The sequence below is a fragment of the Variovorax soli genome, from assembly GCF_031454625.1.
Taxonomy (GTDB): Bacteria; Pseudomonadota; Gammaproteobacteria; order Burkholderiales; family Burkholderiaceae_C; genus Variovorax; species Variovorax soli_A.
In genome coordinates this window covers 111,057-165,404 of the sequence record NZ_JAVDRF010000010.1, presented here as the reverse complement: position 1 = coordinate 165,404, position 54,348 = coordinate 111,057, and the positions used below count along the sequence as shown (strand labels likewise).

The 54,348-nt window shown below is 67.8% G+C and carries 56 protein-coding genes and 4 tRNA genes (1 of these 60 cut by a window edge); 30 read left to right on the top strand and 30 right to left on the bottom strand.

All coding sequences use genetic code 11. The features are described 5' to 3' along the window. The 3 genes in view from J2739_RS20985 to J2739_RS20975 are tightly spaced (at most 8 nt apart) and all read left to right on the top strand, a layout consistent with a single transcriptional unit that may run on beyond the window. A protein-coding gene (locus tag J2739_RS20985; RefSeq protein ID WP_309905187.1) for a COX15/CtaA family protein crosses the window boundary here: on the top strand, positions 1 to 692 show its 3' portion. Its footprint begins 496 nt before the window's first position; only the last 692 of its 1,188 coding nucleotides appear in the window; its start codon lies beyond the left edge, outside the window; its stop codon occupies positions 690 to 692. Beyond that, positions 689 to 1,594: a heme o synthase gene (cyoE, locus tag J2739_RS20980; protein ID WP_309905185.1), complete on the top strand. Its 906-nt coding sequence runs from the start codon at positions 689 to 691 to the stop codon at positions 1,592 to 1,594. The genes J2739_RS20985 and cyoE overlap by 4 nt, the downstream gene beginning before the upstream one ends. Positions 1,595 to 1,602: 8 nt before the next feature. After that, complete coding sequence (locus J2739_RS20975) at positions 1,603 to 2,211, top strand: SCO family protein (protein ID WP_309905183.1); 609 nt, start codon at positions 1,603 to 1,605, stop codon at positions 2,209 to 2,211. A gap of 68 nt (positions 2,212 to 2,279) precedes the next feature. Here the strand turns inward: J2739_RS20975 and rpoH are convergent, their stop codons facing one another. The 3 genes from rpoH to ftsY all read right to left on the bottom strand — a co-directional run bounded on the left by rpoH (position 2,280) and on the right by ftsY (position 5,094). Beyond that, positions 2,280 to 3,215: an RNA polymerase sigma factor RpoH gene (gene rpoH / locus J2739_RS20970; RefSeq protein ID WP_309905181.1), complete on the bottom strand. Its 936-nt coding sequence runs from the start codon at positions 3,213 to 3,215 to the stop codon at positions 2,280 to 2,282. Positions 3,216 to 3,374: 159 nt separating this feature from the next. Then, a complete protein-coding gene (locus J2739_RS20965; protein WP_309905179.1) occupies positions 3,375 to 3,836 on the bottom strand; it encodes an Mpo1 family 2-hydroxy fatty acid dioxygenase in 462 nt (153 codons plus the stop codon). Positions 3,837 to 3,897: 61 nt separating this feature from the next. After that, a complete protein-coding gene (gene ftsY / locus J2739_RS20960) occupies positions 3,898 to 5,094 on the bottom strand; it encodes a signal recognition particle-docking protein FtsY (RefSeq protein ID WP_309905177.1) in 1,197 nt (398 codons plus the stop codon). Between the two features lie 29 nt (positions 5,095 to 5,123). Between ftsY and J2739_RS20955 the strand changes: the two genes are divergently transcribed. From J2739_RS20955 to pcp, 8 genes are all read left to right on the top strand, one after another. Continuing rightward, positions 5,124 to 6,575 (top strand): M16 family metallopeptidase, encoded by a 1,452-nt coding sequence (locus J2739_RS20955; protein WP_309905175.1) that lies wholly within the window; start codon positions 5,124 to 5,126, stop codon positions 6,573 to 6,575. Between the two features lie 19 nt (positions 6,576 to 6,594). Beyond that, complete coding sequence (locus tag J2739_RS20950; protein WP_309905173.1) at positions 6,595 to 7,935, top strand: M16 family metallopeptidase; 1,341 nt, start codon at positions 6,595 to 6,597, stop codon at positions 7,933 to 7,935. Between the two features lie 115 nt (positions 7,936 to 8,050). Then, complete coding sequence (locus tag J2739_RS20945) at positions 8,051 to 8,704, top strand: RsmD family RNA methyltransferase (protein ID WP_309905171.1); 654 nt, start codon at positions 8,051 to 8,053, stop codon at positions 8,702 to 8,704. 36 nt (positions 8,705 to 8,740) lie between these two features. Then, the gene (coaD, locus tag J2739_RS20940; RefSeq protein ID WP_309905169.1) at positions 8,741 to 9,244 is read left to right on the top strand and encodes a pantetheine-phosphate adenylyltransferase; all 504 of its coding nucleotides are present in this window, start codon (positions 8,741 to 8,743) and stop codon (positions 9,242 to 9,244) included. Then, positions 9,241 to 9,897, top strand: coding sequence for a 5-oxoprolinase subunit PxpB (gene pxpB, locus J2739_RS20935; protein WP_309905167.1), 657 nt, complete (start codon positions 9,241 to 9,243; stop codon positions 9,895 to 9,897). The genes coaD and pxpB overlap by 4 nt, the downstream gene beginning before the upstream one ends. After that, on the top strand, positions 9,894 to 10,955 hold the full coding sequence (locus tag J2739_RS20930; protein WP_309905165.1) for a 5-oxoprolinase subunit C family protein: 1,062 nt from the start codon (positions 9,894 to 9,896) through the stop codon (positions 10,953 to 10,955). The genes pxpB and J2739_RS20930 overlap by 4 nt, the downstream gene beginning before the upstream one ends. Further along, complete coding sequence (pxpA, locus tag J2739_RS20925) at positions 10,945 to 11,685, top strand: 5-oxoprolinase subunit PxpA (RefSeq protein WP_309905163.1); 741 nt, start codon at positions 10,945 to 10,947, stop codon at positions 11,683 to 11,685. Before J2739_RS20930 ends, pxpA begins: the two co-directional genes overlap by 11 nt. Positions 11,686 to 11,694: 9 nt before the next feature. Further along, positions 11,695 to 12,345, top strand: a complete 651-nt coding sequence (gene pcp, locus J2739_RS20920) for a pyroglutamyl-peptidase I (protein WP_405053923.1) — start codon at positions 11,695 to 11,697, stop codon at positions 12,343 to 12,345. Between the two features lie 16 nt (positions 12,346 to 12,361). On the opposite strand, the gene J2739_RS20915 is transcribed toward pcp, so the two are convergent. After that, a complete protein-coding gene (locus tag J2739_RS20915) occupies positions 12,362 to 13,072 on the bottom strand; it encodes an alpha/beta fold hydrolase (RefSeq protein WP_309905159.1) in 711 nt (236 codons plus the stop codon). A 67-nt stretch (positions 13,073 to 13,139) separates the two neighbouring features. Between J2739_RS20915 and J2739_RS20910 the strand changes: the two genes are divergently transcribed. Continuing rightward, positions 13,140 to 13,805: a histidine phosphatase family protein gene (locus J2739_RS20910; protein ID WP_309905156.1), complete on the top strand. Its 666-nt coding sequence runs from the start codon at positions 13,140 to 13,142 to the stop codon at positions 13,803 to 13,805. Between the two features lie 10 nt (positions 13,806 to 13,815). Here the strand turns inward: J2739_RS20910 and J2739_RS20905 are convergent, their stop codons facing one another. Continuing rightward, positions 13,816 to 16,821, bottom strand: coding sequence for a transglycosylase domain-containing protein (locus J2739_RS20905; RefSeq protein ID WP_309905155.1), 3,006 nt, complete (start codon positions 16,819 to 16,821; stop codon positions 13,816 to 13,818). Between the two features lie 152 nt (positions 16,822 to 16,973). On the opposite strand from J2739_RS20905, the gene J2739_RS20900 reads away from it, so the two are divergent. Then, complete coding sequence (locus J2739_RS20900; protein WP_309905153.1) at positions 16,974 to 17,336, top strand: SPW repeat protein; 363 nt, start codon at positions 16,974 to 16,976, stop codon at positions 17,334 to 17,336. A gap of 89 nt (positions 17,337 to 17,425) precedes the next feature. On the opposite strand, the gene J2739_RS20895 is transcribed toward J2739_RS20900, so the two are convergent. The 7 genes from J2739_RS20895 to J2739_RS20865 form a co-directional block, all read right to left on the bottom strand. Further along, a complete protein-coding gene (locus J2739_RS20895; protein WP_309905151.1) occupies positions 17,426 to 18,769 on the bottom strand; it encodes a tetratricopeptide repeat protein in 1,344 nt (447 codons plus the stop codon). Positions 18,770 to 18,862: 93 nt separating this feature from the next. Further along, positions 18,863 to 20,269 carry an amidase gene (locus J2739_RS20890; protein ID WP_309905150.1) on the bottom strand — a complete coding sequence of 469 codons (1,407 nt, stop codon included), beginning with the start codon at positions 20,267 to 20,269 and terminating at the stop codon, positions 18,863 to 18,865. Continuing rightward, positions 20,266 to 21,759 (bottom strand): ABC transporter substrate-binding protein, encoded by a 1,494-nt coding sequence (locus J2739_RS20885; RefSeq protein WP_309905148.1) that lies wholly within the window; start codon positions 21,757 to 21,759, stop codon positions 20,266 to 20,268. Before J2739_RS20885 ends, J2739_RS20890 begins: the two co-directional genes overlap by 4 nt. A gap of 84 nt (positions 21,760 to 21,843) precedes the next feature. Next, positions 21,844 to 22,647: an ATP-binding cassette domain-containing protein gene (locus J2739_RS20880; protein ID WP_309905146.1), complete on the bottom strand. Its 804-nt coding sequence runs from the start codon at positions 22,645 to 22,647 to the stop codon at positions 21,844 to 21,846. Positions 22,648 to 22,706: 59 nt separating this feature from the next. Beyond that, a complete protein-coding gene (locus J2739_RS20875; protein ID WP_309905144.1) occupies positions 22,707 to 23,693 on the bottom strand; it encodes an ABC transporter ATP-binding protein in 987 nt (328 codons plus the stop codon). A 13-nt stretch (positions 23,694 to 23,706) separates the two neighbouring features. Next, the gene (locus J2739_RS20870) at positions 23,707 to 24,588 is read right to left on the bottom strand and encodes an ABC transporter permease (RefSeq protein ID WP_309905142.1); all 882 of its coding nucleotides are present in this window, start codon (positions 24,586 to 24,588) and stop codon (positions 23,707 to 23,709) included. Beyond that, entirely contained in the window at positions 24,585 to 25,535 is a 951-nt protein-coding gene (locus J2739_RS20865; protein ID WP_309905140.1) for an ABC transporter permease, read from the bottom strand. The genes J2739_RS20870 and J2739_RS20865 overlap by 4 nt, the downstream gene beginning before the upstream one ends. Positions 25,536 to 25,681: 146 nt before the next feature. Between J2739_RS20865 and J2739_RS20860 the strand changes: the two genes are divergently transcribed. Then, entirely contained in the window at positions 25,682 to 25,978 is a 297-nt protein-coding gene (locus tag J2739_RS20860; RefSeq protein WP_309905138.1) for a YfhL family 4Fe-4S dicluster ferredoxin, read from the top strand. On the opposite strand, the gene J2739_RS20855 is transcribed toward J2739_RS20860, so the two are convergent. The 8 genes from J2739_RS20855 to J2739_RS20820 form a co-directional block, all read right to left on the bottom strand. Continuing rightward, positions 25,975 to 26,418: a hypothetical protein gene (locus J2739_RS20855; protein WP_309905135.1), complete on the bottom strand. Its 444-nt coding sequence runs from the start codon at positions 26,416 to 26,418 to the stop codon at positions 25,975 to 25,977. The two genes, J2739_RS20860 and J2739_RS20855, sit on opposite strands and share 4 nt — an antisense overlap. 35 nt (positions 26,419 to 26,453) lie before the next feature. Then, positions 26,454 to 27,086, bottom strand: a complete 633-nt coding sequence (gene pth / locus J2739_RS20850; protein ID WP_309905133.1) for an aminoacyl-tRNA hydrolase — start codon at positions 27,084 to 27,086, stop codon at positions 26,454 to 26,456. Between the two features lie 85 nt (positions 27,087 to 27,171). Beyond that, entirely contained in the window at positions 27,172 to 27,825 is a 654-nt protein-coding gene (locus tag J2739_RS20845; RefSeq protein ID WP_309905131.1) for a 50S ribosomal protein L25/general stress protein Ctc, read from the bottom strand. Between the two features lie 97 nt (positions 27,826 to 27,922). Then, on the bottom strand, positions 27,923 to 28,897 hold the full coding sequence (locus tag J2739_RS20840; protein WP_309905129.1) for a ribose-phosphate pyrophosphokinase: 975 nt from the start codon (positions 28,895 to 28,897) through the stop codon (positions 27,923 to 27,925). Positions 28,898 to 28,962: 65 nt separating this feature from the next. After that, a tRNA-Gln gene (locus tag J2739_RS20835) sits at positions 28,963 to 29,039 on the bottom strand. Between the two features lie 69 nt (positions 29,040 to 29,108). Then, entirely contained in the window at positions 29,109 to 29,972 is an 864-nt protein-coding gene (gene ispE, locus J2739_RS20830) for a 4-(cytidine 5'-diphospho)-2-C-methyl-D-erythritol kinase (protein ID WP_309905127.1), read from the bottom strand. Continuing rightward, complete coding sequence (locus J2739_RS20825) at positions 29,969 to 30,460, bottom strand: lipoprotein insertase outer membrane protein LolB (protein ID WP_309905124.1); 492 nt, start codon at positions 30,458 to 30,460, stop codon at positions 29,969 to 29,971. The genes ispE and J2739_RS20825 overlap by 4 nt, the downstream gene beginning before the upstream one ends. Then, positions 30,457 to 32,280, bottom strand: a complete 1,824-nt coding sequence (locus J2739_RS20820; RefSeq protein WP_309905122.1) for a tetratricopeptide repeat protein — start codon at positions 32,278 to 32,280, stop codon at positions 30,457 to 30,459. The genes J2739_RS20825 and J2739_RS20820 overlap by 4 nt, the downstream gene beginning before the upstream one ends. 81 nt (positions 32,281 to 32,361) lie before the next feature. Between J2739_RS20820 and mutM the strand changes: the two genes are divergently transcribed. The 3 genes from mutM to mutY all read left to right on the top strand — a co-directional run bounded on the left by mutM (position 32,362) and on the right by mutY (position 36,269). Beyond that, entirely contained in the window at positions 32,362 to 33,177 is an 816-nt protein-coding gene (gene mutM / locus J2739_RS20815; RefSeq protein ID WP_309905120.1) for a bifunctional DNA-formamidopyrimidine glycosylase/DNA-(apurinic or apyrimidinic site) lyase, read from the top strand. A 70-nt stretch (positions 33,178 to 33,247) separates the two neighbouring features. Next, positions 33,248 to 35,209, top strand: a complete 1,962-nt coding sequence (locus J2739_RS20810) for a dynamin family protein (protein ID WP_309905118.1) — start codon at positions 33,248 to 33,250, stop codon at positions 35,207 to 35,209. Beyond that, positions 35,199 to 36,269, top strand: a complete 1,071-nt coding sequence (gene mutY / locus J2739_RS20805; RefSeq protein ID WP_309905116.1) for an A/G-specific adenine glycosylase — start codon at positions 35,199 to 35,201, stop codon at positions 36,267 to 36,269. Before J2739_RS20810 ends, mutY begins: the two co-directional genes overlap by 11 nt. Here mutY and rapZ read toward each other — a convergent pair. From rapZ to J2739_RS20790, 3 genes are all read right to left on the bottom strand, one after another. Further along, positions 36,266 to 37,144: an RNase adapter RapZ gene (gene rapZ, locus J2739_RS20800; protein ID WP_309905114.1), complete on the bottom strand. Its 879-nt coding sequence runs from the start codon at positions 37,142 to 37,144 to the stop codon at positions 36,266 to 36,268. The genes mutY and rapZ overlap by 4 nt on opposite strands. Further along, complete coding sequence (recN, locus tag J2739_RS20795; protein ID WP_309905112.1) at positions 37,141 to 38,823, bottom strand: DNA repair protein RecN; 1,683 nt, start codon at positions 38,821 to 38,823, stop codon at positions 37,141 to 37,143. The genes rapZ and recN overlap by 4 nt, the downstream gene beginning before the upstream one ends. Positions 38,824 to 38,908: 85 nt before the next feature. Continuing rightward, positions 38,909 to 39,805 (bottom strand): NAD kinase, encoded by an 897-nt coding sequence (locus tag J2739_RS20790; protein WP_309905110.1) that lies wholly within the window; start codon positions 39,803 to 39,805, stop codon positions 38,909 to 38,911. 28 nt (positions 39,806 to 39,833) lie between these two features. On the opposite strand from J2739_RS20790, the gene hrcA reads away from it, so the two are divergent. Then, on the top strand, positions 39,834 to 40,838 hold the full coding sequence (hrcA, locus tag J2739_RS20785) for a heat-inducible transcriptional repressor HrcA (RefSeq protein ID WP_309905108.1): 1,005 nt from the start codon (positions 39,834 to 39,836) through the stop codon (positions 40,836 to 40,838). Positions 40,839 to 40,872: 34 nt separating this feature from the next. Continuing rightward, a tRNA-Ile gene (locus tag J2739_RS20780) sits at positions 40,873 to 40,949 on the top strand. Between the two features lie 57 nt (positions 40,950 to 41,006). Here J2739_RS20780 and J2739_RS20775 read toward each other — a convergent pair. Continuing rightward, on the bottom strand, positions 41,007 to 41,198 hold the full coding sequence (locus J2739_RS20775) for a hypothetical protein (protein ID WP_309905106.1): 192 nt from the start codon (positions 41,196 to 41,198) through the stop codon (positions 41,007 to 41,009). A 531-nt stretch (positions 41,199 to 41,729) separates the two neighbouring features. Here J2739_RS20775 and J2739_RS20770 point away from each other — a divergent pair. After that, positions 41,730 to 41,806 (top strand) — tRNA-Arg (locus tag J2739_RS20770). A 56-nt stretch (positions 41,807 to 41,862) separates the two neighbouring features. After that, a complete protein-coding gene (gene greB, locus J2739_RS20765; protein WP_309905104.1) occupies positions 41,863 to 42,423 on the top strand; it encodes a transcription elongation factor GreB in 561 nt (186 codons plus the stop codon). Between the two features lie 3 nt (positions 42,424 to 42,426). Here the strand turns inward: greB and J2739_RS20760 are convergent, their stop codons facing one another. The 4 genes from J2739_RS20760 to J2739_RS20745 form a co-directional block, all read right to left on the bottom strand. Beyond that, positions 42,427 to 44,682, bottom strand: a complete 2,256-nt coding sequence (locus J2739_RS20760) for a RelA/SpoT family protein (RefSeq protein ID WP_309905102.1) — start codon at positions 44,680 to 44,682, stop codon at positions 42,427 to 42,429. 93 nt (positions 44,683 to 44,775) lie between these two features. After that, a complete protein-coding gene (gene rpoZ / locus J2739_RS20755; protein ID WP_106555888.1) occupies positions 44,776 to 44,979 on the bottom strand; it encodes a DNA-directed RNA polymerase subunit omega in 204 nt (67 codons plus the stop codon). Between the two features lie 37 nt (positions 44,980 to 45,016). Beyond that, complete coding sequence (gene gmk, locus J2739_RS20750) at positions 45,017 to 45,637, bottom strand: guanylate kinase (protein ID WP_309905099.1); 621 nt, start codon at positions 45,635 to 45,637, stop codon at positions 45,017 to 45,019. A 22-nt stretch (positions 45,638 to 45,659) separates the two neighbouring features. After that, positions 45,660 to 46,577 carry a YicC/YloC family endoribonuclease gene (locus tag J2739_RS20745; protein ID WP_309905097.1) on the bottom strand — a complete coding sequence of 306 codons (918 nt, stop codon included), beginning with the start codon at positions 46,575 to 46,577 and terminating at the stop codon, positions 45,660 to 45,662. A 93-nt stretch (positions 46,578 to 46,670) separates the two neighbouring features. Between J2739_RS20745 and J2739_RS20740 the strand changes: the two genes are divergently transcribed. The 8 genes from J2739_RS20740 (at position 46,671) to J2739_RS20705 (ending at position 52,459) form a co-directional block, all read left to right on the top strand. Then, the gene (locus J2739_RS20740) at positions 46,671 to 47,678 is read left to right on the top strand and encodes a serine/threonine protein kinase (protein ID WP_106555885.1); all 1,008 of its coding nucleotides are present in this window, start codon (positions 46,671 to 46,673) and stop codon (positions 47,676 to 47,678) included. Beyond that, positions 47,675 to 48,589, top strand: a complete 915-nt coding sequence (locus tag J2739_RS20735) for a PP2C family protein-serine/threonine phosphatase (RefSeq protein WP_309905095.1) — start codon at positions 47,675 to 47,677, stop codon at positions 48,587 to 48,589. Before J2739_RS20740 ends, J2739_RS20735 begins: the two co-directional genes overlap by 4 nt. Positions 48,590 to 48,613: 24 nt before the next feature. After that, a complete protein-coding gene (gene rph, locus J2739_RS20730) occupies positions 48,614 to 49,342 on the top strand; it encodes a ribonuclease PH (RefSeq protein ID WP_309905093.1) in 729 nt (242 codons plus the stop codon). Positions 49,343 to 49,373: 31 nt separating this feature from the next. After that, a complete protein-coding gene (gene rdgB, locus J2739_RS20725) occupies positions 49,374 to 49,973 on the top strand; it encodes an RdgB/HAM1 family non-canonical purine NTP pyrophosphatase (RefSeq protein ID WP_309905091.1) in 600 nt (199 codons plus the stop codon). A gap of 80 nt (positions 49,974 to 50,053) precedes the next feature. Then, the gene (gene hemW / locus J2739_RS20720; protein ID WP_309905311.1) at positions 50,054 to 51,235 is read left to right on the top strand and encodes a radical SAM family heme chaperone HemW; all 1,182 of its coding nucleotides are present in this window, start codon (positions 50,054 to 50,056) and stop codon (positions 51,233 to 51,235) included. Positions 51,236 to 51,251: 16 nt separating this feature from the next. Then, positions 51,252 to 51,953, top strand: a complete 702-nt coding sequence (locus tag J2739_RS20715) for a TetR/AcrR family transcriptional regulator (RefSeq protein ID WP_309905089.1) — start codon at positions 51,252 to 51,254, stop codon at positions 51,951 to 51,953. Positions 51,954 to 51,993: 40 nt separating this feature from the next. After that, positions 51,994 to 52,078, top strand: a tRNA-Ser gene (locus J2739_RS20710). A gap of 168 nt (positions 52,079 to 52,246) precedes the next feature. Continuing rightward, a complete protein-coding gene (locus tag J2739_RS20705; RefSeq protein ID WP_309905087.1) occupies positions 52,247 to 52,459 on the top strand; it encodes a hypothetical protein in 213 nt (70 codons plus the stop codon). Between the two features lie 79 nt (positions 52,460 to 52,538). Here the strand turns inward: J2739_RS20705 and J2739_RS20700 are convergent, their stop codons facing one another. Beyond that, on the bottom strand, positions 52,539 to 53,249 hold the full coding sequence (locus J2739_RS20700; protein ID WP_309905085.1) for an aspartate/glutamate racemase family protein: 711 nt from the start codon (positions 53,247 to 53,249) through the stop codon (positions 52,539 to 52,541). A gap of 88 nt (positions 53,250 to 53,337) precedes the next feature. Beyond that, positions 53,338 to 53,607, bottom strand: coding sequence for a DUF1488 family protein (locus tag J2739_RS20695; protein WP_309905083.1), 270 nt, complete (start codon positions 53,605 to 53,607; stop codon positions 53,338 to 53,340). Between the two features lie 196 nt (positions 53,608 to 53,803). Between J2739_RS20695 and J2739_RS20690 the strand changes: the two genes are divergently transcribed. Beyond that, positions 53,804 to 54,325 carry a hypothetical protein gene (locus J2739_RS20690; RefSeq protein WP_309905081.1) on the top strand — a complete coding sequence of 174 codons (522 nt, stop codon included), beginning with the start codon at positions 53,804 to 53,806 and terminating at the stop codon, positions 54,323 to 54,325. The last annotated feature ends 23 nt before the right edge of the window (positions 54,326 to 54,348 follow it).

Sequence of the window (54,348 nt, the reverse complement as noted above, 5' to 3'; positions counted from 1 at the left end):
AAGGCGCCTTCGGTGCCCTGACCGTCACCTGGAAGCTGTACCCCGCCATCGTCACCTTGCACCTTCTGGGCGCTGTCGTGCTGCTGGCGCTGCTTTGCATCCAGGCCGTACGCTATCGGCAGGCGGCCGCCGAGCGGCAGCCCACGGCCATTCCTTCGGCGCTGCGCACGCTGCTGATCGCGGCGAGCGTCCTGCTGCTGTTGCAGATCGCACTCGGGGGCTGGGTCAGCACCAACTACGCGGTGCTCGCCTGCACCCAGTTTCCGACCTGCCAGGGCAGCTGGTGGCCGCACATGAACTTCGCTCAGGGCTTCCACATCTGGCGCTCATTGGGAGAAGGCGCCGACGGAGCGCCCATCGACTTCGCGGCGCTCACCGCCATCCACTACGTTCACCGGCTCATGGCCTACCTGGTGTTCGTCGCCATGGGCCTGCTCGTCTGGCGGCTGCGCCGGGTCGCGCCGCTGCGGCCGCAGGTCCGATGGCTGGCGGCACTGGCGCTGCTCCAGCTGGCAACCGGCCTCGGCAATGTGCTCCTGGGCTGGCCGCTCGTGGCGGCCGTCCTGCATACCGGGGGTGCCGCGGCGCTGGCGGTGGTCCTGACCTGGACGCTGTGCGAAAGCCGGAAGGCACATAGCGCCGTGGCCGCAGGCACCCCGGCGCGCCGGGGTCGCGGGATGGAGACTGCATGACCACGCCGGTTTCCGTCCAAAGCCACAGCACCGCCAATGTGCTGCGCCAGTTCTATGCGCTGACCAAGCCGCGCGTGGTCCAGCTGATCGTGTTCTGCGCCCTCATCGGCATGGTGTTGGCCGTGCCTGGCCTGCCCAGCCTGGACGCACTGCAGCACATCGTGGTGGCCTGCATCGGCATCTGGCTGGTGGCCGGCGCCGCGGCGGCCTTCAACTGCCTCGTCGAGAAAGGCATCGACGCCAAGATGAAGCGCACGGCCTGGCGGCCCACCGCACGTGGTGAGCTCAGCGACCGCCAGGCCTTGCTGTTCTCGGCGGCACTGTGCACGGGCGGCTCGGCGCTCCTGTGGTTCGCGGTGAATCCGCTGACCATGTGGTTGACCTTTGCCACCTTCGTCGGCTACGCGGTGGTCTACACCGTCATCCTCAAGCCGCTGACACCGCAGAACATCGTGATCGGCGGAGCCTCCGGCGCCATGCCGCCGGTGCTGGGTTGGGCCGCGATGAGGGGCGACGTGGGCCCCGAGGCGCTGATCCTCTTCCTGATCATCTTCCTGTGGACGCCGCCGCATTTTTGGGCGCTCGCGCTCTACCGCGTGGAGGACTACCGCAAGGCGGGCCTGCCGATGCTGCCGGTGACCCATGGCAACGAGTTCACCCGGCTGCAGGTGCTGCTCTATACCTTCATCCTCTTCGCCGCCTGCCTCATGCCTTTCATCTACGGCATGAGCGGCTGGCTCTACCTGGCGGTCGCCGTGGCCGTGAGCATCGGCTTCACCGGCTATGCGTTCGCGCTGTGGCGCCGCTATTCGGACACGCTGGCACGCAAGACTTTCCGCTTCTCCCTGATCCACCTGAGCGTGCTCTTTGCCGCGCTGCTGATCGACCATTACCTGCGATGAATGAAACCATGAACAAGCGGCACGCACTACGAATGCTGGCCTGGACGGGGCTGGCTGCGGTTGCCGGCACGGCCCTCGCGGCCTGCTCGGACAGAAAGCCCAGCTTCAATGCCGTGGACATCACCGGCGCCGACTATGCCAAGGGCTTCACCCTGGCCGATGCCGACGGCAGGCAGCGCACGCTGGCCGACTTCAAGGGCAAGGTGGTCGTGATGTTCTTCGGCTATGCGCAGTGCCCCGATGTCTGCCCGACCACCATGACCGAGATGGCGCAGGTCAAGCAGCAGCTCGGCAGCGACGGCGACAAGCTGCAGGTGCTCTTCGTCACCGTCGATCCGGAGCGCGACACGCCCAGCGTGATGAAGGCCTACATGGGTGCTTTCGATCCGTCCTTCGTCGCGCTGATCCCGACGCCGGAGCAACTGCCCGAGCTGGCCAAGGACTACAAGGTCTACTACAAGAAGGTCGAGGGCAAGACGCCGACCAGCTATTCGATGGACCACTCGGCCGCCAGCTTCGTTTACGACACCGAGGGACGCCTGCGGCTCTACGCCCGCTATGGCGCCGGCGTGCCGGCGATGGTCTCGGACATCAAGGCGCTGCTGAAATCTGCGTGAAGCACAAGCGCTGAACTCCAAAAGAAAAAGCCCGGACCATACCGGGCTTCGATGAGATGCGACCCCGCTCAGGCGAATTCCGCCAGCGCCTTCTTCATCTTCTTCATGGCCGCCGCCTCGATCTGGCGGATGCGCTCGGCGCTCACGCCGTAGACCGCGGCCAGGTCATGCAGCGTCATGCCGCCGGAGCCGTCGTCGTTGACCTTGAGCCAGCGCTCTTCCACGATCCGTCGGCTCCGGTCGTCCAGCGTCGCCAGCGCGGTGGTGATGCCGTCGGTCGACAGGCGGTCTCGCTGGCGCGACTCGATCTGCGCGGTGGGCTCCTGCGAGGCATCGGCCAGGTAGGCGATGGGGCCGAAGCCATCGTCGCCGTCGTCGGAGGGGCTGGGATCGAGCAGAATGTCGCCGCCCGACATGCGCGTTTCCATCTCGAGCACTTCCTCGGGCTTGACGTTGAGCCGGGTCGCCACCTGCGAGACCTCGTCCGAACTCAGCGTGTCGCGGTGCGTGTCGCCGTCGACGGAATCGGCCTTGAAGCCCTGCTTCATCGAGCGCAGGTTGAAGAACAGCTTGCGCTGGGCCTTGGTCGTCGCGACCTTGACCATGCGCCAGTTCTTCAGGATGTATTCGTGGATCTCGGCCTTGATCCAGTGCATGGCATAGCTGACCAGACGCACGCCCTGGTCGGGGTCGAAGCGCTTGACGGCCTTCATGAGACCCACATTGCCTTCCTGGATCAGGTCGCCGTGCGGCAGCCCGTAGCCCAGGTACTGGCGGGAAATCGAGATCACCAGGCGCAGGTGCGAGAGCACCAGTGCACCCGCGGCTTCGAGGTCGTTGTTGTCGCGCAGCCGCCGCGCATAGCGCTGCTCTTCCTCCTGGGTCAGCAGGGGGAGGCGGTTGGCTGCGGAAATATAGGCGTCCAGGTTACCCAGCGAAGGCACCATCGACCATGGGTTGGCCAGGGCGAGCTGGTTGGCGGGGGTTCCGGACTGATCTTTCATTGAGGAAACTCCTTCGTACGGGGCATATTAGCACTCGATTAGAGGGAGTGCTAAGCTAAGGGTTCCTCCCAGGTTTCAATGGATCGGATAGGCGCAACCTATCCCGGCACCCCCCCTTTCCACAGAATGGTGCCATCTCCAGGCTCCGGAAATCAGCTGTTACCAGCGGACGCCCAGGCGCATGAAGAGTCTGGACAGCACGAACAGCGGTCCGACCCACAGGTACTGGATATCTTCGAAGAAGGAGGGCTTCTTGCCCTCGATCTGGTGTCCGATGAACTGGAAGATCCAGGCCACGACGAAGATAGTGGCGGAAATCGGGAGGACAAGGTCCCCCATTGCCTGCACGGCGGCCAGTGCTGCGACGATGCAGGCCGCCATCGCGATCACGAAGCTGGCGGAGCGCAGCATCAGGTAGTAGACCCCGCTGGCAGCCACGAAAACGTAGGCCGCCCACGGATGCAGGGCGTACAGCAGGCCGACGATGCTCAGCATGATCGCCGGGATGGCGATCATGTGGATGGCCTCGTTGGTCGGGTTCTGGTGGCTCTCGCCGTAATGGGCGAGCAGTCGGTCGACCTTGCGTTCGGTGGCGGGCAGGGGCGTGGCGGCGCTGTGCATGGCGGTCTCCTGGCAGGCTCTGCGGCCCGTGAAGATGATGCCAGAAGCACCGGCGGCGGCGCTATCCCATCAGGGCCTGGGCAAACTCCCGCGCCTTGAAGGTTTCCAGATCTTCCAGCTTCTCGCCGACGCCGATGAAATACACGGGAATCGGCCGCTCGCGTGCGATCGCGCACAGCACGCCACCCTTGGCCGTGCCGTCCAGCTTGGTGATGACGAGGCCCGTCAGCCCCAGCGCTTCGTCGAAGGCCTTGACCTGTGCGAGGGCGTTCTGGCCGGTGTTGCCGTCGATCACCAGCAGCACCTCGTGCGGCGCCGTGGCATCGGCGCGGGCGACCACGCGCTTGATCTTCTTGAGCTCGTCCATCAGGTGCAGCTGCGTCGGCAGGCGGCCGGCGGTGTCGACCAGCACCACGTCCTTGCCGCGCGCCTTGCCGGCGTTGACGGCGTCGAAGCTCACCGCGGCTGGATCGCCGCCTTCCTGGCTCACGATCTCGACCGTGTTGCGGTCGGCCCAGACCAGCAGCTGCTCTCGCGCCGCAGCGCGGAAGGTGTCGGCCGCCGCCAGCAGCACCGAGGCGCTCTCGTTGGACAAGTGCTTGGTCAGCTTGCCGATGGACGTGGTCTTGCCGGCCCCATTGACGCCCGCGACCATGATCACCGTGGGCGTGTGCTCGCCGATCACCAGCTCTTTTTCGAGTGGGCGCAGCAGGTCCGCGATCGCGTCCGCCAGCAGCAGCTTGACTTGCGACGCCTCGGTCGCCATGTTGCTGCGCACGCGCCGGCGCAGGTCTTCCAGGAGGAATTCCGTGGCCTTCACGCCCGTGTCGGCCATCAGCAGTGCCTCTTCGAGTTCCTCGTAGAGCGTGTCGTCGATCTGGGCGTTGACGAAGGCGGCAGTGATGCTGTTGCCGGTCTTGCGCAGGCCCATCTTGAGTTTGCCGAGCCATCCGCTGCGCTCGGAAGGCGGGGGGGCTTCCGATGGCGTTGGCGCCGGCCCCGGTGCCAGCGTCTCGACGGCGTCGACGGGGCCCGGGACAGAGACGGGTACAACCGGAGCGATTGCAGGCGTGGCGGGAGGTGGCGCAGGCACGGCCGGCGGCGGCTCGGCCGGCTTGGCGCCGAACCAGCTGGACGGCGAGAACACCGACCTGGCGGGCGCCGGCGGTTCCGCGGACATCTCGGCCGGCGCAGGCGCCGGTGCGGCGGCCGGCGCGGCGCTGTCGGCTGGCGGCTTTTTCTTGAAGAAACTGAACATCGGGGCGTTTTTACAATCCGACCCATTCTATGAAACACCCCTCGCCACGCCGCGCTGCGTCTGGTGCGGTGCTGGCCTCGGTGCTCATGGCGCCCTGGGCCGGGGCTGCCCTGGCGCAAATACCTCCGCCGGACACCCCCGCCCATGCCATCCAGCTTGCCCAGCCCCGCCAGTTCACCCTTGCCAACGGCATGACCCTGATCGTGAAGCCCGACCGGCGCGCGCCGACGGCGGTGCAGATGGTCTGGGTGCGGGTGGGATCCTTCGACGAGGTTGACGGCACTTCAGGCGTGGCGCATGTGCTCGAGCACATGATGTTCAAGGGCACCAAGACGCTGAAGCCCGGCGAGTTCTCGCGCCGCGTCGCAGCTCTGGGCGGGCACGAGAACGCCTTCACCACGCGCGACTACACCGGCTATTACCAGCAGATCCCGGCGGACAAGCTCGAGCAGGTGATGGCGCTGGAGTCCGACCGCTTTGCCAGCAACCAATGGGCGGACGAGGAATTCAAGCGCGAGATCGAGGTCGTCAAGGAGGAACGCCGCCTGCGCACCGACGACCAGCCGCGCGCCCTGCTCGGCGAGCAGCAGAACGCCGCCATCTTCACGGCCTCGCCCTACCACCGCCCGATCGTCGGTTGGATGAGCGACCTCGACGCGATGACGCCGGCCGACGCCCGCGCCTTTTTTCAGCGCTGGTACGTGCCCGCCAACGCGGCGGTCGTGGTGGCGGGCGACGTTGATGTGGAGCGCGTCCGCGCCTTGGCGGAGAAGTACTACGGCCGCATTCCCGGCCGCGCCGTGCCCGAACGCAAGCCGCGGATCGAGCCCGCGCAGCGCGGCATCCGGCGCGTCGAATTCAAGGCGCCGGCCGAGCAGGCTTACGTCTCGCTGGCTTTCCGCGTGCCGCAGATCCCGTCCACCGACCAGTTCGACGGCCCGAGCGATGCCTACGCGCTCACGGTGCTTTCCGCCGTCCTGGATGGCTATCCCGGCGCGCGGCTCGACCGAGCGCTCACTCAGGGGCCGGGCCGCGTGGCCGACGCCGCCGGCGCGTACGCGGGCTTCGTCGGCCGTGGTCCGCAGCTTTTCGTGCTCGATGGCGTGCCCGCCGCCGGCAAGACGCCGGAGACGGTCGAGGCCGCGCTGCGCGAGCAGGTGGCGAAGATCGCCCGCGAGGGCATCGGCGCGGCTGAGCTGGCGCGGGTCAAGACCCAGTGGACGGCCAGCGAGACCTACAAGCTCGACTCGGTCATGGCGCAGGCGCGCGAGCTCGGCAGCCACTGGATCCAGGGCCTGCCGCTCGACGCCAGCGCGCGCATCATCGCGCGCCTGCAGAAAGTGACGGCCGAAGAAGTGCAGGCGGTAGCCGCGAAGTACTTCGGCGACGACCAGTTGACGGCAGCCACCTTGCGGCCGCTACCGCCCGACCCCCAACGCCGCGGACGCGGCTTCGCGGCGCCCGCGGGCGACCTGCGCTGAAGACCCCGAACGGCCCGACATGCTGAGCTTCAAGAACACCCGAACCCTGCTGTGCCTCGCGCTGGCGCTGGCCGCCGCTGCGGCCCAGGCGGCCGTGCCGATCGAGCACTGGACCCTGCCCAGCGGCGCCAGGATCTACCTGGCCGCCACCGACGCCTTGCCCATCGTCGACGTGCAGATCGATTTCGATGCCGGCAGCCGGCGCGACCCGCCCGCGCAGGCCGGCCTCGCCGGCGTGACGGCAGGCATGGTCGAGAAAGGAATCCGCGCGAATGGGAGCGACCCGGCGATGGACCAGAACGCGCTCGGCGAAGCCTGGGCCGATCTGGGCGCCGACTTCGACGCCAGTGCCGGCGCCGACCGCATGAGCTTCTCGCTGCGCACGCTGTCCGAGCCCTCGCTGCTGCAGAAGGCCGTGCAGCTCGCGGCGCGCGAGATCGGCGAGCCGGCCTTCCCCGAGGACGTGTGGGGGCGCGAGCGCGAGCGTCTCAATGCCTCGATCCGCGAAGCCAACACCAAGCCCGCGACCCTGGCGGCGCGCACCTTCTCGAAGGACGTGTTCGGCGACCATCCCTACGGGAACGACACGACCGAGGCCACCCTGGCGCGCATCGACACCGCGGCCATGCGCCAGCGCTACGAGCAGCTGATCCTGCCCTGCCGCGCCAAGCTCAGCATCGTCGGTGCAGTGACGCGCGCGCAGGCGGAGACCATCGCGACCACGCTGCTGTCGCGCCTTCCGACGCCTGCCGGCGGCTGCGCCGCGCTGCCGCCGGTGCCCGAGGTCGCCCCGCTTGCCGCCGCCAAGGATGAGCGCCTGCCTTTCGATTCGGCCCAGGCCCACGTCTGGATCGGCCAGCCCGGCTATGCGCGCCGCGACCCGGATCATTTCGCGCTGACGCTCGGCAACTACATCCTCGGCGGCGGCGGCTTCGTCTCGCGCCTGACCGAGCAGGTGCGCGAGAAGCGTGGCCTGGCCTACAGCGTCTACAGCAGCTTCTCGCCGGGGCTGCACGCGGGCTCCTTCCGCGTCGGCTTCCAGACCCGTCCCGACCAGGCGGCCGAGGCGGTGAAGGTCGCGCGCGAGGTGATCGCCAGGTTCGTTGCCGAGGGACCCACCGAGGCCGAGCTCAAGGCCGCCAAGGACAACCTGATCGGCGGCTTCCCGCTCTTGCTCGACAGCAACCGCAAGCTGCTCGGCAACGTGGCCAACATTGCATGGAACGACCTTCCGCTCGACTACCTCGAGACCTGGACCGCGCGCATGAATGCGGTCACGGTGGCGGACGTCAAGGCTGCCTTCGCGCGCAAGCTGCACCCCGATCGCATGGTGACGGTGGTGGTCGGCGGCAAGCCCTGAACAAGGCCCGAGACCGCGGACCGCCGCTTGGCTACCATCCTCGCCTCACAGCGCAACACGAGGAGCGACAGGATGGCGATGCATGGGGTGGACGACGCGATCCGCGGCGGTGGCGATGACTAAGCGGGCACCGGTGCGCGGCGGCGCTGCCAAGGCGGGACCCAGGCCGGCCGACGCACGCCGCAGCGAGGTCCGCATCATCGGCGGCCAGTGGAAGCGCACGCGCCTGGCCGTAGCCGACAAGCCGGGACTGCGCCCCACGCCCGACCGGGTGCGCGAGACCCTGTTCAACTGGCTCGCCAGTCTTGCGGGAGCCAGCGGCGGCGAGCTGCCGGGCTGGCACTGCATCGATGCCTTCGCAGGCACCGGGGCGCTCGGCTTCGAAGCGGCCTCGCGCGGCGCAGCCTCCGTGCTGCTGTGCGAGCAGGACGCGGCGCTGGTCGCGCAACTGCAGGCGTTGAAGACCAAGCTGGAGGCGGGGGCGGTGCGCATCGAGCGCGGCAATGGCGTCACCGCGCTCGAGCGCGCGCCGGCGGGCAGCGTGCATGCCGTGTTCCTCGATCCGCCTTTCGAGAACACGGCCCTCTACGCGCCCGCCCTTCGTGCTGCGGCGCGCGCGCTGCGGCCCGACGGCGTGGTCTACCTGGAAGCCGCGCGCCGCTGGGCCGACGACGAACTGGCCGCGCTCGGCCTCGACGTGTTCCGGCACCTCAAGGCTGGCGCCGTTCACGCACATCTCTTGGTACTTGCGACTGACAGCACTGCATAATCCGGCCGAAGCAGGCCGCATCAGGAGGAAGCAAGCATGTCCAGCAACGTGATCGCGGTGTACCCCGGCACCTTCGACCCCATCACCCTCGGCCACGAAGACGTGGTGCGACGGGCGACGCAGCTGTTCTCGAAGGTCATCGTGGCGGTCGCGGCGGGCCACCACAAGAAGGCGCTGTTCACGCTGGAAGAACGCATGGACATGGCGCGCAAGGCGGTCGCACCCTTCAGCGATCAGGTCACGGTGGAGAGCTTTTCCGGCCTGTTGCGCGACTTCGTCGTGGCGCGCGGCGGCAAGGCCATGGTGCGCGGCCTGCGCGCCGTGACCGACTTCGACTACGAATTCCAGCTCGCCGGCATGAACCGCTCGCTGATGCCCGACGTGGAGACCGTGTTCCTCACCCCCAGCGACAAGTACCAGTTCATTTCCAGCACCTTCGTGCGCGAGATCGCGATGCTCGGCGGCGAAGTCCACAAGTTCGTTTCGCGCAACGTGCAGGACAGCCTGCTCGCCAAGGTACGCAGCCTGGGCCGCGAATGACTTCGGCGCCGCGCCTGCACGCGCTGGGCGACGCGGCATTGTTGTGCGAGCTGCCTGCGCCCGCGACGCTGGCGCAGCAGCAGCAGATCTGGGCATTGGCCAACGAGGCCCTGCAGTGGCGCGGCGTGCACGAGGTGCTGCCGGGCATGAACAACCTGAGCTTGCTCTTCGATCCCGAAGAGGTCGATGCGGCCGAGCTCGAGATGCAGGTGCTGTCGGCCTGGCCGCAGCTCGCGGGCATGGCGATCGAAGGGCGCGACATCCGCATTCCGGTTGCCTATGGCGGCGAGGCCGGCCCCGACCTGGCCGACGTCGCCGCGCACACCGGGTTCGCCCCTGCCGAGGTGGTGCGGCGCCACAGCGAGGCCGACTACGTGGTCTACCTGCTGGGCTTCCTGCCGGGCTTCGGCTTCCTGGGCGGATTGCCGCCGGAACTGGCGACCCCGCGGCGGGCCGAACCCCGCGTGGCGGTGCCGGCCCGCTCGGTCGGCATCGGCGGTACGCAGACCGGCATCTATCCCCTGGTCTCGCCCGGCGGCTGGCAGCTGATCGGCCGCACCTCGCTGGAGCTCTTCGATCCGCGCGCGGCCGAGCCCACCCTGCTGCGTCCAGGCGACCGCGTGCGCTTCGTCGTCGAAAGCGCGCAGTGGTGAGTCCCGCTCCGCCACCGAGGTCGGCGGGCGCCCTCACGGTCTTGCGGCCCGGCCTGCTGGCCTCGGTGCAGGACCTCGGCCGATACGGCCACCGGCAGCAGGGCATTTGCCCGGGCGGCGCGCTCGATGCGCTCGCGCTCACGCTGGCCAATCGGCTGGTGGGCAATTGCGACGGCGCGGCCGGCCTCGAGCTCACCCTGGGCGGCTGCGAGATCCGCTTCGAAGCGCCCACCCGAATCGCGCTGGCCGGCGATGACTTCGGCGCACGGCTCGACGGGGCTCCGGTGTGGCCTTGCTGGAGCGTTCCGGTGCAGGCGGGCCAGGTGCTCCGGCTCGGGCCCGCCAACGAATGGAGCGCGAAGGCGGGGCTGCGCAGCTGGCTTGCCGTTGCCGGCGGCATCGACGTGCCGCCGGTCATCGGCTCGCGCAGCACCGATCTCAAGGCTGGTTTCGGCGGTCACCTCGGGCGCGCGCTGAAGAAGGGCGACCGGCTGCCCGTGGGCACGCCCCGGCTCGATGCAGCGCACCTGGCGTGGCGTGCCTTCGGCTTGCGCGCGCCCGCCTGGGAGCAGGACGGGGAAGGCGCCGTCGTCCTGCGCGTCATGCGCGGCCCCGAGTTCGAGCAGTTCACGCTTGCCGCGCGCGAGCAGCTGTGGAGGTCCGCGTGGCGCATCACGCCGCAGAGCAATCGCATGGGCAACCGCCTCGAGGGCCCCGAGCTCAAGCGCAAGCGCAATGTCGACATGCTCTCATCGGCCGTGATCCCCGGCACGATCCAGGTGCCGCCCTCGGGGCAGCCGATCATCCTGATGGGCGATGCCCAGACCACCGGCGGCTATCCGCGCATCGGCATGGTGATCCGCGCCGATCTTTGGAAGCTCGCGCGGGCGCCGCTCAACGGCCGCCTGCGCCTCGCGGAGGTCGACGCCGCGGCCGCCCTGCGGGCCTGGTCCGAACAGTGGCACTACCTTGCGCAGGCCGGGCAATCCCTGGCGGCCATGGGGTGGCCGATGCCGGCGCACAATCCGGCCGAAGGAGAAAGCCACCATGCAGATTGACCTCAACGCCGACCTCGGCGAGGGCTGCGACAACGACGAGGCGCTGCTCAAGCTCGTGAGCTCCGCCAACATCGCCTGCGGCTGGCATGCGGGCGATGCCAACACCATGCGCCAGTGCGTGCGCTGGGCGCTGGACAACGGCGTGGCGATCGGCGCGCACCCCAGCTTCCCGGACCGCGAGAACTTCGGCCGCAGCGAGATGCACCTGCCGCCCGAGGAGATCGTCGCGGGCGTGCTCTACCAGGTCGGCGCGCTGGCGGCCATCGTCAAGGCCGAGGGCGGCAGGCTCGCGCATGTCAAGGCGCACGGCGCGCTGTACAACCAGGCAGTGAAGGAGCCGGCGCTGGCCGAGGGCCTGTGCGAGGCCGTGCGCCGCTTCGACCCCGGCCTGCGCTTCTTCGGCCTCGCCGGCAGCGGCATGATCGGCGCGGCCCAACGCGCCGGGCTGATGCCGGTCGAGGAAGTGTTCGCCGACCGCGGCTACATGCCCGACGGCAGCCTGGTGCCGCGCAGCCGGCCCGGCGCCTTGATCGAGGACGAAGCGCAGTCGCTGGCGCAGACCCTGTCGCTGGTGCGCGATCACCGCGTGACCGCAATCGATGGCAGCGTGGTGAAGGTCAACGCGCAGACGGTCTGCCTGCACGGCGACGGCGCGCATGCGCTGGCCTTTGCGCGCCGCATCCGCGAGCGCCTCGAGAGCGAAGGCATCACGATCGCGCCGATGGCCTGAGAAGTGCTCGTGAACGTCCTGCTGACGGGCTTCGAGCCCTTCGACAAGGAAGCGCTCAATCCCTCGTGGGAAGCGGTGCGCGCGCTGGAAGGCTGGCGCTGCGATGGCGCGTTGGTGCATGCGCGTCGTATCCCTTGCGTCTTCGGCGTTGCGCTGCGCGAGCTCGATGCAGCCATCGACGCGTTGCAGCCGCGGCTGGTGATCGGCATCGGCCAAGCCGGCGGGCGCAGCGAGATCACGCCCGAGCGCGTGGCGATCAACGTCGACGACGGCCGCATCTGCGACAACGCGGGCTGCCAGCCCATCGATGTGCCCGTGGTGGCTGGGGCGCCAGCGGCCTATTTCTCCACGTTGCCGATCAAGGCGATGGTGCGCGACCTGCGCGCGGGCGGCATCCCGGCCGCGGTGTCGAACAGTGCCGGCACCTTCGTGTGCAACCACTTCTTCTTCGGCCTCATGCACCGCATCGCGACGCGGCCGGTGGCGGCAGGACAGCGCGGCGGCTTCATCCACATTCCCTACCTGCCTGAACAGGCGGCGCGCTTTCCCGGGGCGCCGAGCATGGCATTGGATACGGTGATCGCCGCACTGCGCATCGCAGTCGCCACGGCGCTCGCGGTGCGCGAGGACGTGCGCGAGACCGGCGGCCAGCTGAGCTAGGCGCTGCCACCAGGCCCTAGCCTGCCTCCAGCTGCCGCTGCAGCCATGGCATCAGCGCCGCGTTGACCTGCGCGGGTTTCTCCATGGTCAGCATGTGGCCGCAGGCCTCGATCCACACGAGCTCGGATTGCGGCACCAACCGGGCGATCTCCTCGGAGCATTCGGGCGGCGTCAGGCGATCGCCGTCGCCGCAGATCACGAGCACCGGGCAACGCAGCGAAGCGAGCGACGGGCGCTGGTCGGGACGCATCATCAGCGCGCGGTTCTGCGTGATGAGCTGCTGCGCGCCGGCATCGAGGATCAGTTCCACATAGCGGCGCACCAGCGCGGCATCGCCAGCCTGCTCGGGGTGGAAGGCAAAGCCCGCGTTGAACTGGATCACGTCGCGCGCCTCGCCTTGCTCGAAGAGCTCGATCGCGGAGGCGCGCAGCTCGTACATCTCGGGCGTCTCGGGCCGTGGGTTGGTGCCCAGCAGCGCGAGGCCGGCGATGCGCTCGGGCGCCTGGCGCGCGGCCTCCATCGCGACCATGCCGCCCATCGACGCACCACAGAGGATCAGCGAGCCTTCGTGCTCGCTCAGCACGGCCGCGGCCATGGCCTCGATGCGCTCGTGGCGCATGTGGGCGTCGCTCACGCGGACGTCGATGCCGGCAGGCAGGGCGGACAGCTGGGCTTCCCAAAGGCGCTCGTCACAGGCCAGGCCGGGTAAAAAGACAAGACGGGGCATGCGCCGATTCTCCGTGATCGGCGTGCCGCGGCCGTGACATTCATTGCGAGGACAATAGCCCCACTCCATGCCCACTGAACTCATCCTGATCCGCCACGGCGAGACCGACTGGAATCGCGAGCTGCGATTCCAGGGTCACATCGACGTTCCCCTCAACGACACCGGCCACGAGCAGGCACGACGGTTGGGCCTGCGGCTCGCGCGCGAATCGGTGCACCATCTCGTGAGCAGCGACCTGCTGCGCGCGCAGCAGACGGCGACGCCGAGCGCACGCCAGCTCGGGCTCGAGATCGTCGGCTCGGTCGCACTGCGCGAGCAGAACTTCGGCATCGTCGAAGGCATGCGCGCCGACGAGATCCAGCGCCTGCATCCGCGCGCCTGGGAAGAATGGCTCAAGTTCAGCGAGGACCATCGCATGCCCGAGGGCGAGTCGCCGCGCGAGTTTCATGCACGCGTCATGGGCGCGCTGGCCGGCATCGCAGCCGCGCATCCGCAGCAGACCGTGATGGTGGTGACGCACGGCGGCGTGCTCGACATGGTCTGGCGCACCGCGAACGGCCTGGGCCTCAACGGCCCGCGCCAGAGCGCGATTCCCAATGCGGGCTTCAACCGCATCCGCATTGCCGACGCCACGAGGCCTACCGGGATGGAGATCCTCGATTGGGCCGACACCGCGCATCTCGACGGCATGCCGGCGCAGCCCAGCTACGACCAGCGACGGCACCTGCGCTAGCAGGCGCTCGTCAAGAGCCGCTGTCGGTGGCGCAGCCCTCGCGCTGGAGCACCGGCAGCAACTGCGGCGCCATCGTCCGCAGGAGCTGCACCGGCAGCGCGCTGGTAAAGCGGTAGCGCGCTGCGTACGGCTCGCGCACATAGGCCACCAGCGTGCCGAAGTAGCGGTCGCCGAGCGTGAAGACGAAGGTGGCCGTGCGTTCGACCTTGCGCTCGGCGATCACGCGTCCGCCACGACCGATGACCTGGAAGCGGTGGTCACCGGTGCCGGTCTTGCCGGCGATCTCGATCGGCCTCCCGCTCGCATCCGGCACGGCATCCTTGAGGCGGCGTGCGGTACCGTTGTTCACCACGTCGGCGAGCGCGCGCCGCGCGGCCTGCGCCACTTCGGGCGGCAGCAGCTGCTGGGGGGCTGCGCCGCGCTCCTCGAGCCGTGTCTCGTAGGGCGTGTCGCGCGCGAAGTGCAGCGCGTTCACCCGCTGCTGCGGCAGCCGCCGGCCGTCATTGGCCAGGATGCCCATCAGCTCGGCCAGCGCCGCCGGCCGGTCGCCAGAGGCGCCGATCGCGCTTGCGTAGGAGGGCGTGAGCGAAGCGAAGGGATAACCCAGGCGTTGCCACGAGCGGTGAATCTGGGCGAAGGCTTCGCGCTCGAGCAGCTCGCGGATGCGCCGGTCCTGCGCGTTCTTGTGGCGAGTCTTGAAGAGCCAGGCGTAGGCGTCCTGCCGCTCCTGCACGCTCGCGTCCAGCGCCTCGGTCAGCGTCGCGCCGGGATGGCGACGCAGGTAGGCGACCAGCCAAAGCTCCAGCGGATGCACCCGCGCCACGTAGCCGCGATCGGCCAGCGACAGGCCGGCGTAGGTGGTGCGCATTTTGCGCAGCGCGCGCGCCGAGCCGGCCCCATGTCCCATGCGGCGCGTGAGCAGTTCGTCGAGCTGCGCCTCGCCGGCTTCGGGCTCCAGGCTGAAAAGAACGCTCGCGAGACGCGGCGCCGAGGGGTGCACGCCCTTCAGCAGCAGCGCTTCGGCTTCGACGGGCGACTTGCCCTGGTATTTCCGGTAGAAGCGCGTCAGATAGGCCGCGCCCTCTCGATCGGCGAAGAACGCCAGCATCTCCCGCCGGCCCGGGTCTGAAGGATCCTCCAGCATGTTGCGCCCGACGGCCTCGTCGCCGTACATCCGGTGGCGCACGATGTCACGCATCACGCGGATGAACACCAGGTTGACCGAGTGCCTGAAGCCTTCCTGTACCGTCATCGGCCCGCCATGCGTGCGATCGAAATTGCTGAAGCTGTGCAGGCCTCCGCCGGTGAAGAAGGCTTCTCCCTCGCCCGCCGAGTAGCGCCGCTGCATCGCCGCCTCCAGCATCGGGGCGAGGCTGCGGTCCCGGGTGCGCAGCAGGTACTCGCGCGCCCAGGCACCGAGCGGGTCGCGCCGGCTCGGTGCCCATGCGGCGATGGCGGATGCATCGCGGCCGGCCCAGCGCTCGTGCAGCTCGGCGACCAGCTCGAGGTAGCTCACCAGCGTGCGCAGCTTCGCGGTGGAGCCGAGGTCGAGTCGCGCCCCCTGGTTCACATCGAAGGGCTGGTCGATGTTGTCGGCCTGGATGCGCGGCAGGTTGGCGTGCGCGCCGCGCTCGTACAGCGTGAAGCTGTAGACCAGGTGGCGCGGATCGTCGCCGGGGTCGAGCAGATGATGGCCGTAAAGCCCTGCAGCCTTCGCGCCGGACGGCGTGCGCAGCGCGGCCAGCGCCTGCGCCGCGATGGCCTGCGCCTCGCTGTCCATGGTGCCGTCCACCTCGAGGTCGAGCCGCTCGAGGTCGTAGGCACGGGGCACGCCGAGCAGGGCGGCCACTTCGCCGCGCACGGCATTCAGGCCCTTGCGCTCGACGAAGTCCGGCCGCGGCGTCGCTTGCCGGCCGGCCTTCCGCTGCAGGGAGGCTTGCAGCGCCGCGTCGCGCAGGGACGTCGAGATGACGCCCGCCTCGGCCATCAGCCGCAGGTAGCTGTCGGTGAGCCGGGCGAGGCTCGCTCCGTTGTCCAGCAGGTGCTGCGAGGGCCGGCGTTGCGCGATCATCAGCGACAGCGCCTGCTTGAAGGCCTCGGCCTGGCGCCGCTGCGCCTCGTCGGACGGTGCAGCGCCCTCCGCGTTGTCGGACAGCAGGTGGTTCACTTCGCGAATGTCGCGCCCGTACCAGGCCCACAGGCCGTCGCCCAGGCCATGTACCTCGCCGAAGCCCGGCCGCGCGGCCAGGGGCACGGTGTCCAGGTAATCGACCACCACCTGGCGCCGCCGCGCCTGCGTGTCCTCGCCGTCCTGGTAGGCCCGCAGCGAGGCCGATGCCATCTGGCGCAGCTTGTCGCCGATCGATGAAGTGCGGCCCTGCGCCGAGTGGCGGTACTTTTCGATCTGGGTGGCCAGCGTGCTGCCGCCGGAGGCCGATTGCCGCGCGCCGAGCGTCCGGTGCAGTTGTTCCAGCGTGGCCTTTGCGAAGCGCTCCGGATCGACCGCGGGATTGCGCTGGGCCGGCTGCGTGTCGAGCAGGTGGCGGTCCTCGACGAAGAGCAGCGCATCCACCAGCAGCGGCGGCACTTCCTCGAAGCGCTCGTAGACGCGCTCGGGCACGCGCGATTGCGACAGGGTGCGGGCGCGGCAGTCGCGGACCGTCAGACCGGCCTGGTTCTTCTCGCGGTAGGGGCCGTAGAGACCGTGCTCGTGCAGCTGAATCAGCCGCGGCGACATGCGGGCCTGCTGCGTCACCTCGTAGCCACGGGCCTGCAGGCGCTCGATGAGCTCGGGGAGCCGGCGGTAGCCCAGCCGTTCGTCGTAGGGGCCGCTGTGCGGGAAGCGGATGGCATCGCTGGGGCCAGGCTCCAAGCTGAAGCGCGCATCTCGCCCCAGGTCGCGCCAGAAGGCCGACTGCAGCCTCGAAGTCCGGAGCTCGTCGGCCGTGAAGGTGACGAGCGCGGCCACCGCGGCGACCGCCGCGCCGAGCCAGAAAACCGTCCTGAGCCTTGCCACGACTGCCTCGCTGTGAGCCCGTACCGCGGGTTCTTCAGGCTGGATGATGCGCCTTTCGCGGCCTTTTTGGGATCCGGTGGAATCCGGAACCCGCGAGTGGCACGAGGCTCCAAGGAGGACCGGCGTTCCTGCCGGCTCTGGAGGTACGAACCATGTTCCAACTGAAACATTGGCAAGACCCGGTCAATGGGGCGCTGGGTGCCTGGCTGCTACTTTCGCCCTGGATCCTCGGCTATTCGGCGCATCCGGCGGCCATGCCCAATGCGGTGATCGTCGGCGTCGCGCTGATCGCCGCCGCGCTCGGCGCCATGCTGCTTCCCCGCGCCTGGGAAGAATGGACCGAGGCGGGGCTCGGCCTGTGGCTGATGGTGTCGCCCTGGGTGCTGCGCTTCAATGGCAACGGCGATGCGATGCTCACCGCGGTCATCACCGGGCTGGTCGTGCTGGTGCTGGCGGCGTGGACGCTGCTGACCGACGAGGAGTACAGCCGCTGGTGGCACGGCGCCGCGCATTGAGCGCGGGGCGACAGTTCCGGGTTCAGGCGTTCCAGGCGGGGCGACTGGCCAGCGGCGCCCACACGCCCGCCGCCTGCTGCAGCGGGTGATCAGGGGGCGGCATCGGGCACCAGTGGCGGTAGCTGCAATGCCGCGTAGACCGCATCGGCCTGCCGCCGAAGGCGCAGCGACTCCGGCTGGGCGTTGACCCGCTGTTGCAGCAGGCCCTGCGCGCTCGCCAGCGCTGCGGCCGTGCCGCTGGCGATCAGGGCATCGAGGTACAGCTGCTCGAACAGGTCGCGCTGCGCGTGACTGCCGCCGATTTCCACCAGGCGCGGCAGCGCGAGGCCCAGCCCTTCGATCGCGCCCGCGGCATCGCCGCGCGCATGGGCCAGCAGGCCGCGCGCGGCCGGCACGCCGACGCGCTGCCAGGCGGCTCGCCTCGACGGCGGCGCTTGCGGCGCATAGGCCTCGATGTTGCGAAGCAGCCGCTCGGCCTCGGGCCGGGCGGCGCGCGCCAGGCCGTAGAGGTACTGCAGGTCGAGGAAGGGCAGGACGTGGTCGTCGAGCCGCTGCACCAGGTAGCCGGCCAGCGCCTGCCAGCGCGTGCCCACCTCGATACCCGCGAGCTCGAGCCGCGCCAGCAGCGAGACGGCCCCGATCTGGTCCTGCGAGTAGTCCTTGACCACGCCCCACACCTGCTCGTCGTAAACGGCAAGCGCCTCCGCATCGCGGCCCAGGTCGATCAGGAACAGCGCCACGTGCCACCAGTTGTGGGTGACCATGAAGGAGTTGAGCCCGGTCCAGCTGTCGCTCACGCTCCGCATGAAGTCCAGGCCTTCGGAAAGCCGGCCCTCGGTCAGCATCACATGGCCGAGCGCGTGGTGGGCCCAGGGCTCCTTGCGCTCCATCGCGATCGCGCGGCGCGCGCTGGCCTCGGCCTCCCGCATTCGATGGCATTGCTCATAGCCGAAGGCCGCCATGCCGTGCAGGTAGGGCACGTCGGCGGCCGCCGGCAGCGCCGTGAGCGCGAGCCGCAGCATGCCGGGGCAGTCGCCGGTGTTGAAGCAGTGGTACTGCCCGAGCTTGAGCGAGGCCAGATCACGCGGGTGCTCGCGGGCCTGCTCCTGGTGCAGGGCGATCGCGCGCGCGATATCACCCTCGGCCCAGGCCGCGATGGCTTCGATATAGCGCCGCTCGCGCGGACTGGCGCGCGTAGCACCGGCCTGCGCGCGTTGGATGAAGGGACGCGCATTGGGCACGGCGTCGCGCGACTCGGCGAACAGGTGCAGCGTCGCGCAGTAGGCCTGCACGAGGGGGCTGTCGTCTTCCGCCGCCGCGAGCGCGTCAGCCGCACGGGCTTCGCAGGCGATGAAGCCTTCGACGAAGTCATTGACCGCGCGCAGGCTGGAAGGATCGCTCAGCGTGACCGGGTTGCCCAGGCTGTCTTGCATGCGGGCTATTCTGCCTCCGACACCCGATCTTCAGTCGCTTCGTGACGCGTGCGCGCGAGCTGCCGGCCTCGCAGCTCGTCCGAGAGGCTCGGTTCAGGCGCCGGGCGGCTGCGGCCACGGGCGTTGCGGCCCGCGGATCAGCTCGAAGGCCCGCGAGACCTTCAACACGCCCAGGTCGTCGAAGCGGTGCCCCGCGATCTGCAGTCCGATCGGAAGGCCGCTGCGGCTGTAGCCGCAATTGATCGAAGCCGCCGGCTGTTCCGACATGTTGAAGGGCACGGTGAATCCGATGTGCTCCAGCGGTCGCAGCGGGTCGTTGGTGGGCGAGGGCAACTCGGCATCCGAAGGCAGGTTGGGGGCCGTGGGCGAGATCACGTAGTCGTACTTCGCGCAGGCCGACACGGCGGCCAGGCGAGTCGCGTGGAACTGGCTGAAGGCCCGGAACACGTGCTCGCCGCTGAAGCCGGCCGCACTCTCGGCCCAGGCGCGGATGTAGGGCAGCACCTTGGCGCGCCGTTCCGCCGGCAGGGCATCGATGTCCACCAGCGAGCGCATGCGCCACAGGTGGTCCATGCCGTCCAGCATGGCCTGCGACATGAAGGGCTGCAGGACCTCGACGACGGCGCCGGCGCGCTCGAACAGGCGCGCGGCCTCCTCGACGGCCGCTCGGATCTCGGTGTCGACCGCCAGGCCGCAGCCTGCGTCGAGCAGCAAGCCGATGCGCAGGCCGCGCAGATGCTCCGCCCCCACGTCGAATGACGACCAGGCGATGTCCTGCGGCGGAAGGCTCATGCTGTCGCGCGCGTCGGGCTGGGCCAGCACCCGCATCATGAGCGCTGCATCGGCGACGCTGCGCGTCATGGGGCCGGCGGCGCGGCCCATGTAGGGCGGGTCGATCGGAATGCGGCCCAGGCTGGGCTTGAGCGTGAAGATGCCGCACCAGCTCGCCGGCAGCCGCAGCGATCCGCCGATGTCGGTGCCGATGTGCAGCGGGCCGTAGCCGGCTGCCGCGGCGGCGCCGGCGCCTGCGCTCGAACCGCCCGGCGTCTTCGACAGGTCCCAGGGATTGCGGGCCAGCGTATGGAAGCTCGAGAGGCCGGAGGACAACATGCCGTAGTCGGGCATGGTGGTCTTGGAGACGATCACCGCGCCCGCCTCCTTCAGCCGCGCGGCCGGCGGTGCGTCAGCGGCAGCCGGTCGCAGCTCGGCCGCGGCCGTGCCGGCGGGCATCGGGTCACCGCGCGTGGCGATGTTCTCCTTGATCGTGGTCGGCACGCCGTCGAGCAGGCCCAGCGGCTCGCCGCGCCGCCAGCGCGCCTCGGAGGCGCGTGCCTGCTCCAGTGCGGCATCGGGGCGCAGCAGCCATGTCGCCTGCAGCTTCGGCTCCCAGCGCGCGATGTGGTCGAGCACCGCCTGCGTGACCTCGACCGGCGAGAGGCGGGCGTCGCGGTAAGCGTCGAGCAGTTCGCCTGCCGACAGGTCGTGAAGCGCCTTGCTCACGACCAGGACAGCGCCGCGAGGTCGTTGACGAAGATCGGGCTTTCCTTCCACAGCCCCTTGACGCCCTTCTTGGCGACGCTGGGGAACTGAGGCTGGTAGAGGAATCCGTTCGCTGCGTCGGTGGCAAGCAGCTTCTGTGCATCCCCCAGGAGCTTGTTGCGTTCGGACTCGTTGGCGGTGTTCTTGATCTTGGCGTAAAGGGCGGTGAACTCCTTGGAGTCATAGCCCCAGTAGTAGTCGGGCTTGGCATAGTTGCCCAGGTCGAAGGGTTCGACGTGCGACACGATGGTGAGGTCGTAGTCGTGCGCACCACCGTAGGTGTTGCTGAGCCATTGCGCCCATTCGACATTCTGGATCTTCACGTTGATGCCGATCTTGGCAAGCTCTGCCGCGATCACCTCACCGCCCTGGCGCGCATAGGGCGGCGGCGGCAGCGTCATCGTCAGTTCCAGCGGCGTCTTGACGCCCGCGTCGGCCAGGAGCTTCTTGGCCTTCTCGACGTCGTACGGGTTGATGGCCGTAGTATCCACATAGCCGGGCGCGCCGGGCACGTAGTGGCTGCCGATGGGCGTTCCGAAACCATCGGCGGCGCCTTCGATCACCGCCTTGCGATCGATCGCGGCGAGGATGGCGCGGCGCACGCGCACGTCGTTGAGAGGCTTTTTCCTGCTGTTGATGGCGAGGATGGTCTTGGCGCGCGAGCCGCCCTGGATGACCTGGAACTGCGGGTTGTTCTTGAACTGCGCGACCGCGCGGGTGCCGATGGGCTTGAAGACGTCGACGTCGCCGGCCATCAGCGCCGCCGCCTGGGCGGCGGTGTCGGAAATGAACCGGAAGGTGACACGCCGCAGCTTGGCCTCGCCGGGATTGCGATAGCCGTCCCACTTGCTCAGCACGACCGAGGAGCCCTTGGCCCAGCTGTCGAGCTTGTAGGGGCCGGTGCCGACCGGCTTGGTGGCATTGGTGTCGGCGCTCTTGGGCTCGACGATGATGGCGGTCGCCTGGCCCAGCAGGAAAGGCAGATCGGGATCGATCTCCTTGTTGATCAGCACCACGGTGTTTTCGTCGACGGCCTGGGTGCTCAGGTTGGCAAAGGTGCGCTTGTCCTTGTTGGTGCTTTTCTCGGCGCCTGCCCGATCGAACGCGAACTTGACCGTCTGTGCGTTGAAGGGCTCGCCGTTCTGGAACTTCACGCCGCGCCGCAGTTTGAACGTGTAGGTCTTGAGGTCGGGCGAGACCTCCCAGCTCTCGGCCAGGAGCGGCGTGACCTTGCCGTCGGCGTTGATCTTGGTCAGCGTCTCGTAGATGTTGTAGTGGGTGATTTCCGCGATGGCGGATGCGGCGCCGGTGGTCGGGTCCAGGCCCGGCGGCTCGAGCGTCATGCCGATCACGAGCGAGTCCTTGCGACCCTGGGCCAGCGCGGCCTGCGGTAGCGCGAGCGGCACGGTGGCGAGTGCGGCAGTGGTCAGGAGGGTGCGGCGTTTCAACATGTCGAGGCTCCAGGCAAAAGCTGAGAAGGGGAAATACGACGTTACATCATGCGCAGGCGCACCGTGCTCGGGACAAGCACCTGCTCAGGCAAGCGCGGCAGGCTCGGCGCGCGGCACGGCTGCGAGCAGGGCCTGGGTGTACGGATGCTCGGCATGCGCAAACAGCTGCTGCGGCGCGCCGCGCTCGACGATCAGGCCGCGGTGCAGCACGCAGACCTCGTCGCACAGGTGGTTCACCACCGCGAGGTCGTGGCTGATCAGCAGGTAGCTGATGCCGAACTTCTGCTGCAGCTCCTGCATCAGGTTCAACACCTGTGCCTGCACCGAGACGTCGAGCGCGCTCACCGGCTCGTCGGCCACGATGAGCTTGGGGCGCGTGATCAGCGCACGGGCGATCGCGATGCGCTGGCGCTGGCCGCCGGAGAACTCGTGCGGGTACTTGTCGAGGTCGCCGCTGCGCAGGCCGACGGCTGCCAGCGATTCGCCGGCCCGCTCACGCTGCTCGCGTCGGCCGGTCTCGGCGAGCGCCTCCAGCGGCTCGGCCACGATGCGCGCCACGGTCTGGCGCGGGTCCAGCGAGCCGTAGGGGTCCTGGAACACCATCTGGACATCGCGCCGCGCCGCGCGCAGCGCGTGCCGGGGCAGCGCGTGGAGATCGCGTCCGAGGAGCTTCACCGTCCCGGCCGTCGGGGTGTCGAGCGCCATCACCAGGCGCGCGATGGTCGACTTGCCCGAGCCCGACTCGCCGACGATGCCCATGCTGCGCCCCGGCTGCAGACTGAAGCTCACGCCGTTGAGCGCCTTGACGGTGGGCGGCGGGCCGAAGAGGCGTTCGCGCGGCAGGTTGTAGTGGCGTACCAGATCGGCGACTTCGAGGAGCGGGATCATTGGGCTGCCTTCGCCTTCAGCCGCGGTGCGAGCCTCTTTCGGCACCGCCGGTTGTGGCCTCATGCAGACGCTCCTTCCGCGATCACCTGGCCCAGGCGGATGCAGCGCACCTCGTGGCCGTGCGGCATGGGCGTGGGCGGCGGCCGAGTCGCGTGGCAGTCGTCGATGGTGAAGCGACAGCGTCCGGCGAAGGGGCAGCCGCCCGGCAGGTCGACCAGATCGGGCACGCTGCCGCGGATGGTGGCCAGCTTCTGCCCGCGCGCCGCGCCGAGCGCCGGCCGGGCGGCGAACAGTCCCTGCGTGTAGGGGTGGGCCCGCTCCGCGAAGACCGTGGCCGTGGGCCCGCTCTCCACCACGCTGCCGCCGTACATCACCAGCATCTTCGAGACGTTCTGCGCGATCACGCCCAGGTCGTGGGAGATCAGGATCAGGGCCATGCCGCGTTCGTCCACCAGGCCCTGGATCAGTTCGAGGATCTGCTTCTGGATGGTGACGTCCAGCGCGGTGGTGGGTTCGTCGGCGATCAGCAGGTCGGGCCCGCAGGCCAGCGCCATCGCGATGCCGATGCGCTGTCGCTGCCCGCCCGAGAACTGGTGCGGATAGGCGTCGAGGCGCGAGGCCGCGTCGGGGATGCCGACGCGTTCGAGCAGGGCCAGCGTCTCCTTGCGGGCATCGGCCCGCGACAGGCCGCGATGCAGCCGCAGGGGCTCGCCGACCTGGCGCCCGATCGTGTGGACCGGGTTCAGCGCCGTCATCGGCTCCTGGGAGATCATGCCGATGCGGTTGCCGCGGATCTCGCACATCGCACGCTCCGGCAGGCCGACGAGCTCGGTGCCATCGAAGCGGATGCTGCCGGTCACCTTGGCCGTCGAAGGCAGCAGCCCCATCAGCGACTGCACCGTGATCGACTTGCCACAGCCCGATTCACCGACGATGCCCAGCGTCTCGCCGCGCGCGAGCGTGAAACCGATGCCGCGCACTGCCTCGGCGGGGCCACGCTGCGTCTGCAGTTGCACGTGGAGGTCTTCGACTTCGAGCAGAGGCATGGAAGGCTGGAGATCAGCGGGCGCGGGCCAGGCGCGGGTCGAGCAGATCGCGCAGGCCGTCGCCCAGCAGGTTGAGGCCGAGCACCGCCAGCGCGATCGCGAGGCCGGGGAACACCGCGAGCAGCGGTGCCTGGAACATCATGGTCTGGGCCTCGCTCAGCATGCGGCCCCAAGAGGGCTGCGGAGGCTGCGTGCCCAGGCCAAGATAGGAGAGGGCGGCCTCGGCCAGGATCGCGATGGCGAAGCGGATGGTGGACTGCACGATCAGCACCGCCGAGATGTTGGGCAGCACATGCTGCAGGGTGATCGCGAAGGCACCCTTGCCGCAGGCCCTCGCGGCGGCCACGTATTCGCGCGACCAGATGGCGTTGGCCGAGGCGCGCGTGATGCGCGCGAAAGTCGGGATGTTGTAGATGCCGATCGCGATGATCGCGTTGACGATGCCGGCGCCGAAGACCGCCGTCATCATGATGGCCGAGAGGATTGCCGGGAAGGCCATCGAGAAGTCGGCGAAGCGCATGATGGCTTCCTCGACCCAGCCGCGCCTCGCTGCCGCGAGCAGGCCCAGCGCCGTGCCGACCACGAGGCCGATGCCGACCGCAATCAAGCCCACCAGGATGGAGGCGCGCGCGCCCACCAGCAGCAGCGATGCCACGTCGCGCCCGAAGGTGTCGGTGCCCAGCCAGTGGGCGGCCGTGGGCGGCTTGAGCTTGTTGGCGATGTCCATCTCGTAGGGCGACCACGGCGTCCAGGCCAGGGACACCGCGGCGGCCAGGACCAGCAGCAGCGTGAGCACCCCGCCAAGGACGAAGCTGCGGTGATGCAGGGCGCGGCGCCAGAAGCCGGGGACCTTGAATGCGGCAGCGCTGGGAATGGAAGCAGGAGCGGCGCTCATATGTCGCTCGCCTTGATGCGCGGATCGATGACGGCGTAGAGCACGTCCACCACGAAGTTGACGATCACCACCATTGCCGCCAGCAGCATCACGCAGTTGCGCACCACGATCAGGTCGCGATTGCTGATGGCCTGGAAGATCAGCCGGCCGAGGCCCGGGAGATAGAACACGTTTTCCACCACGATGGTGCCGGCCAGCAACTCGGAGAACTGCATGCCCATGACGGTGATCACGGGGATCATCGCGTTGCGCAGTACATGGGTCCACAGCACGGCGCGCTGCGACACGCCCTTGGCGCGCGCGGTGCGGACGAAATCCTCGCGCATCACCTCCAGCACGGCAGAGCGGGTGATGCGCGCCAGGATCGCGGCCTGCACCACGGCGAGCGAGAGCGCGGGCAGCAGCAGCGCCTTGAGCCCGGCGAGCACCCCGTCGTCCCAGCCCTCGAAGCCGCCGGCCGAGAACCACTGCAACTGCACCGAGAAGACCAGGATCAGCAGGATGGCGAACCAGAAGTTGGGGATGGCGATGCCCACCTGCGTCAGTCCCATCAGGCCGACGTCGCCCAGCTTGTTGTGGCGTGCCGCGGCGGTCACGCCCACCAGCAGGGCGAGCACGGTGGTGAAGGCCATCGCGAGCAGCGCCAGCGGCACGGTCAGCGACAGGCGCTCGAGGACCAGCTCGATCACCGGCGTGCTGTAGGCGTAGCTGTCGCCGAGATCGCCGGTGAGCAGGCCGCCGATCCATTGCCAGTAGCGGGTCCAGGCGGGCTGGTTCAGGCCCAGCTTGGCGGCCAGGGCCGCGACGGCCTCGGGCGAGGCATCGGGGCCCATGAGCATCTGCGCGGCGTTGCCGGGCAGGATCTCGAGCACGAGGAAGACGATGACGGAAGCGCCGATCAAGGTGGCGATCAGCGTCACGAAGCGCTTGAACAGGAAGAGACTCATGGGGCGGGGCGCAGCATAACCCGACAGACGCAATGACCATGCCGGAAATGGCGACTCCCACTTTCGGCGGGGCGCCTTCACTGCCGCCGATGGGGGCTTCGGCCGCCTCCGGGCGGCCTGGCAGCAGGGGACGGATAATCCGCTCCATGGCCCTCATGATCACCGACGAATGCATCAACTGCGACGTCTGCGAGCCCGAGTGCCCCAACGATGCGATCTACATGGGCGAGGAGATCTACGAGATCGACCCGCACAAGTGCACCGAATGCGTGGGCCACTTCGACGAGCCGCAGTGCGTGCAGGTGTGTCCCGTGGCCTGCATCCCCAAGAACCCGGCCCACATCGAGTCGCACGAAACCCTCTGGCAGAAGTTCGAGCGGCTGGCCGCAGCGAAGGCGAGCGCGGCCGAGGGCAAACCGCCCGCGGCCGCGCAAGCCCACTAGCGGTTGTCTGCGCTGCGGCGACCGGCTGCCTTCTCTGCTTTCTTCTTCGCCGTGGCCACCGGGTCGTGGGCGCTGAAGTAATCGGGCGCCTTCTTGCCCTTCTTCTTTTTCTTCGGACTGTCGGCCTCCGGCCTCGGCATCGCAGGCCTGCTGTCGATGAGCGTGGCCTGGCGGACGGCCTGCGCTTTTTCCTGCCGCAGTCGCTCGCGTTCGAGCCGGTCGCCGGCGCTCTGCGCGTCGACGGTCGCGCGATCGGCGTCCCGCTTCTGGGCTGCATCGCGCGCGTCGTCGAGGGCGAGTGCCTTGCCGTCCGCGCAAGGCTGGTCGGTGTAGGTATTGCCGCAGCGCCAGGCGGCAGCGTTGCCGGCCGCTGCCGCAGGCGAGCTGCACAAGCAAGCCGCCATGGCCAGGGTAGCGATCCTGGATCTCGATTTCTTCATTCTTTTGACTCTCCCTTTTGCTTGGATGGTTCCGCTCAGGCCGGAGCGGGCGGTCCGCCTTCGCCCGGCTCTCGCCGCGGCGGTTTGGGGCGCGGCGGCTTGCTCGTGTGGATCAGCAGCGTTGCCTTGTCCATTTCGCCGGCGACCAGGGCCGGGAAGGCGTGCAAGGTGCGGGCGATCGCGTCGTCGATGGCGTCGCGCTGTTCTTTCAATGGTTTCTTCAGCACCCAGCCGATCACCTCGGACCTGACGCCAGGATGGCCGATGCCCAGGCGCAGCCGCCAGTAATCGTCGGTGCCCAGCTGCGCATGGATGTCTCGCAGCCCGTTGTGCCCCGCGTGGCTGCCGCCGCGCTTCAGCTTGGCCTGGCCCGGCACCACGTCGAGCTCGTCGTGCACCACGAGGATCTCGCAGGGCTCGATCTTGAAGAAGCGGGCCAGGGCGGCCACCGACTTGCCCGAGAGATTCATGAAAGTCTGCGGCTCCAGCAGCCACACCGGCTGGCCGCCCACCTGCATGCGGGCCACCAGCCCGTGGTAGCTGCGCTCCGGCGCCAGCGTGAGCTTGCGCTCGCGGGCCAGCGCGTCGATCCACCAGAAGCCGGCGTTGTGCCGCGTGGCTTCGTACTCGGGACCGGGATTGCCGAGACCGACGAACAACTTGATCATGGGGCGGAATTATGGCGTCGCCGTCCGCCAAAATAAAAAGGCCCGCGCGAGGCGGGCCGTCGTGGCGAAGCAGCGCGCGAGGCGATTACTTCTTCTTGGCGGGCGCAGCCTTGGCGTCCGTCTTGGCAGCGGCCGGCGCGGCTTCCGCGGTACCTTCTGCCGGCGCGGCTTCTTCAGCCACCAGCGGCGCAACGGCCGACACCACCACCGGGTTGCCCCTGCCGTGGCTGATGTACTTCAGGCCCTTGGGCAGCTTGATGTCGCTGACGTGCAGCGTTGCGTTCTTGGTCAAGCCGGAGAGGTCCACCTCGATGAACTCGGGCAGATCAGCGGGCAGGCAGCTGACTTCGAGTTCGGTCATCACGTGGTTCACGAGGTTGTGGTCCAGCTTGACGGCGGTGGACTCTTCCTCGCCCTTGAAGTGCAGCGGCACCTTGACGGTCATGCGCGTGCGGGCATCGACGCGCTGGAAGTCCACGTGCTGCACCAGCGGACGGAAGGGGTGGTATTGCACGTCGCGCAGCAGCACCTTGCTGGTGGCGCCGCCCATTTCCATCTCGAGGATGGAAGAGTGGAAGGCTTCCTTCTTGAGTGCATGCCACAGCGCATTGTGATCGAGCTCGATCAGCTGGGGCTGGCCTTCGCCCCCATAGACGATACCGGGCGTCTTGCCCGAAATGCGGAGACGGCGGCTCGCACCCGTGCCCTGCTTGGCGCGCTCATAAGCGACGAATTTCATGACTCACTCCTGTGGAAGTCGACCGCGACCAGTGCGACTCCGGTTTAAAAAGGGCGCCGCGAGGGCGCCCGGCTTCTTGCTCAGGCCTGAAGAAACCTCAGAAGAGGTTCTCCTGGTCCGAGAACAAACTCATCACCGACTCGCCCTTGGCGATGCGCTGGATCGTCTCCGCGATCAGCGGCGCCACGGAGAGCTGGCGGATCTTGGCGCAGCCCGTCGCGCCATCGTTGAGCGGGATCGTGTTGGTCACGACCACTTCGTCGAGTGCGCTGCCCTTGGCGATGCGCTCGATGGCGGGGCCCGAGAAGATGGGGTGCGTGCAGTAGGCGTACACCTTCTTCGCACCGCGTTCCTTCAGCACCTCGGCAGCCTTCACCAGCGTTCCGGCGGTGTCGATCATGTCGTCCATGATCACGCAGTTGCGGCCGTCGATTTCGCCGATCACGTGCATGACTTCGCTCACATTGGCGCGAGGGCGGCGCTTGTCGATGATGGCGAGGTCGCAATTGAGCTGCTTGGCCAATGCGCGTGCGCGCACCACGCCGCCGACGTCGGGCGAGACCACGATCAGGTCTTCGTAGTTCTGTTGGCGCAGGTCGCCCAACAGCACGGGCGAGGCGTAGATGTTGTCGACGGGGATATCGAAGAAGCCCTGGATCTGGTCGGCGTGCAAGTCCATGGTCAGCACACGGGCCACACCCACGGTTTCGAGCAGATTGGCTACGACCTTGGCGGAAATCGGCACCCGGCTCGAGCGCGGACGGCGGTCCTGGCGCGCATAGCCGTAGTAGGGGATGACGGCACTGATGCGCTCGGCCGAGGCGCGCTTGAGCGCGTCGACCATGATGAGCAGTTCCATCAGGTTTTCGTTGGTCGGCGCGCAGGTGGACTGGACCACGAACACGTCGCGCGCGCGGACGTTCTGGTTGATCTCGACGGTGACTTCGCCGTCGGAGAAGCGCCCGACGCGGGCGGCGCCCAGCGAGGTGCCCAGGTTCTGCGCGATCTCGGCGGCAAGGCCAGGATTGGCGTTGCCGGTGAAAACCATGAAATCAGGATGGTGAGCCTGCATGAGCGTCCCGGCAAAAAGGAAATGGCCCGTTTGAGGGGCCGCCAATACTCTCGTGAATGAGGATTTGGCAGGGGAGAAAGGATTCGAACCTTTGCATGCTGGAATCAAAATCCAGTGCCTTAACCAGCTTGGCGACTCCCCTACACAGGTTGGCGGCCAGAAGCCACCCACCGATATACGTCGCATCAGACCACAAAAGCGCTCTGACCTTCTAGACCGCCCAACCCACCATGGGATGAATGGCCAGATTGCTGCACTTGCGAACCTGCCAGCCCGAGGGCGCACTGGCCAGTTCAACGTCATGCGTCATTGCCGCGAACACCGAACTCCCCGAACCGGTCATGCGAGCCTGGAGTCCGTGATGACCGAGCCATGCAATGGCGTCGGTGACGGCGGGACACAGCCTCTCTGCAACCGGCTGCAGATCGTTGCGACCGAAGCCGAGACTCTTGATCTCGCCCCCGTCTCGTTCAGCGTGTGCAGCAAAGCCAGAAATTATAGCAGCAGGCGTGGCGCGTTGAAGATCGGGTGCTGCAAAAATAAGACGGGTATCCAGCCCTTCGGTCGGCTTGACGACCGCGAACCGCCCCGGCGGCACCTCGATCGGCGTGATCTGTTCGCCGATGCCTTCGATCCAGGCGTTGCGCCCCCGGAGGAAAAAGGGAACGTCGGCGCCCAGCGTCAGCCCGATCTGCTCCAGCTTCGACCGCGGCAGGTCCAGGCCCCACAAACGGTTGAGCGCCAGCAGACACGTGGCCGCGTCCGAGGAGCCGCCGCCCATGCCGGCCTGCGTCGGCACCTCTTTCGCAATGCCGATGTGGGCGCCCTGCGTCGTTCCGGAGAAAGCCTGGAGTGCCTTGGCGGCGCGCAGCACCAGGTCATCGGACGGCAGGGGCGTTGTGAGGTCCTCGCGCGTGAGCTGGCCGTCACTGCGCAACTCCACATGCAGGGTGTCGCACCAGTCGATCAGCATGAACACCGACTGCAGCAGGTGGTACCCGTCTGCACGCCGGCCGGTGATGTGCAGAAAGAGATTGAGCTTGGCCGGTGCCGGAAGGTCGTAGATCGCCTTCATGCGCGTTCGAAGACGATGCGCAGATCCGCCCGCGGCTGTGGGGACTCGCGTATGGCCTGAAGCCGGCCTGCGCTAACCTGGGAGAGGTCCGGCCGCCAGCCGGGCACCCGCTCTTCGCGACCGGCCAGCCAGCCGAACAGCGCGCCGACCGGGATGACGGCGCCCGTGGCGGCCTCGATGAGCGCGTCGACCGAGTCGAAACGCCGTGTCTGGCTGCCGTTCTTCAGCAAGGCTTCGCCCGGCGCCCAATGCAGCTGGGCCAGTGTGTTGCCGATGGGGCTCGTGAGGATGAGCTCGCCGGCCTGCGGAACGCCGCGCAGTTCGAACAGGGCCGAGAAAGTCTGTACCGGTTCGCTGTCGACGCGCAGCGAAAGCCGGCCGCTCCAAGCCTGCCCGGAAGGTTCGCCCGGCGGGCCGCCAGGGCTGGCGCAACCCGCCGCCAACAGCAGGCCGGCCCAACCTGCGCAAAGGGCGACGCGACGCTTCAAAGCTTCACCCGCAGGCGCTTGAGCGTCTCCTGCAGCGTCTCGTTGTCCGCATCGACCAGGAAGACTTCCTTCCAGATCGACATGGCGCGATCGCGCTCGCCCTTGACCCAGAGCACCTCGCCGAGATGCGCCCCGATCTCGGGGTCGGGCCTGCGCTTGTAGGCGGCCTCGAGAATGCGCATGGCTTCGTCGCTGTTGCCGAGCCTGAACTCGACCCACCCGAGGCTGTCGGCGATGAACGGATCCTCGGGCGCAAGCTGCACGGCCTTCTTGATCAGCGTGCGCGCCTCCTCGAGGCGGACCTTGCGATCGGCGAGCGAGTAGCCGAGCGCGTTATAGGCGTTCTGGTTGTCAGGCTTGAGCTCGATCAGCCTGCGCAGCAGGCGCTCCATTTCGTCGAGGCGGTTCAGCTTCTCGGCCACCATCGCCTTGTCGTAGATCAGGTCCGTGTCCTCGGGCTTGGCCGAGCTGGCCTGCGTCAGCATGTCGTAGGCGGCCTGGTACTGCTTGGCGTCCCGCAGCAGTTGGACTTCGGCCATGAACTTTTGCTTCTTGTCCTCTTCGGTGCGCTCCGGCAGGGCCCGGACCAGCTCCCGCGCCTGGGGCAGCTTGCCCTGCCGGGCCAGCAGCGCGGCGCGCCGCGTCTGCGCGCCCACCAGATCTTCGGTACTGTCGATACGCGACAGCCAGTGCTCGGCGCCCACGAAGTCCTTGCGGCGTTCCGCCAGCTGCGCCAGCAGCAGGAAAGCCTGGGTCTGGCCGCGGCCGCGCGCTTCGGCATCGGGCTGGGTATCGGCCATCGCGATATAGCGCTTGAGCGAGGATTCGGCTGCCGCATCCTGGCGTGCCTGGGCCTGCAGGCTGCCCAGCAGCAGCCAGGGCTCGGGCAATTCGGGGCGTGCGGCGGTCAGCGCGGCGAGCTCCGCGCTCGCATCGGTGTAGCGGCGGCCCTCCACCAGCACGCGCGCGTAGGCAATGCGCATCTCGGGGAGGGCCTTGGGGCCGGCAAGGTAGCGCTTGACCAGCGTCTCGGCCTCCGGCTGGGCAGGGTCCACCAGTTCGAGGGCCAGCATGGCCGGCCCATCGGCCGACGGGTCGATCTCCTCGCCCTTGCGCGCGGCTTCGAGCGTGCCAGCCGCGTCGCCCGCCGCCAAGCGCAGGCGGCCTATGGTGGTCCAGGCCGGGCCACCGGTGGCCGGGCTCTTGAGTTCCTCCGCCAGCGCCTGTTCGACGACCGAAGCCGCCAGCTTCTTGTCGGTGGCCCGGGCGTAGTTGCGCGCGATCAGGGCCATGAGGAAGGGCCGCTCTACCTGGGGCGTGGCTGCCAGTTCGGCCTTGAGCGGCTCGACGGTTTCGGCGATGCGGTTCAGTGCGATGAGGATCTGCAGCTCGAAGCGACGAGCCTCTCGCGAGTCGGGGAGGCTCTCCTTCCAGGCGCGCGCCGCGGCCAGCGCGGCGTCGCCGGAACGCGCCTGGAGCGCGATCTCCACGGCGCGCTGGAACAGCTTGGCGTCGCGCGAGCGGCGCGCTGCATCCAGCACCAGCGCATAGCCCGAACCGGGGTCGCCGGAGCGTGCCGTCAGCTCGGCCATCAGCACTTCGTAAAAGAGCTCGGCGGTCATCGCCGACGGTTGCGCTTTTTCTTCGCGCGCGGCGGTGGCCGCAGCGGTCGTCACGGGCGGCGCCGCCGGTTCGACGAGGGGCGCAGGGCTGGTCGGTGCTGCGGGGGCGGGCGTGATGGGTTGCGCGTGCGCAGCCAGGGAGACGAGGGCCAAAAGCGCGGCCGCCGCAAGGCGGGATCGGCGGAGCGAGGGGATCATCGAGCCATAATAATCCAAGGTTTTCGAGCGATGGCCGCGCGGGGCTTCGATCTCGCCCTGTTTTGATGTCAGCCTTCCTCCATGCCTGAACTGCCCGAAGTTGAAGTCACGCGGCTCGGTTTCGCCAAGCGCATTGAAGGTGCGCGCATCGAAGCGGTGCGGCTGGGCAAGCCGCTTCGATGGGCCCTCGCCGTGGATCCCGCGGCGCTGGTCGGGCGCACGGTGCACGCCGTGCGCAGACGGGGCAAATATCTGCTGGTCGACATGGACGTCGGCCTGTTGCTGATGCACCTGGGTATGTCAGGCAGCCTGCGTTTCGACACCCTGCTGCCCGAGCCCGGGGTGCACGATCATTTCGATCTCGTGACGAGCCTCGGCACGCTGCGGCTCAATGATCCGCGGCGCTTCGGCGCGGTGGTGTACGCAGAAGACGAAGCTGCGCCGCTGGCGATCAAGCTGCTGGGTGGCCTGGGGATGGAGCCGCTGGAGGCGAGCTTCGATGCCGATCGCTTCCACGCAGGCCTCAGGCGCCGCAAGGCACCGATCAAGCAGGTGCTGCTGGCGGGCGACCTGGTGGTGGGCGTCGGCAACATCTACGCCTCCGAGGCGCTGTTCCAGGCCGGCATTCGTCCGAGCCTGTCTGCGTCCCGCATCAGCCGGCCGCGCGCGCTGCGGCTGCACGCGGCGGTGCGGGAAATCCTCGCGCGGGCGGTCGAGCGTGGCGGCAGCACGCTGCGGGATTTCTCCAATGTCGATGGGCAGAGCGGGTATTTCCAGTTGGAGGCCACCGTCTACGGCCGCGCCGGCGAGCCATGCCGGGTGTGCGCCACTCCGGTGCGGCAGGTGCGCCAGGGTCAGCGCTCCACTTATTTTTGCCCGAAGTGCCAAAAGTACTGAAAGCCCGGCAGACTACTGCCACGCAGCGCCAAGTGGGTGCTAATATTTTGTAAGCAACCCTTACACGCCCTTGACTCGCTCCTTCAATCAGCAATTCGACCAGCACGGCGCCTGGCGACGCAATTTCGCGCACCGGCTCAAATGGCTGGCGCGCTGGCTGGATGAAAACGAGCTCCTGGACCAGAGCGTAGCCGAGCGCCTGCGCGAGCTGGAGTCGCAAATGCGTACCAGCAAGGTCATGGTCGCCTTCGTGGCCGAGTTCTCGCGCGGCAAGTCAGAGCTGATCAATGCGATCTTCTTCGCCGCGTACGGCCGCCGCATCATGCCGGCCAGTGCAGGCCGCACGACGATGTGCCCGACGGAGCTGGGCTACGACTCGACTTTTCTCCCCTGCCTCCGCCTGCTTCCCATCGAAACCCGGCTCGAGCCGCATTCGCTGGCCCATTGGCGCGACAAGGCCGAGCACTGGACCGAAATCCCTATCGACGTCGAAGACGCCGAGCAGCTCTCGCAGACCATGAACAAGGTGGCCGAGGTCCGGCGTGTGCCGCTGGCCGAGGCGCGTTCACTGGGCTTCTGGAGCGACGAATCGCCTGACGACAACCCCGTGCCCGATGCCGAGGGCCAGGTCGAGATCCCGCGCTGGCGCCATGCGCTGCTGAACATGCCGCACCCTCTGCTCGAGCAGGGGCTGGTGATCCTCGACACCCCTGGCCTCAACGCAATCGGCGCCGAACCCGAATTGACGGTGAGCCTGATTCCGCAGGCCCACGCGGTGGTCTTCATCCTGGGCGCGGATACTGGCGTGACCCGCTCCGATCTCGCGATCTGGCGCGAGCACCTGATCACCGAGGGCGATCCGGGCGAAACCCGCATCGTGGTGCTCAACAAGATCGACACCATGTGGGACACGCTGAGCACGCCCGCCCAGATCGATGCCCAGATCCAGCGCCAGCGCAAGGGCGCCGCCGAGCTGTTGGGCGTGCCGCTCGCGCAAGTGCTTCCGGTCTCGGCGCAGAAGGGGTTGCAGGCCAAGATCCGGCGCGACGTGCCGCTGCTGCAGGCGAGCCGGCTGCCCGCGCTCGAGTCCGTGCTGGGCGAGGGCCTGCTCGGCAAGCGCGAGCGCATGCTGCGGCTGGCCGTGGACGCCGGCATTTCCGCCCTGCAGGCCGAGGCGGCGCGCATCCTCAAGGTGCGCCAGCGCGATCTCTCGGAACAGGCGCTCGAACTGCAGGGGCTGCGCGGCAAGAATGTCTCTGTCATCCGCCACATGCGCACCCGCATCGAGCAGGAGCAGGCCGAGTTCGAAGGCAGCAACGCGCGCATCCTGGCGCTGCGTTCGGTGCAAGGCAAGCTGCTGCGCGAGGTGTACGCCGTGCTGGGCAGCACTGCGCTCAAGGCCGACATGGCCCGACTGTCCTCCTCGCTCAAGCGGCCCGGCATCAAGTTCAACGTGCGCAAGGTGTACGGCGCGACCTTCGACGCGCTGCGCAACAACCTCCGCGAGGTGCAGGCGACCACTGCCGAGATCCAATCGATGCTCCACGCCACGTTCCGCCAACTCAATGCCGAGCACGGCTTCGCGCTGCAGGCACCGGCCGAGCCTGACCTGACGGGTTTCCAGGAGCAGCTGAGCCAGATCGAGCGCAGCCACGTCCATTACCTCGGCATTGGCAACGTCTTGAAGCTGGCGCAGCCCGACTTCTGCGACAAGCTCGTGCGCGCGCTGGCAAGCCGCCTGCGCGTCGTCAACGAGGCTGCCATGACCGAGGTGGAGCGCTGGAGCAAGGGCGCAGGCGCGCAGCTCGACACGCAGCTCAAGGAGCGCCGCCGAAATTTCACCAAGCGCATCGAGGCCGTCGAGCGCATCCAGGGCGCCGCGGGCAACCTCGACGAGCGCCTGTCCGAGCTCGCGGCCCAGGAGGTCGGGTTGGCCGAGTTGCATGTGCGCCTGCGCGAGTTCACAGCGCTGCTCACGAGCAACGAGGCACCTTCCGCGGCTGCGGCGCGCAGCGAACTCAGTGCCGCCTGACGCTCTGAAGCCGGCGTCTGTTGCAGCGCCGGCGGATCTGGCCGCGCGCATCGTGGCCTGGCAGCGCAGCCACGGCCGCAGTACGTTGCCGTGGCAGAACACCCAGGATCCCTACCGCGTGTGGCTGTCGGAGGTCATGCTCCAGCAGACCCAGGTCTCGACCGTGATGGGCTATTTCGCACGCTTCCTCGAGCGCTTTCCGACTGTGCAGGCACTGGCCGCGGGCAGCGAGGACGAGGTCCTGGGCCTGTGGAGCGGCCTGGGCTATTACAGCCGGGCACGCAACATGCACCGCTGCGCCCAGGAGGTGCTGTCGCGCTTCGGCGGCGCCTTCCCACGCACGGCGGCCGAGTTGGCGACACTGCCGGGCATCGGCCGTTCCACCGCCGCCGCCATCGCGGCCTTCTGCTTCGGCGAGCGGGTCGCGATCCTCGACGGCAACGTGAAGCGCGTGCTGACGCGGGTGCTGGCCTTCGAGGGCGACCTGGCGTCTTCGGCGCAGGAGAAGGCGCTCTGGGCCATGGCAACGGAGCTCCTGCCGCCTGCGGCGCAGCGGCGCGCCATCGCCGCCTACACCCAGGGCCTCATGGACCTGGGTGCCACCCTGTGCTTGCCGCGCAAGCCCAGCTGCATGATCTGCCCGGCCAGCGAGCTGTGCGCCGGGCGGCGCGAGGGGGCGCCGGAGCGTTTCCCGGTCAAGACGCGCAAGCTGCGCCGCGGCGCGCAGTCCTTGTGGATGCTGAAGGCGTTCGACTCGGCCGGGCGCGTGTGGCTCGAGAAGCGCCCTTCACGCGGAATCTGGGCCGGGCTCTATTGCCTGCCGGTCTATGAGAGCCGCGCTTCGCTGCTGGACGAGCTCGCGCCCGATGTGCGCCCAGCCGCTCGCGACGATCAGGCCTTCCTGCACGTCCTTACGCACAAGGACCTGTACCTGCACCCGGTGTCGGTGCCGTACGAGGCCGAATGCGCGCCGACCGATTCCGGGCGTTGGTTCGGGGCCGTCGAGTGGTCGGCGCTGGGCCTGCCGGCCCCAGTGCGCAAGCTGCTTGCCGTGGCTTAAACCTGCGCGTCCAGCTCGCGGTGCCGCTTGAGCGCGACCCAGCGCGTGCTGAAGCCGCGGGCCAGCTGCTCGACCAGGAACACCGAGCGATGCTGGCCGCCCGTGCAGCCGATGGCCACGGTCACATAGCTGCGATGGTCGCGCGCCAGTGCATCGAGCCATCGAAGGAGGAACTGCTCGATGTCGTCATACATGCGCGCGACATCGTCGTGCTCGCGCAGCCACTCGATCACCGGTGCGTCGCGGCCGGTCAATGGCCGGAGGGCGGGCACGTAGTGCGGGTTGGGAAGCATGCGCACGTCGAACACGTAGTCGGCATCGAGGGGCACGCCGCGCTTGAATGCGAAGGATTCGAAGACCAGTGTGAGCGCGCTTTCGGGTGCCGCGATCAGCGACTTGATGTAGCTCTGCAGCTGCGCCGGCCGGATGATGCTGGTGTCGATCACGTCGGCACCGTCGCGCAGCTCGGCCAGCAGCTCGCGTTCGAGCTCGATGGCCTGCACCAGCACGCGCTGATGCTCCGGCGCATCGGTGCTGCCGTCGTTGCGCGACAGGGGGTGGCGGCGCCGGGTCTCCGAATAGCGGCGCATCAGTGCGTCGGTGGTCGAGTCCAGGAACAGCGAGCGCAGCGACACGCCTTCTTGCCGCAGCCGGTCGAGCTGCTGCGGTACCAGCGGCAGCGAGACGCCGCTTCGCACATCCATCGCGATCGCCACACGCACCGCCTGCTGCTCACGCTGCAGGGCGACGAAGGGCATGAGCAGCTCGGGCGGCAGGTTGTCGACGCAGTAGTAGCCCGCGTCTTCCAGCGCGTGCAGGGCGACGGACTTGCCCGAGCCGGACATGCCGGTGATCAGCACGAGTTCGAGGCTCATGGCGACGTTTCCGGCGCCTGGCTGCCCAGCATTTCGCGGGCGTGAGCGAGCGAAGTCTGCGACATGCGCTCACCGCCCAGCATGCGCGCGATCTCGCGGGTGCGGGTGTCTTCGTTGAGCACCGACACGCTGCTTTCGGTGCGGATGCCGTCCTTGGTCTTGGCGCTGGTCTGCTGCTTGGCAACGAGCAGATGATGGTCGGCGCAAGCGGCTACCTGGGGCAGGTGGGTGACGGCCAGCACCTGCCGGTCTCGGCCCAGCTGCTTCATGAGGCGGCCGACAGTCTCGGCCACGGCGCCGCCGACGCCGGCGTCGACCTCGTCGAAGATCAGGGTCTGCGCGGTGCCCAGCTGGCTCGTGGTGACGGCGATCGCCAGGGCGATGCGCGACAGCTCGCCACCCGAAGCCACCTTGCCGATCGCACGCGGCGTGCTGCCCGGATGGCCCGCGACCAGGAAGGCGATGTCTTCGAGCCCGTGCCGGGCGGGTTCGGCCAAGGCTTCCAACGCGACTTCGAAGCGGCCGCCCTGCATGCCCAGGCCCTGCATGGCCTTGGTGACCGCCTGGGCCAGGCGCGGTGCCGCCTGCCTGCGCGCCTTGCTCAGGGCCTTGGCCTCCTTCATGTAGGCCTTTTGCGCGGCCTCCTCGGCGCGTTCCAGGGCTTCCAGGTCGCTTTGTGCGTCCAGCGTCTGCAGCTCGGCCTGCCAGCCGGCGAGCAGGGCGGGCAGCTCGGCCGGCGTGCGTTTGTAGCGGCGGGCCAGCGACATCCAGAGGCCCATCCGCTCGTTGAGTTCGGCGAGCCGTTCCGGGTCCGTGTCGGCTTGTCGCAGATAACCGTGCAGGGAGTGCGCGGCGTCCGAGGCCTGGGCGACGCTCGAGGACAGCACCTCGCCCAGCTCCTTGAAGGCCGGTTCGATGTGCTCGCAGTTCTGCAGCAGCGTCACGGCCCGGCTCAGCGCGGCGAGCGCGCCGCCCTCGTCGTCTTCCAGCGCGCTGCAGGCGCCCTCGGCCGCATCGATGAGTGCCTGCGCGTTGGAGATGCGGGTGTGGCTGGCCGAGAGCTCGTCCCATTCGTCGGCGCCCGGCGCGAGTTTCATGACCTCGTTCACCTGCCACTGAAGGCGCTCGCGCTCTCGCTGCAGCGAGTCCTGCGCCGAGCGTGCCTTGTCGAGCGTCGCGATGGCCTGGCGCCACCCTTGCCAGGCCTGTGCAAGCGCCGCATCGTCGGCGCCTGCATAGGCGTCGAGCAAGCCGCGCACCGCCTCGGGACGGGTCAGGCTCTGCCAGGCATGCTGGCCGTGAATGTCCAGCAGCCGATCGCCCAATTCCCGCAACTGGGCCGCGGTGGCAGGGCTGCCGTTGATCCAGCCCCGGCTGCGGCCCTGGAGATCGACCGTCCGGCGCAGCAGCAGTGCATCGCCGGCTTCGAAGCCGCCCTCGTCCAGCCAGGCGGCGAGGGCCGGGTCGGCATCGAATTCGGCGCTGACATCGAGGCGTTCGGCACCTTCGCGGACGGCGCCCGCGTCGGCCCGATTGCCGAGCGCCAATTGCAGGGCGTCGATCAGGATCGATTTGCCGGCGCCGGTTTCACCGGTGAGAACCGTGAAGCCCTCCGCCAGATCGAGTTCGAGCGCGCGCACGATCACGAAATCGCGCAAGGCGATACGACGCAACCCCATGTCAATGCCCGCCCTGGGTCGCGAAAAACTCGGAAGGCGCTCGCAAGGGGCAACGGACGGGTTGAGCAGCGTGCGGGCTCATGGATCAGGAACCTCCTTCGTTCCAATGCAGCTTCTTGCGCAGCGTGTCGAAATAGCTCCAGCCTCGCGGATGGAGAAAGCGCACGCGGTACTGCGAGCGCCGCACCACGATCTGGTCGCCGATGGCCATGGTCGCGAGGGATTGCATGTCGAAATTGGCACTCGCGTCACGGCCGCCGACCAGCTCGATGGAGACTTCGTCCGCATCCGGCAGCAGGATCGGGCGGTTCGAGAGCGAGTGGGGCGCGATCGGCACCATGACCCAGCCCGGCACCGCCGGATGCAACAACGGGCCACCGGCAGACAGCGCATAGGCGGTGGAGCCGGTGGGCGAGGCGATGATCATGCCGTCGGCGCGGTGGTTGGCCACGAAGTGATGGCCCACAGAAACCCGCAACTCCACCATGCCCGAGGTGGCGCCGCGGTTGACGACCACGTCGTTCATGGCAAGCGCGTCGAACACCGAGACGCCCTTGCGAACCACGTTCGCCTGCATCAGGCTGCGGTGGTCTTCCTCGTACTCTCCGGCCAGAATCGGGACCAGCACGGTCTGGTAGTCGTTCAGGGCAATGTCGGTGATGAAGCCCAACCGCCCGCGGTTGATGCCGATCAGCGGCAGGCCATAGCAGGCGAGCTGGCGCCCGATGCCGAGCATGGTGCCGTCTCCGCCGACCACCAGGCCCAGGTCGCATTTCCGCCCGATCTCGTCGACAGACAGGGCGGCGTAGCGGGTCCGCGCCCGCTCTCCGTCGTCCGTCTGCTCGACGAAGACCTCGCAGCCCCGGGATTCGAGAAAGGCGCCGATGCCTTCCATCACCTCGTCCAGCGCACCGGCCGGCACGCGCGCGCCGGAAGCCTGGTACTTGCCGATCAATGCGACGCGCCGGAAGCTGGATGTCATCTGCAAATTACAACACTAAAATCTTTCAATGCTGGACGATCGCGCCAAGTTGCTGCTCAAGACATTGGTCGAGCGATACATTGCCGAAGGGCAGCCGGTGGGCTCACGTACGCTCTCCCGTGCCTCGGGCCTCGAGCTGTCGCCGGCGACCATTCGCAATGTGATGTCCGATCTCGAAGGGCTGGGCCTCATCGTCAGTCCCCATACCTCCGCCGGCCGCATCCCCACGACCCGCGGCTATCGGATGTTCGTCGACACCATGCTGACGGCGCAGCGTGAGCAGTTCGCAGCGCCGAGTCTGCCGCCCGATCAGCCGCAGAAGGTGATCGCCAACGCCGCCAACCTGCTGTCGAACCTGTCGCAGTTCGTTGGCGTGGTCATGGCGCCGCGCCGTGCCTCGGCGTTCCGGCAAATCGAATTCCTGCGCCTGTCGGACCGCCGCCTGCTGGTGATCATCGTCTCGCCGGACGGCGACGTGCAGAACCGGGTGATCTTTCCTGAAGTCGACTATTCGCAGTCGCAGCTGGTCGAGGCTTCGAACTACATCAACGCGCATTTCGCGGGCCTGTCGATCGAGCAGGTGCGTGACCGGCTGCAGTCGGAGATGGAGCAGCTGCGCAGCGAGATCGCGGCCCTCATGCAGGCGGCGGTCCAGGTCAGTTCCGAGGTGCTCACGGAGGCTCAGGACGAAGTCGTGATCGCCGGCGAGCGCAACCTGCTCGCAGTCACCGATTTCTCGAGCGACATGAGCCACCTGCGCCGCGCCTTCGAACTCTTCGAGCAAAAGGCGCAGCTGTTGCGCCTGCTGGACGTTTCGAGCAAGGCGGAAGGCGTTCGCATCTTTATCGGCGGCGAAAGCCAGGTCGTGCCCTTCGACGATCTCTCGATCGTGAGCGCGAATTACGAGGTGGACGGCGAAGTGGTCGGGACGCTCGGCGTGATCGGACCGACACGCATGCCTTACGACCGCATGATCCAGATCGTCGACATCACGTCCAAGCTGGTCTCTAACGCGCTGAGCCACCGCAAATAGGCAGGGCAACGTGCCCACTAGAATCCCATTGCGTGGGCCGTTAGCTCAGCTGGTTAGAGCAGCGGACTCATAATCCGTTGGTCCCTGGTTCAAGCCCAGGACGGCCTACCACCAACCCGACTGCAAGTTCGCGTTCTTCCCGGGGGCACCTTTGCCCCCCGCCGAAGCTCAGCGAGCAAGAAAGATGGCAGCTGCCACGAGCGCCACCAGTGTTCCAATCGCCACATTGCGGAGCCATCCCTTGCTGCGCTGTTCCGGCTGCTCAAGTCGACCGTGGAGGGTCAGCTCGTCAAGTTGCGAGGGCATGCTCTCGAGATCGTCAGCGTGGAAACGATTGTGGGTTGTGAGTCGGTTGGCCATCTCTGCAACTGAAGTGAGGGTTAGGAGACGGAGCGCATTCGCGTCGCGAAACGAAGAAGGGCTGTGTCACCCCGACTGTTTCAAAAAGGCGCCTCGTGTAGCTAATTGTAGCTACATGCCATGACGTGCCGGTGTGAAAAGTTCACGTCGACCCCCCTGCGTTTCACTTACCATTCCCTTACAGTTATTGCCGAACGGACTGAGCCGCTGAGTACGGAGGAAAACATAGTCGCTGAAAAGAAGACGCCCTTCGACGTGCTCGGCACGCATCCGTTCCCGCAAGAACAGTGGCGTTGCGCCTTTGTCTCCGAGTGGGCCCGGCTTTCGGAAGGTTGCGCAGACCAGGTGCAAACGGCCGAGGCTGCCGAGGAGTTGTACGCCCGGTACGGCGCCCGAAACCCGACCGAGGTCGCGCGCGAGGAGTGGGGCGATCCCTCTTGAAGCGAAGGACCGCTTGAAAGTTGCTCGAGCAGCATGTTGGCATGGGTGTGCCAAAAGGGGGTCCAACAGCATGCTATACTCGCAAGCTGTGCGGCTGTAGCTCAGTTGGATAGAGTACTTGGCTACGAACCAAGGGGTCGTGGGTTCGAATCCTGCCAGCCGCACCAAATCAAGAAAGCCTGCAACGAGAGTTGCAGGCTTTTTTCCTTTGGAGCTTCAAGCCATGAGCAAAGCATTCACCAAGGAGATCGACGATGACGACGGCGCCGCCGCCATGCCGTCGCTGCCCGCCGGGGGCAAGAACTACATCACGCCGCAGGGCTATGCGCGTCTGCGCGATGAGTTGCTCGAATTGATGGACGTGGAACGGCCCAAGGTGGTCGAGGCGGTTCACTGGGCGGCCAAGAATGGCGACCGATCCGAGAACGGCGACTATCTCTATGGCAAGAAGCGCCTGCGCGAGATCGACCGGCGTATCCGCTTCCTGACCAAGCGGCTCGAAGTGGCCGAGGTGACGGACCCTTCCGTCCACCATGGCCGCGACCAGATCTTTTTCGGTGCCAAGGTCCGCTATGCGGACGAGACGGGCGATGAGCGCGAGTTGACCATCATGGGCATCGACGAGGCCGAGAGCGCCCAAGGCCAGGTGAGCTGGATTTCCCCGATCGCCCGAGCCCTGCTGAAAGCGCGTGAGGGCGACGTGGTCAAGCTGGCGACGCCCGGTGGCGTGCACGAGATCGAAGTGCTGTCGGTGAGCTACCCGCCGCCATCACCTGGCGGTTGACGCTCAAGGCGCCGGAACAGTCCGCGCCGCAGCGAGTACGGAGGGCGTGCGCCGCGCCGCGCGCAGCACGGACTCGAGGTGGGTGCGGTCTCGCACGGCGATCACGAAGCGAAGGTCGGTGGAGTCCTGCGGCGTCTCGTCGGCCATCTCCACGTGTGTGATGTCGGCTTCGGCATCCGCCAGAGTGGCAGCGACGCGTGCCAGCACGCCCTTGTCGTTGCGCACGGTGATCACCACGCCGGTTTCGAAAGTCCGCACCGGCTCGTCCGCCCATTCGACCGCGAAGAAGCGCTCGCTGTCCTTGTGCCGCAGGCGCTGGCCGACGCCGCAGGCTTCCGTATGCACCACCAGGCCTTCGCCGTGGCCCAGGTAGCCCACGATGGCGTCGTCGGGAATGGGTCGGCAGCACAGCGCAAAGCGCACCGAGGAGTTCTCGCTGCCGTCCAGCGTGACAGCACCTTGGGAAACGGCCTCGTGCGCGGTGAAGCGTTCGCGGCTCAGCATCAGGGCGTCCGGCTTCTCGCCGCGCTCCGACAGCAGCGCCATCAGCCGCTTGGCGACGATGGTGGCTATGCGCTTGCCCAGGCCGATGTCGGTCAGCAGTTCCGAGCGGGTGCGATTCCCGGTGAAGCGCAGCAGTTTCTCCCAGATCTGCTGATGTGCCTCGTTGTCTTCCGGCAGATTGCCGAGCCCCTCGGCCCGCAGCGCCTGCGCCAGCAGTTTTTCGCCCAGGCCTTCCGACTCGGCATGCGCCAAGGTCTTGAGGTAGTGGCGGATCTTCGAGCGCGCCCGGCCGGTGCGCACGAAGCCCAGCCAGGCCGGATTGGGCGTCGATACGGGGGCCGTGATGACCTCTACCACGTCCCCGTTCTTGAGCTCGGTGCGCAGCGGCACCTGATCGCCGTTGATGCGCGCCGCGGACGTGTGGTCGCCGATGTTGCTGTGGATGGCATAGGCGAAATCGACAACGGTCGCGCCGCGCGGCAGCGCCAGGATCTGGCTCTTGGGCGTGAACACGTAGACCGCATCCGGGAAGAGGTCGACCTTGACGTGATCCCAAAACTCGGCGGCGTCGCGCGTTTCGTCCTGGATGTCGAGCAGGGACTGCAGCCACTTGGTGCCCAACCGGTCACCGGTCGCCGCGCTCGGCTCCGCGGCCTTGTAGAGCCAATGGGCCGCCACGCCGGACTCGGCGACCACGTGCATGGCCTCCGTGCGCAGCTGGAACTCGACACTGACGCCGGCCGGCCCGACCAAAGTGGTGTGCAGAGACTGGTATCCGTTGAGCTTGGCGATGGCAATGTGGTCCTTGAACTTGCCCGGAAGAGGCTTGTACATCTGGTGCAGGATGCCCAGCCCGGTGTAGCAGGCGATGACCGTCGGCACGATCAAGCGGAAGCCGTAGATGTCGGTGACCTGGGCGAAGCTCAGGTGTTTTTCTTCCATCTTCCGGTAGATGGAATAGAGCGTCTTCTCGCGGCCTGCGATGCGCACGCTCATGCCGGCCGCGGCAAAGGCGGTTTCCAATTCCTGCTGTACCTTTTGGATCAGGTCGCGGCGCCGGCCGCGCGCCTTGGCGACGGCCTTCGCCAGAATCGCATAGCGCCAGGGGCGCAGGTGGCGGAAGGACAGGTCCTGCAGTTCGCGGTAAGTCTGGTTGAGCCCCAACCGATGCGCGATGGGAGCGTAGATCTCCAGGGTTTCGCGCGAAATGCGGGCCCACTTCTCGCGGGGCGCATCCTCGAGCGTGCGCATGTTGTGCGTGCGGTCCGCCAGCTTGACCAGGATGACGCGCACGTCGCGCGCCATCGCCAACAGCATCTTGCGAAAGGACTCGGCCTGGTTCTCTTCGCGCGTGTTGAAGCGCAGCTTGTCGAGCTTGGTCAGGCCGTCGACCAGTTCCGCGACCGGGGCGCCGAATCGCTCGATCAATTCCGATTTGGTGACGCCGCAATCCTCGATCGCATCGTGCAGAAGGGCAGCCATCAATGCCTGCGCGTCGAGTTTCCACTCCGCGCATTGGGCGGCCACTGCGATAGGGTGGGTAATGTAGGGCTCGCCGCTGTTGCGCAATTGGCCCAGGTGAGCTTCGTCGGCGAAGCGGTAGGCGCGGCGCACCTGCTCGACATCCTCGGCGCTCAGATAGTCCAGGCGGTCGGTGAGCGCGGCAAAGCTGGCGGCAGCCGCGTTCAGCGCCGCCGGACTGGGCCGGGGCGTGCCTTTGGGGGCACCTGACTTGGACTTGACGACCGCGCTCATCCTTGTCACTTTAGCTTGGCCGCCGGTTCGATGTCTTTGTGCAACAAAAAAGCACCGCGTTGCGGTGCTTTTTTGTTGCAGGTGTGCGTCAGCTCAACCCGGGACTTTCTTGAGCATTTCGAGGCCGATCTTGCCTTCGGCGATCTCGCGCAGCGCCGTGACGCCCGGCTTGTTCTTGCTCTCGATCTTCGGTGCATGGCCCTGACTCAGCATGCGCGCACGGTAGGTGGCGGCCAGCACGAGCTCGAAGCGGTTCGGGATTTTTTGCAGGCAATCTTCGACGGTGATACGGGCCATGAGGGTCTTTCGGCTTACGGGCGGGAAGTGATCTGGATCAGGGAATGTTCAGCGCGGCGAAAGTATCGGCACGCGCCCGGCGCTGTGCGGAGTACCGAAGCCGTTGAGCGTGGACGATCGCCTTGAGGTCGAAAAGTGCGCGCTCAAATAACTCGTTGATTATAACGAAGTCGAATTCGTTGGCGCGCGCCATCTCTTTCGCGGCGTTCTGCAGGCGCAGCTCGATGACCTCCGCGCTGTCTTCGCCGCGCCGCTCCAGGCGCGACCGCAGCTCTTCCCAGCTTGGCGGCAGGATGAATATCGTCACCGCATTGGCGAAGGTCTTGCGGATCTGGGTCGCGCCCTGGAAATCGATCTCGAGGATGACGTCCGCGCCCTTGGCGAGGCGTTCCTCGATGGCCTTTTTGGAGGTGCCGTAGCGCTGCCCGTGCACGTGCGCCCATTCGATGAAGGCGCCGCCGGCGACCATCGCGTCGAATTCCCCGTGCGGGACGAAGAAATACTCGCGGCCGTGCTTCTCCTGGCCGCGCGGCGGCCGCGTGGTGTGCGACACCGAGGGCTGGACGGCAGTGTCGAGCTCCATCAAAGCCTTGACGAGGCTCGACTTGCCGGCGCCACTCGGCGCCGCGACCACGAAGATATTTCCGGGGTAATCCATTCGCGCGTTCCCTGTTTCCCTGTTACTCGATGTTCTGCACCTGCTCGCGCATCTGTTCGATGAGCACCTTCATGTCCACGCCGATGCGGGTGAGCTCGAGCGTCGCCGACTTGGACCCCAGCGTGTTGGCCTCGCGATGCAGCTCCTGGATCAGGAAATCGAGCCGCTTGCCGATTTCGCCGCCCTTTTTGACCAGCCGTTCGATTTCTTCCAGGTGCGAGCCCAGGCGCGTGAGCTCTTCCGCGACGTCGATGCGAATCGCGAAGGCCGTCGCTTCGGCCAGTGCGCGGTCTTGCGCGGACTCTGGCGGGGTGGTGCCGCCGCTCGCGCCCATCGCTTCTTGCCAGCGTTCCAGGAAGCGGCTGCGCTGCTGCTCCACGAGTTGCGGCACCAGCGGCAGCGCTTGCGCCACGAGGGCGCGCAGCCGGGCCAGATGGTCCTGCAACATCTTCGCGAGGCGTGCGCCTTCGCGTTCGCGCGAGGTCATCAGGCCTTTGAGCGTCTTCCCCGCCAGCTCGGACAACTCGGGGCCCCAGTCGCTCCTTGCCGTGGTGTCGCCGGCTGCCAGGCGCAGCACGTCGGCCACGCTGAGCTCGCGTGCGGTTGGCAGCCAGGAACGGATGCTGTCCTGCAGGCCATTGAGCCGCTGCAGCAGCTTGGTCGAGGGATCTCCGATGCCCCCTGCGGCGCCGCTCTCGATGGCCGCGCGCAATTCGACCTTGCCGCGCTTGAGCTGCGCCGTCAGCAGCTCCCGCAGCATCGGCTCGTGCTGGCGCAGCTCTTCGGGCAGCTTGAATGTGAGGTCGAGAAAGCGGCTGTTGACGGAGCGGATCTCCACTCCGAGCCGGCCTGCGCTCGTGCTTCGCGGCTCGGCCTCGGGGTGACCGCTGCCCGCGGCGCTCTGGCCGCTGGCATAGCCGGTCATGCTGTAAACTGGCATCGCGCCTCGCTCTTGAATTGGTGTGCACGCCCCGAGACAAACGGCACCGCCTTCGCTTGCCGCACATCCGCCTTAGGGCGAAACTCCCGGATTATGTCAAAGGTCAAACCTTCGCCCTTGCTGCCCGACACGGTCATTGGCGGTTATCGAGTCGTGCGTCGCATCTCCGCAGGTGGATTCGGCGTGGTCTACCTGGCCGTCGACCACAGCGGTCAGCAGGTCGCGATCAAGGAGTACCTTCCCTCCTCGCTGGCGACGCGGGGGACGGGTGAACTCTGTCCCCAGGTGCCGCCCGAGAAGCTTTCGCTCTACCGGCTCGGGCTCAAGAGCTTTTTCGAGGAAGGGCGCTCGCTCGCGCAGATCTCGCATGCCTCGGTGGTCAGCGTGCTCAACTTCTTCCGCGAGAACGAGACCGTCTACATGGTCATGAACTACCTGGAGGGAGCCACCCTGCAGGACTTCATCGTGACCGCGCGCGACCTCAAGAAGCAGAAGGTCTTCCGCGAATCGACCATCCGCTCACTGTTCGACGAGATCCTGCGCGGCCTGCGGATCGTGCACCAGCACAAGATGCTGCACCTGGACATCAAGCCCGCCAACATCTTCGTGACCGATGATGATCGCGCGGTGATGATCGACTTCGGCGCCGCGCGCGAGGTGCTTTCCAAGGAGGGCAACTTCATCCGCCCGATGTACACGCCCGGCTTTGCCGCCCCCGAGATGTACCGCCGCGATTCGTCGATGGGCCCGTGGACCGACATCTATGCCATCGGCGCCTGCATCTACGCGTGCATGCAGGGCTATCCACCCAACGACGCGCCGCAGCGCATCGAGAAAGACCGGCTCGGCCTGTCGCTGTCGCGCCTGCGCGGCATCTATTCCGACAACCTGATCGAGGTGGTCGAGTGGTGCATGTCGCTCGACCCCTTGTCGCGCCCGCAATCGGTCTTCGCGTTGCAGAAGGAGCTCAGCCGCGAGGGCGAGCGCCGTTATACCAAGCTCACCGTGAGTGAGAAGGTCCGGCTTTCGATCGACAACATGCGCTCCTTCGAGAAGAAAGGCCTCCCCAAGGCCGCAGCCCCCACCACACGTCCGGCATGAAATTTTCCGTTTTCCAGGTCAGCCGCAAAGGCGGCCGTCTCAAGAACGAAGACCGCATGGGCTACTGCTACACGCGCGAGTCCGGCCTTTTCGTTCTGGCCGATGGAATGGGCGGACATCCGGAAGGCGAAGTGGCCGCCCAGATGGCGCTGCAGACCATCGCGGCCCTGTACCAGCGCGAGGCGCGGCCGATGGTGAAAGACGTGAAGGCCTTTCTCACGGCATCGGTCATGGCCGCGCACCAGCAGATCATGCGCTACGCGGGCAACAAGGGCATGCTCGATACGCCTCGCACGACCGTGGTCGTGGCGGTCCTGCAAGGCACCACCGCCACCTGGATCCATTGCGGAGACTCCCGGCTCTATGTGATTCGCGACGGCGAACTTCTGGTGCGCACGCGCGACCATTCGCATGCCGAGCGCCCGCGGCCCGGTGGAGCGACGAGCTCGGAGGTGGTCAACCGCAACCTGTTGCTGACCTGCCTGGGGTCGCCCACGACGCCCCTGTTCGACATCTCCGCCCCGCTGCAGCTGCAGCGGGGTGATCGCATCATGCTGTGCTCCGACGGCTTGTGGAGCGTGCTGGACGAGAGCCTGATCGTGCGCACGCTTTCCTCCGGCAAACCGGTGTCCGATGCTGCGCCCGATCTTGCCGAGATGGCCCTGCGCAACGGCGGCGCCCACAGCGACAACGTGACGCTGATCGCCCTGGAATGGGAAACGCCGGATGCGCCGGGCCAGGCGCGCGGCGTGTCCACCGACAGCATCAGCGATGGCGTCTTCGCCTCCACCATCCAGGCGGGCATGCCGTCCGACAGCGAGCTCGACGACCTCGACGAAGACGCCATCGAGCGTTCGATCGCCGAGATCAACGAAGCCATCAAGCGCTCCTCCGCGGCACGCAAGCCCTGATCCTTCTTCTTTTCTTGGGTTGACATGACAGTTTTCGTACGAAGCGGCGACCGTGCCGCCGACCAGCTGCGTCCCGTTCGCATCACACGCGGCTTCACCATCCATGCCGAGGGCTCGGTGCTGATCGAGTTCGGCCAGACGCGGGTGCTCTGCACCGCCTCGGTCGAGGAAAAGGTGCCGCCGCACAAGCGCGGCAGCGGCGAGGGCTGGGTAACCGCCGAGTACGGCATGCTTCCGCGTGCGACCCACACGCGCAGCGACCGCGAAGCCGCGCGCGGCAAGCAGAGCGGCCGTACGCAGGAGATCCAGCGTCTCATCGGTCGCTCGCTTCGGGCGGTCTTCGATCTTGCCGCCCTCGGCGAGCGGACCATCCATCTCGACTGCGACGTGCTCCAGGCCGATGGCGGCACCCGCACCGCAGCCATCACCGGTGCCTTCGTGGCGGCGCAGGATGCGGTCCGGACGCTGCTGGCGGCCGGCACGCTCGCCGCTTCGCCGATCCGGAGCCATGTGGCTGCGGTTTCCGTCGGCATCGTGCAAGGCACGCCGCTGCTCGACCTCGAGTACATCGAGGATTCGGTCTGCGACACCGACATGAACGTGGTGATGACCGGCGCCGGCCATTTCGTCGAGGTCCAGGGTACGGCCGAAGGGGCCGCGTTTTCGCGCGAAGAGATGAACGCGCTGCTGCTGCTGGCCGAGAAGGGCATCGCCGAGCTGACCGCGCTGCAATCGCAGGCGCTGGCCGGCTGATGGAACGACGACGCGAGCGCGCCGGCTGCCCATGAAACTGGTCCTCGCCTCCAACAACGTCGGCAAGCTCGCCGAGCTGCAGCAGCTGTTCGCGCCCCTGGGCATCGCGCTGGTGCGGCAGGCGGAGCTCGGCGTCGGCGAGGCGGAGGAGCCCTTCTTCACCTTCGTCGAGAACGCGCTGGCGAAGGCGCGCCACGCCGCGGCCGCCACAGGCCTGCCGGCGATCGCCGACGATGCCGGCCTTTGCGTCGAGGCTTTCGGCGGCCTGCCAGGCGTGGCCACCGCCTACTACGCCACGCGCTTCGGCTACGAGAAGGGCGACGCCAACAACGTGCGTGCCCTGCTCGAGCAGATGGCGGGCATCGATGATCGCCGCGCCGCGCTGGTCAGCACCCTGGTGGCGCTGCGCAGCCCGGAGGACCCCGAGCCGCTGATCGCCGTCGGCCGTGCCGCCGGCCAGATCACCCGTGCGCCGATCGGCGAGAACGGTTTCGGTTTCGACCCCGTGATGTGGCTGCCGCAGTTCGGCAAGACCTTCGCCCAACTGCCCCCCGAGTTGAAGAACGCCCATAGCCATCGTGGCCAGGCGGCACGCGCCATGTTGGCGTTGATGCGGGAGCGCTGGACATGAGCCCTGCGATCGCGATCGCCCAGGAGCGCGCGCAGGCGCGCAGCGGCGACGCCGAGCACGCGAACGACGTGCTGCACTGGATGCGCCCCGGACCCCTGCAGCTGTCGGCGCTGCCGCCCCTCTCGCTTTACGTCCACCTGCCCTGGTGCCTGCGCAAGTGCCCCTATTGCGACTTCAATTCGCACGAGTGGCGCAGCGATAGCGCCGAGGCGCCGCTGCCCGAGCAGCGCTACCTCGATGCACTGATCGCCGACCTCGACGCGGCCCTGCCGCTGGTCTGGGGGCGCAGCGTGCACAGCATCTTCATCGGCGGCGGCACGCCCAGCCTGTTCTCGCCGGCCTCGATCGACCGCTTGCTCAGCGATCTGCGGGCCCGGCTCAAGCTCGCGCACGAGTGCGAGATCACGCTGGAGGCCAATCCCGGTACCTTCGAACGCGACCGCTTCCGCGGCTACCGCGCCGCCGGCGTCAACCGGCTGTCGGTCGGCGTGCAGAGCTTCAACGACGCGCACCTGAAGGTGCTCGGCCGGGTGCACGACCGCGCTCAGGCCATCGCTGCGGTCGAGGAGGCGGCCCAGGCCTTCGATACCTTCAACCTCGACCTGATGTATGCGTTGCCCGGCCAAACCCCCGACGAGCTCGACGCCGACTTGTCGCAGGCGCTGGCGCTCGCGCCGCCGCACCTGTCGGTCTACCACCTGACGATCGAGCCCAACACCTATTTCGCCAAGTTCCCGCCGGTGGTGCCGGAGGACGACGTGGCCTATGCCATGCTCGACCGTCTCAGCGAGCGCACCGCGCAGCACGGCCTGGAACGCTACGAGATCTCGGCCTATGCGCGTGCCGGCCATCGCTGCGCGCACAACCTCAACTACTGGCAGTTCGGCGACTATCTCGGCATCGGCGCCGGCGCGCACAGCAAGCTGAGCTTCGCGCATCGCGTGGTTCGGCAAGTGCGCTTTCGAGAGCCGCGGCTCTACATGGACAACGCGCTGGCGGCCGGTGCGGTCGCCCAGTGCGAGGAGGTCGGCATCGCCGAGCTGCCCTTCGAATTCATGCTCAATGCGCTGCGACTCAAGGAAGGCTTCACGCTGGCGCAGTTCGGTGAGCGCACGGGGCTGGCCGTCACCGCCATCCAGCGCGGGCTGGAGGAGGCGGAGCGCAAGGGCCTGATCGAGCGCGATCTCGCGCGGGTCTGGCCGACCGCCCGCGGGCTGGACTTCCTGAGCGACCTGCAGGCCATCTTCCTTCCCGACAGCTGAGACAATCAGCGACGCCATGCCGACCCGAACCTTGCCGGAAGAAGAAGTCATCAAGCGTCGTTCGCGCGGGCGGCCCAGCCCCGAGCAGGCGGTGGCCTTGCGCGAAGCTTTCCTCGGCGCCGCGCTCAGGTCCTTCCTCGAGCACGGCTACGCCGCCACCAGCATCGAGGCCATCGCCCGCGATGCCGGTGTGGCCAAGATCACCATCTACCGCCAGTTCGAGAACAAGGAGGCCTTGTTCCGCGAAGTCGTGCACCGTGCCGTGAGCAGCGCCCGCGAGACGATGCAGGCCACCCTCGTGCGCTCCGGCGCCGACGAAAGGCAAGTCCTGCTGGACCTGGTCGAGCGCATGTACCTGGGCGCCACCGAGCCACAGACGCTGGCGCTGCTGCGACTGGTGATCGCCGAGGCGGTGCGCTTTCCGGAGCTCGCGAAGTCGCTGTACGCCGAGAACAGCTATGTGCTCGCGCCGGTGGTCGAATATCTTGCCGAGGCGCACCGTGCCGGCAGGCTCTACGTGCCCGATCCCGAACTGGCCGCGGTGCAGCTCTCGACGCTGGCCTTCGGCGGCGTGCGTTTCTTCATCTCGAAACCGCTGGCGGGGCCCGAGGAGCGCCGCACCTGGGCCGAGGGCGTGGTGGACCTGGTGCTGCGTGGCTGGACGCCGGCCCCTGCCGCAGTCACCGCGCGTGATGGACCGGCCGAAGCCAGCGACTAAAATTAGCGCCCCGTGCTCCTGGAGCGCGGGCAAGACCACAGGAGAGTTGGGTGAGTGGTTTAAACCAGCAGTCTTGAAAACTGCCGACGGGCAACCGTCCGTGAGTTCGAATCTCACACTCTCCGCCGTTCACCCGCGCCGCACCCCCCGTACTGACTGGCGCGCCGGCGCTGGCAGGCAGATAATCCATCCCCGCGGCCGTACCGGGAGCCGCGTACCCCGAGCAATGAAATTCTGCGTGCACCGACGTAGAGCGAAGTCTTCGTTTCCCGGCCCTCAAAGAGGACGACCACATGAGTTCATTGCAGAAATTGCTGCCGGCCTGCGAGCCGGCGCGCAGCGAAGCTCTGGCGTTGCTGGCCAAGACGCATCACGTGTCTCGGCACTTGGTCAAGGGCATTGCGAGACGGGGGTTGGCCCCGGCCGGCGTGCCGCAGCCCCAGCAACAACAGCAAGAGCCCGCGCCGATGGCGAAGTCGCCGCCAACGCCTCCCCAGCTCGGTTGACCCCTGCATTTCTCATGTCCTGGGGCTGCGTCCCCAAGATGCGGTTACCGGCAGGTGAGCGAGCGGGTGCCACGGCGGCTCACGCCCTCCCGCTGCGCGGACCCTCGATCGCGCGCCGTAGCGCTGCCCGCGCCAGCAGCCGCGTGGAGTCGAAGGTGGGCAGCGGCGAGTTGGCGTCGCCGATGATCAGCGGGATCTCCGTGCAGCCGAGGATGACGGCTTCGCAGCCTTCGTCCTTCATCCGCCCGATGACCTGCTGGAAGCGCGCTACGCTGCGTTCCTCGAAGCGGCCATAGACCAGCTCGTCCATGATGATGCGGTGGGTGTCATCGCGTTCCGCCTCGTCGGGGCGCACGCAGGCCAGGCCGCGTGCCGCGAGCGCCTCGGGATAGACCTCGCTGTCGACCAGCCAGCGCGTGCCCGTCAGGCCCAGCCGGCCGAAGCCCCGGGCGACGGCTTCCTGGGCCACGACCTCGGCGATGTGCAGCCAAGGCAGCGGCGAACGCGCCGTGATCATTGGCAGGGCCTGGTGGATCGTGTTGTCGGGACAGACCAAAAAGTCGGCGCCGATCTGCGCGAGCTTGCGGGCGGAGGTCAGCATCAACTCGCCCACGCCGGCGAGGTCGCCGCGGTCCAAACATGCCACGTACTCGGCCAGCGAGGGCGTGTGCATCGAAACCTCGGGGTGGGCATGTGGGCCCAGAAGCCGGGCGCCCTCCGCGCAGATCGTGCGATAGCAGAGGGCCGCGCCTTCGGCGGAGCAGCCGACGATTCCGATGTGCTGGGGCATGGGTGGGGGCTTGCGTCAGTGCTGAAGGCGCTATTGAAACGCGATTCCCCACGGCGCGCCCTTCGCCGCGCAGCGCTTGCAAGGCCGCCTAGAAACCGCCCGACTGGAAGTCCGTGCTTCGCAGGCGGATTTCGACCCGCGGGTTCTCGCGGTAACGGGCCGTAGCCAGGGCGTCGATGGAGTCGGCGTTGCGGTCGTAGGTGCTCACCAGCTCCGATTCGCCGTCCGCCGCGTGAAAGCGGTCGTGCAGCACCTCTTCGTCGATCCTGGCGATGATGCGCGCGCCGTCGTACCCGTCGGGGTAGATGGCGAACTGGACGCTGCCAGCCGCGGGAAGGAAGATTGCTTCGGAAGCCATGGGAACTTTGGTATTCGTATGGCAGTATCGGATGTCCCGGTTCAGCAAAAAATAGGCCTGAAGGTCTATGCGTCTTACAGAGCGTGACTTATTTCACAATCGCAGCGCTTTCAAGACTGGCACGCCAAGCTTCCCGATCAGCCGAACTTCCTGCTGCGCGCGCCACTCAGACCCGGCTTTGCTTTTGCCGTCTGCCATGCGTCGCCCCATCGTTTTTTGCCCCCTCCGTCCGATCCTGTTCGCCGCGCTCCTTGGCCTGGCGGCCGGTGTCGCGCAGGCCCAGGCACTGCCGGCCGGCGTGCGCCTGGGCATGACGGCCCAGGAACTGCAAGCCGCGCTGCCCGGACTGGAGCGCGTGCAACGGCCGCAGCGTCTCGCGGGTGGCCTCGCCGGCCTGTGGCGCGGCGCGCCAGCACCCATTGCGGGCCTGCTCTTCGAGCCGGTTTTCTACCTGGCCGACGGGCAGTTGCGGCGGATGGAGTGGGTGGCGGCAGCGCAGGTGGCGCCCGACTTGGGCGCGGCGGCTTTTGCAGAGCTGGTGGCCTGGGGCCGCAGCCGGTTCGGCCCAGAGTTGGCCTCCAGCGACCCGGGGAGTGCCTACGCGGCCTGGACGCGGGACGACATCGACGTCTACGCCCAGCACGTCCACCACGCGCGCAGCGCCAGCGTCCGGCTGGTCTACAAGGCGCGGCAGCTCAGGGACGCGAACGAGCTCTGAAGGCGCTGGGAAGACGCAGGGAA

Coding starts and splice junctions, on each gene's coding strand:
- cyoE (WP_309905185.1), top strand. CDS start 689: ATGACCACGCCGGTTTCCGTCCAAAGCCACAGCACCGCCAATGTGCTG.
- J2739_RS20975 (WP_309905183.1), top strand. CDS start 1,603: ATGAACAAGCGGCACGCACTACGAATGCTGGCCTGGACGGGGCTGGCT.
- rpoH (WP_309905181.1), bottom strand. CDS start 3,215: ATGAAAGATCAGTCCGGAACCCCCGCCAACCAGCTCGCCCTGGCCAAC.
- J2739_RS20965 (WP_309905179.1), bottom strand. CDS start 3,836: ATGCACAGCGCCGCCACGCCCCTGCCCGCCACCGAACGCAAGGTCGAC.
- ftsY (WP_309905177.1), bottom strand. CDS start 5,094: ATGTTCAGTTTCTTCAAGAAAAAGCCGCCAGCCGACAGCGCCGCGCCG.
- J2739_RS20955 (WP_309905175.1), top strand. CDS start 5,124: ATGAAACACCCCTCGCCACGCCGCGCTGCGTCTGGTGCGGTGCTGGCC.
- J2739_RS20950 (WP_309905173.1), top strand. CDS start 6,595: ATGCTGAGCTTCAAGAACACCCGAACCCTGCTGTGCCTCGCGCTGGCG.
- J2739_RS20945 (WP_309905171.1), top strand. CDS start 8,051: ATGACTAAGCGGGCACCGGTGCGCGGCGGCGCTGCCAAGGCGGGACCC.
- coaD (WP_309905169.1), top strand. CDS start 8,741: ATGTCCAGCAACGTGATCGCGGTGTACCCCGGCACCTTCGACCCCATC.
- pxpB (WP_309905167.1), top strand. CDS start 9,241: ATGACTTCGGCGCCGCGCCTGCACGCGCTGGGCGACGCGGCATTGTTG.
- pxpA (WP_309905163.1), top strand. CDS start 10,945: ATGCAGATTGACCTCAACGCCGACCTCGGCGAGGGCTGCGACAACGAC.
- J2739_RS20915 (WP_309905159.1), bottom strand. CDS start 13,072: ATGCCCCGTCTTGTCTTTTTACCCGGCCTGGCCTGTGACGAGCGCCTT.
- J2739_RS20910 (WP_309905156.1), top strand. CDS start 13,140: ATGCCCACTGAACTCATCCTGATCCGCCACGGCGAGACCGACTGGAAT.
- J2739_RS20900 (WP_309905153.1), top strand. CDS start 16,974: ATGTTCCAACTGAAACATTGGCAAGACCCGGTCAATGGGGCGCTGGGT.
- J2739_RS20895 (WP_309905151.1), bottom strand. CDS start 18,769: ATGCAAGACAGCCTGGGCAACCCGGTCACGCTGAGCGATCCTTCCAGC.
- J2739_RS20885 (WP_309905148.1), bottom strand. CDS start 21,759: ATGTTGAAACGCCGCACCCTCCTGACCACTGCCGCACTCGCCACCGTG.
- J2739_RS20880 (WP_309905146.1), bottom strand. CDS start 22,647: ATGATCCCGCTCCTCGAAGTCGCCGATCTGGTACGCCACTACAACCTG.
- J2739_RS20875 (WP_309905144.1), bottom strand. CDS start 23,693: ATGCCTCTGCTCGAAGTCGAAGACCTCCACGTGCAACTGCAGACGCAG.
- J2739_RS20870 (WP_309905142.1), bottom strand. CDS start 24,588: ATGAGCGCCGCTCCTGCTTCCATTCCCAGCGCTGCCGCATTCAAGGTC.
- J2739_RS20865 (WP_309905140.1), bottom strand. CDS start 25,535: ATGAGTCTCTTCCTGTTCAAGCGCTTCGTGACGCTGATCGCCACCTTG.
- J2739_RS20860 (WP_309905138.1), top strand. CDS start 25,682: ATGGCCCTCATGATCACCGACGAATGCATCAACTGCGACGTCTGCGAG.
- J2739_RS20855 (WP_309905135.1), bottom strand. CDS start 26,418: ATGAAGAAATCGAGATCCAGGATCGCTACCCTGGCCATGGCGGCTTGC.
- pth (WP_309905133.1), bottom strand. CDS start 27,086: ATGATCAAGTTGTTCGTCGGTCTCGGCAATCCCGGTCCCGAGTACGAA.
- J2739_RS20845 (WP_309905131.1), bottom strand. CDS start 27,825: ATGAAATTCGTCGCTTATGAGCGCGCCAAGCAGGGCACGGGTGCGAGC.
- J2739_RS20840 (WP_309905129.1), bottom strand. CDS start 28,897: ATGCAGGCTCACCATCCTGATTTCATGGTTTTCACCGGCAACGCCAAT.
- ispE (WP_309905127.1), bottom strand. CDS start 29,972: ATGAAGGCGATCTACGACCTTCCGGCACCGGCCAAGCTCAATCTCTTT.
- J2739_RS20820 (WP_309905122.1), bottom strand. CDS start 32,280: ATGATCCCCTCGCTCCGCCGATCCCGCCTTGCGGCGGCCGCGCTTTTG.
- mutM (WP_309905120.1), top strand. CDS start 32,362: ATGCCTGAACTGCCCGAAGTTGAAGTCACGCGGCTCGGTTTCGCCAAG.
- rapZ (WP_309905114.1), bottom strand. CDS start 37,144: ATGAGCCTCGAACTCGTGCTGATCACCGGCATGTCCGGCTCGGGCAAG.
- recN (WP_309905112.1), bottom strand. CDS start 38,823: ATGGGGTTGCGTCGTATCGCCTTGCGCGATTTCGTGATCGTGCGCGCG.
- J2739_RS20790 (WP_309905110.1), bottom strand. CDS start 39,805: ATGACATCCAGCTTCCGGCGCGTCGCATTGATCGGCAAGTACCAGGCT.
- hrcA (WP_309905108.1), top strand. CDS start 39,834: ATGCTGGACGATCGCGCCAAGTTGCTGCTCAAGACATTGGTCGAGCGA.
- J2739_RS20775 (WP_309905106.1), bottom strand. CDS start 41,198: ATGGCCAACCGACTCACAACCCACAATCGTTTCCACGCTGACGATCTC.
- greB (WP_309905104.1), top strand. CDS start 41,863: ATGAGCAAAGCATTCACCAAGGAGATCGACGATGACGACGGCGCCGCC.
- J2739_RS20760 (WP_309905102.1), bottom strand. CDS start 44,682: ATGAGCGCGGTCGTCAAGTCCAAGTCAGGTGCCCCCAAAGGCACGCCC.
- rpoZ (WP_106555888.1), bottom strand. CDS start 44,979: ATGGCCCGTATCACCGTCGAAGATTGCCTGCAAAAAATCCCGAACCGC.
- gmk (WP_309905099.1), bottom strand. CDS start 45,637: ATGGATTACCCCGGAAATATCTTCGTGGTCGCGGCGCCGAGTGGCGCC.
- J2739_RS20745 (WP_309905097.1), bottom strand. CDS start 46,577: ATGCCAGTTTACAGCATGACCGGCTATGCCAGCGGCCAGAGCGCCGCG.
- J2739_RS20740 (WP_106555885.1), top strand. CDS start 46,671: ATGTCAAAGGTCAAACCTTCGCCCTTGCTGCCCGACACGGTCATTGGC.
- J2739_RS20735 (WP_309905095.1), top strand. CDS start 47,675: ATGAAATTTTCCGTTTTCCAGGTCAGCCGCAAAGGCGGCCGTCTCAAG.
- rph (WP_309905093.1), top strand. CDS start 48,614: ATGACAGTTTTCGTACGAAGCGGCGACCGTGCCGCCGACCAGCTGCGT.
- rdgB (WP_309905091.1), top strand. CDS start 49,374: ATGAAACTGGTCCTCGCCTCCAACAACGTCGGCAAGCTCGCCGAGCTG.
- hemW (WP_309905311.1), top strand. CDS start 50,054: ATGCGCCCCGGACCCCTGCAGCTGTCGGCGCTGCCGCCCCTCTCGCTT.
- J2739_RS20715 (WP_309905089.1), top strand. CDS start 51,252: ATGCCGACCCGAACCTTGCCGGAAGAAGAAGTCATCAAGCGTCGTTCG.
- J2739_RS20705 (WP_309905087.1), top strand. CDS start 52,247: ATGAGTTCATTGCAGAAATTGCTGCCGGCCTGCGAGCCGGCGCGCAGC.
- J2739_RS20700 (WP_309905085.1), bottom strand. CDS start 53,249: ATGCCCCAGCACATCGGAATCGTCGGCTGCTCCGCCGAAGGCGCGGCC.
- J2739_RS20695 (WP_309905083.1), bottom strand. CDS start 53,607: ATGGCTTCCGAAGCAATCTTCCTTCCCGCGGCTGGCAGCGTCCAGTTC.
- J2739_RS20690 (WP_309905081.1), top strand. CDS start 53,804: ATGCGTCGCCCCATCGTTTTTTGCCCCCTCCGTCCGATCCTGTTCGCC.